Source organism: Mucilaginibacter pedocola (assembly GCF_002013915.1).
Taxonomy (GTDB): domain Bacteria; phylum Bacteroidota; class Bacteroidia; order Sphingobacteriales; family Sphingobacteriaceae; genus Mucilaginibacter; species Mucilaginibacter pedocola.
On sequence record NZ_MBTF01000037.1, the window covers coordinates 230687 to 288357 of the forward strand.

Annotated in this window: 53 protein-coding genes and 3 tRNA genes (2 of these 56 running past the window's edge); 24 read left to right on the forward strand and 32 right to left on the reverse strand. The window is 44.9% G+C overall.

The window, feature by feature from the left end:
* The 14 genes from BC343_RS27195 to BC343_RS27260 form a co-directional block, all read right to left on the reverse strand.
* On the reverse strand, window positions 1-184 hold the 5' end (the start) of the coding sequence (locus BC343_RS27195; protein ID WP_162276955.1) for an endo-1,4-beta-xylanase. The gene continues 1070 nt to the left of window position 1, outside the view; the window shows 184 of its 1254 coding nt (coding positions 1-184); its start codon is at window positions 182-184; the stop codon falls past the left edge of the window.
* Window positions 185-431: 247 nt separating this feature from the next.
* Window positions 432-1343 (reverse strand): glycosyltransferase family 2 protein, encoded by a 912-nt coding sequence (locus tag BC343_RS27200; RefSeq protein ID WP_078350961.1) that lies wholly within the window; start codon window positions 1341-1343, stop codon window positions 432-434.
* Window positions 1344-1377: 34 nt separating this feature from the next.
* A complete protein-coding gene (locus BC343_RS27205; protein ID WP_078350962.1) occupies window positions 1378-2499 on the reverse strand; it encodes a polysaccharide pyruvyl transferase family protein in 1122 nt (373 codons plus the stop codon).
* 48 nt (window positions 2500-2547) lie between these two features.
* Window positions 2548-3546, reverse strand: a complete 999-nt coding sequence (locus tag BC343_RS27210; RefSeq protein ID WP_078350963.1) for a glycosyltransferase — start codon at window positions 3544-3546, stop codon at window positions 2548-2550.
* A 64-nt stretch (window positions 3547-3610) separates the two neighbouring features.
* Window positions 3611-4549, reverse strand: coding sequence for a glycosyltransferase family 2 protein (locus tag BC343_RS27215; protein ID WP_078350964.1), 939 nt, complete (start codon window positions 4547-4549; stop codon window positions 3611-3613).
* A 6-nt stretch (window positions 4550-4555) separates the two neighbouring features.
* Window positions 4556-5938, reverse strand: a complete 1383-nt coding sequence (locus BC343_RS27220) for an O-antigen ligase family protein (protein WP_078350965.1) — start codon at window positions 5936-5938, stop codon at window positions 4556-4558.
* Window positions 5939-5944: 6 nt separating this feature from the next.
* Complete coding sequence (locus BC343_RS27225; protein ID WP_078350966.1) at window positions 5945-7468, reverse strand: MATE family efflux transporter; 1524 nt, start codon at window positions 7466-7468, stop codon at window positions 5945-5947.
* Entirely contained in the window at window positions 7465-8094 is a 630-nt protein-coding gene (locus tag BC343_RS31895) for a CatB-related O-acetyltransferase (protein ID WP_078350967.1), read from the reverse strand. Before BC343_RS31895 ends, BC343_RS27225 begins: the two co-directional genes overlap by 4 nt.
* A gap of 7 nt (window positions 8095-8101) precedes the next feature.
* Window positions 8102-9304, reverse strand: a complete 1203-nt coding sequence (locus tag BC343_RS27235; RefSeq protein ID WP_078350968.1) for a Coenzyme F420 hydrogenase/dehydrogenase, beta subunit C-terminal domain — start codon at window positions 9302-9304, stop codon at window positions 8102-8104.
* Between the two features lie 6 nt (window positions 9305-9310).
* Window positions 9311-10507: a polysaccharide pyruvyl transferase family protein gene (locus BC343_RS27240; RefSeq protein WP_078350969.1), complete on the reverse strand. Its 1197-nt coding sequence runs from the start codon at window positions 10505-10507 to the stop codon at window positions 9311-9313.
* Window positions 10508-10524: 17 nt separating this feature from the next.
* Entirely contained in the window at window positions 10525-11028 is a 504-nt protein-coding gene (locus tag BC343_RS31900) for an acyltransferase (RefSeq protein WP_078351098.1), read from the reverse strand.
* Window positions 11029-11271: 243 nt separating this feature from the next.
* Window positions 11272-12669 (reverse strand): UDP-glucose 6-dehydrogenase, encoded by a 1398-nt coding sequence (locus BC343_RS27250; protein ID WP_078350970.1) that lies wholly within the window; start codon window positions 12667-12669, stop codon window positions 11272-11274.
* Window positions 12670-12821: 152 nt separating this feature from the next.
* The gene (locus tag BC343_RS27255; protein ID WP_078350971.1) at window positions 12822-15227 is read right to left on the reverse strand and encodes a GumC family protein; all 2406 of its coding nucleotides are present in this window, start codon (window positions 15225-15227) and stop codon (window positions 12822-12824) included.
* Window positions 15228-15236: 9 nt separating this feature from the next.
* Complete coding sequence (locus tag BC343_RS27260; RefSeq protein WP_238381883.1) at window positions 15237-16007, reverse strand: polysaccharide biosynthesis/export family protein; 771 nt, start codon at window positions 16005-16007, stop codon at window positions 15237-15239.
* Window positions 16008-16396: 389 nt separating this feature from the next.
* Here BC343_RS27260 and BC343_RS27265 point away from each other — a divergent pair, with 389 nt between their 5' ends.
* From BC343_RS27265 to BC343_RS27280, 4 genes are all read left to right on the forward strand, one after another.
* The gene (locus BC343_RS27265) at window positions 16397-17137 is read left to right on the forward strand and encodes a carbohydrate deacetylase (RefSeq protein WP_078350973.1); all 741 of its coding nucleotides are present in this window, start codon (window positions 16397-16399) and stop codon (window positions 17135-17137) included.
* 378 nt (window positions 17138-17515) lie between these two features.
* Window positions 17516-18280 (forward strand): WecB/TagA/CpsF family glycosyltransferase, encoded by a 765-nt coding sequence (locus BC343_RS27270; RefSeq protein ID WP_078350974.1) that lies wholly within the window; start codon window positions 17516-17518, stop codon window positions 18278-18280.
* A gap of 128 nt (window positions 18281-18408) precedes the next feature.
* Window positions 18409-19365: a right-handed parallel beta-helix repeat-containing protein gene (locus BC343_RS27275; RefSeq protein ID WP_078350975.1), complete on the forward strand. Its 957-nt coding sequence runs from the start codon at window positions 18409-18411 to the stop codon at window positions 19363-19365.
* 101 nt (window positions 19366-19466) lie between these two features.
* On the forward strand, window positions 19467-20828 hold the full coding sequence (locus tag BC343_RS27280) for a lipopolysaccharide biosynthesis protein (protein ID WP_078350976.1): 1362 nt from the start codon (window positions 19467-19469) through the stop codon (window positions 20826-20828).
* 14 nt (window positions 20829-20842) lie between these two features.
* Here BC343_RS27280 and BC343_RS27285 read toward each other — a convergent pair whose 3' ends face one another.
* Window positions 20843-21349, reverse strand: a complete 507-nt coding sequence (locus BC343_RS27285; RefSeq protein ID WP_078350977.1) for a hypothetical protein — start codon at window positions 21347-21349, stop codon at window positions 20843-20845.
* 155 nt (window positions 21350-21504) lie between these two features.
* Here BC343_RS27285 and BC343_RS31160 point away from each other — a divergent pair, with 155 nt between their 5' ends.
* The 4 genes from BC343_RS31160 to BC343_RS27300 all read left to right on the forward strand — a co-directional run bounded on the left by BC343_RS31160 (window position 21505) and on the right by BC343_RS27300 (window position 25426).
* Window positions 21505-21651 carry a hypothetical protein gene (locus tag BC343_RS31160; RefSeq protein ID WP_156088780.1) on the forward strand — a complete coding sequence of 49 codons (147 nt, stop codon included), beginning with the start codon at window positions 21505-21507 and terminating at the stop codon, window positions 21649-21651.
* A gap of 39 nt (window positions 21652-21690) precedes the next feature.
* A complete protein-coding gene (locus tag BC343_RS27290) occupies window positions 21691-22557 on the forward strand; it encodes a chromate resistance protein ChrB domain-containing protein (RefSeq protein ID WP_078350978.1) in 867 nt (288 codons plus the stop codon).
* 58 nt (window positions 22558-22615) lie between these two features.
* Complete coding sequence (locus tag BC343_RS27295) at window positions 22616-23167, forward strand: hypothetical protein (protein WP_078350979.1); 552 nt, start codon at window positions 22616-22618, stop codon at window positions 23165-23167.
* Between the two features lie 99 nt (window positions 23168-23266).
* Complete coding sequence (locus BC343_RS27300) at window positions 23267-25426, forward strand: alpha-galactosidase (protein ID WP_078350980.1); 2160 nt, start codon at window positions 23267-23269, stop codon at window positions 25424-25426.
* A gap of 80 nt (window positions 25427-25506) precedes the next feature.
* On the opposite strand, the gene BC343_RS27305 is transcribed toward BC343_RS27300, so the two are convergent.
* Both BC343_RS27305 and BC343_RS27310 read right to left on the reverse strand, forming a co-directional pair.
* Entirely contained in the window at window positions 25507-26601 is a 1095-nt protein-coding gene (locus BC343_RS27305; protein WP_078350981.1) for a DUF695 domain-containing protein, read from the reverse strand.
* A gap of 187 nt (window positions 26602-26788) precedes the next feature.
* Window positions 26789-29500 carry a PQQ-dependent sugar dehydrogenase gene (locus BC343_RS27310; protein ID WP_078350982.1) on the reverse strand — a complete coding sequence of 904 codons (2712 nt, stop codon included), beginning with the start codon at window positions 29498-29500 and terminating at the stop codon, window positions 26789-26791.
* Between the two features lie 287 nt (window positions 29501-29787).
* Between BC343_RS27310 and BC343_RS27315 the strand changes: the two genes are divergently transcribed.
* A complete protein-coding gene (locus BC343_RS27315; RefSeq protein ID WP_078350983.1) occupies window positions 29788-30291 on the forward strand; it encodes a hypothetical protein in 504 nt (167 codons plus the stop codon).
* Window positions 30288-30788 carry a copper resistance protein NlpE N-terminal domain-containing protein gene (locus tag BC343_RS27320; protein ID WP_162276956.1) on the forward strand — a complete coding sequence of 167 codons (501 nt, stop codon included), beginning with the start codon at window positions 30288-30290 and terminating at the stop codon, window positions 30786-30788. The genes BC343_RS27315 and BC343_RS27320 overlap by 4 nt, the downstream gene beginning before the upstream one ends.
* 136 nt (window positions 30789-30924) lie before the next feature.
* Here the strand turns inward: BC343_RS27320 and BC343_RS27325 are convergent, their stop codons facing one another.
* Together BC343_RS27325 and BC343_RS31735 are read right to left on the reverse strand one after the other, a co-directional pair.
* Window positions 30925-32730 (reverse strand): alkaline phosphatase family protein, encoded by a 1806-nt coding sequence (locus tag BC343_RS27325; protein WP_238381884.1) that lies wholly within the window; start codon window positions 32728-32730, stop codon window positions 30925-30927.
* 45 nt (window positions 32731-32775) lie between these two features.
* Window positions 32776-33435, reverse strand: a complete 660-nt coding sequence (locus BC343_RS31735; protein WP_238381885.1) for an alkaline phosphatase family protein — start codon at window positions 33433-33435, stop codon at window positions 32776-32778.
* Window positions 33436-33691: 256 nt separating this feature from the next.
* Between BC343_RS31735 and BC343_RS27330 the strand changes: the two genes are divergently transcribed.
* Window positions 33692-33931, forward strand: a complete 240-nt coding sequence (locus BC343_RS27330; protein WP_078350985.1) for a helix-turn-helix domain-containing protein — start codon at window positions 33692-33694, stop codon at window positions 33929-33931.
* A gap of 107 nt (window positions 33932-34038) precedes the next feature.
* The gene (locus BC343_RS27335) at window positions 34039-34260 is read left to right on the forward strand and encodes a helix-turn-helix domain-containing protein (protein WP_078350986.1); all 222 of its coding nucleotides are present in this window, start codon (window positions 34039-34041) and stop codon (window positions 34258-34260) included.
* A 123-nt stretch (window positions 34261-34383) separates the two neighbouring features.
* On the opposite strand, the gene BC343_RS27340 is transcribed toward BC343_RS27335, so the two are convergent.
* A tRNA-Leu gene (locus BC343_RS27340) sits at window positions 34384-34467 on the reverse strand.
* An 82-nt stretch (window positions 34468-34549) separates the two neighbouring features.
* Window positions 34550-34633: transfer RNA gene (locus tag BC343_RS27345), tRNA-Leu, on the reverse strand.
* 212 nt (window positions 34634-34845) lie between these two features.
* Here BC343_RS27345 and BC343_RS27350 point away from each other — a divergent pair.
* Both BC343_RS27350 and BC343_RS27355 read left to right on the forward strand, forming a co-directional pair.
* Window positions 34846-35865: a YCF48-related protein gene (locus BC343_RS27350; protein ID WP_078350987.1), complete on the forward strand. Its 1020-nt coding sequence runs from the start codon at window positions 34846-34848 to the stop codon at window positions 35863-35865.
* A gap of 135 nt (window positions 35866-36000) precedes the next feature.
* Window positions 36001-36073: transfer RNA gene (locus tag BC343_RS27355), tRNA-Lys, on the forward strand.
* A gap of 497 nt (window positions 36074-36570) precedes the next feature.
* On the opposite strand, the gene BC343_RS27360 is transcribed toward BC343_RS27355, so the two are convergent.
* The 3 genes from BC343_RS27360 to BC343_RS27370 form a co-directional block, all read right to left on the reverse strand.
* The gene (locus BC343_RS27360; protein WP_078350988.1) at window positions 36571-37095 is read right to left on the reverse strand and encodes a hypothetical protein; all 525 of its coding nucleotides are present in this window, start codon (window positions 37093-37095) and stop codon (window positions 36571-36573) included.
* A 43-nt stretch (window positions 37096-37138) separates the two neighbouring features.
* Window positions 37139-37384, reverse strand: coding sequence for a hypothetical protein (locus tag BC343_RS27365; protein WP_078350989.1), 246 nt, complete (start codon window positions 37382-37384; stop codon window positions 37139-37141).
* A 125-nt stretch (window positions 37385-37509) separates the two neighbouring features.
* Complete coding sequence (locus BC343_RS27370) at window positions 37510-37800, reverse strand: helix-turn-helix domain-containing protein (protein ID WP_078350990.1); 291 nt, start codon at window positions 37798-37800, stop codon at window positions 37510-37512.
* 128 nt (window positions 37801-37928) lie between these two features.
* Here BC343_RS27370 and BC343_RS27375 point away from each other — a divergent pair, with 128 nt between their 5' ends.
* Together BC343_RS27375 and BC343_RS27380 are read left to right on the forward strand one after the other, a co-directional pair.
* Window positions 37929-38315 carry a hypothetical protein gene (locus tag BC343_RS27375; RefSeq protein WP_078350991.1) on the forward strand — a complete coding sequence of 129 codons (387 nt, stop codon included), beginning with the start codon at window positions 37929-37931 and terminating at the stop codon, window positions 38313-38315.
* A 99-nt stretch (window positions 38316-38414) separates the two neighbouring features.
* Complete coding sequence (locus BC343_RS27380; protein ID WP_078350992.1) at window positions 38415-38864, forward strand: hypothetical protein; 450 nt, start codon at window positions 38415-38417, stop codon at window positions 38862-38864.
* Between the two features lie 418 nt (window positions 38865-39282).
* Here the strand turns inward: BC343_RS27380 and BC343_RS27385 are convergent, their stop codons facing one another.
* The 6 genes from BC343_RS27385 to BC343_RS27410 all read right to left on the reverse strand — a co-directional run bounded on the left by BC343_RS27385 (window position 39283) and on the right by BC343_RS27410 (window position 43986).
* Entirely contained in the window at window positions 39283-41166 is a 1884-nt protein-coding gene (locus BC343_RS27385) for a phage tail tape measure protein (protein ID WP_078350993.1), read from the reverse strand.
* 2 nt (window positions 41167-41168) lie between these two features.
* Window positions 41169-41390 carry a hypothetical protein gene (locus tag BC343_RS27390; protein WP_078350994.1) on the reverse strand — a complete coding sequence of 74 codons (222 nt, stop codon included), beginning with the start codon at window positions 41388-41390 and terminating at the stop codon, window positions 41169-41171.
* A 178-nt stretch (window positions 41391-41568) separates the two neighbouring features.
* Complete coding sequence (locus BC343_RS27395; protein ID WP_078350995.1) at window positions 41569-42003, reverse strand: hypothetical protein; 435 nt, start codon at window positions 42001-42003, stop codon at window positions 41569-41571.
* Between the two features lie 469 nt (window positions 42004-42472).
* Window positions 42473-43396, reverse strand: a complete 924-nt coding sequence (locus tag BC343_RS27400; RefSeq protein ID WP_078350996.1) for a hypothetical protein — start codon at window positions 43394-43396, stop codon at window positions 42473-42475.
* A 128-nt stretch (window positions 43397-43524) separates the two neighbouring features.
* A complete protein-coding gene (locus BC343_RS27405) occupies window positions 43525-43788 on the reverse strand; it encodes a helix-turn-helix domain-containing protein (RefSeq protein WP_078350997.1) in 264 nt (87 codons plus the stop codon).
* A 3-nt stretch (window positions 43789-43791) separates the two neighbouring features.
* Window positions 43792-43986 (reverse strand): hypothetical protein, encoded by a 195-nt coding sequence (locus tag BC343_RS27410; protein WP_078350998.1) that lies wholly within the window; start codon window positions 43984-43986, stop codon window positions 43792-43794.
* Between the two features lie 86 nt (window positions 43987-44072).
* Between BC343_RS27410 and BC343_RS27415 the strand changes: the two genes are divergently transcribed.
* The gene (locus BC343_RS27415) at window positions 44073-44510 is read left to right on the forward strand and encodes a helix-turn-helix domain-containing protein (RefSeq protein ID WP_078350999.1); all 438 of its coding nucleotides are present in this window, start codon (window positions 44073-44075) and stop codon (window positions 44508-44510) included.
* On the opposite strand, the gene BC343_RS27420 is transcribed toward BC343_RS27415, so the two are convergent.
* Window positions 44507-45829, reverse strand: coding sequence for a site-specific integrase (locus tag BC343_RS27420; protein WP_078351000.1), 1323 nt, complete (start codon window positions 45827-45829; stop codon window positions 44507-44509). The genes BC343_RS27415 and BC343_RS27420 overlap by 4 nt on opposite strands.
* A 348-nt stretch (window positions 45830-46177) precedes the next feature.
* Here BC343_RS27420 and BC343_RS27425 point away from each other — a divergent pair, with 348 nt between their 5' ends.
* The gene (locus tag BC343_RS27425; protein WP_078351001.1) at window positions 46178-47461 is read left to right on the forward strand and encodes a glycoside hydrolase 5 family protein; all 1284 of its coding nucleotides are present in this window, start codon (window positions 46178-46180) and stop codon (window positions 47459-47461) included.
* Between the two features lie 4 nt (window positions 47462-47465).
* Here the strand turns inward: BC343_RS27425 and BC343_RS27430 are convergent, their stop codons facing one another.
* Window positions 47466-48044: an RNA polymerase sigma factor gene (locus tag BC343_RS27430; RefSeq protein WP_078351002.1), complete on the reverse strand. Its 579-nt coding sequence runs from the start codon at window positions 48042-48044 to the stop codon at window positions 47466-47468.
* A 129-nt stretch (window positions 48045-48173) separates the two neighbouring features.
* Between BC343_RS27430 and BC343_RS27435 the strand changes: the two genes are divergently transcribed.
* From BC343_RS27435 to BC343_RS27460, 6 genes are all read left to right on the forward strand, one after another.
* Complete coding sequence (locus BC343_RS27435) at window positions 48174-49337, forward strand: FecR family protein (RefSeq protein WP_078351003.1); 1164 nt, start codon at window positions 48174-48176, stop codon at window positions 49335-49337.
* A 214-nt stretch (window positions 49338-49551) separates the two neighbouring features.
* Window positions 49552-53016: a TonB-dependent receptor gene (locus tag BC343_RS27440; RefSeq protein ID WP_162276957.1), complete on the forward strand. Its 3465-nt coding sequence runs from the start codon at window positions 49552-49554 to the stop codon at window positions 53014-53016.
* Between the two features lie 33 nt (window positions 53017-53049).
* Complete coding sequence (locus tag BC343_RS27445) at window positions 53050-54828, forward strand: RagB/SusD family nutrient uptake outer membrane protein (protein ID WP_078351005.1); 1779 nt, start codon at window positions 53050-53052, stop codon at window positions 54826-54828.
* A 21-nt stretch (window positions 54829-54849) separates the two neighbouring features.
* Window positions 54850-56010 (forward strand): glycan-binding surface protein, encoded by a 1161-nt coding sequence (locus BC343_RS27450; RefSeq protein ID WP_078351006.1) that lies wholly within the window; start codon window positions 54850-54852, stop codon window positions 56008-56010.
* 64 nt (window positions 56011-56074) lie between these two features.
* Window positions 56075-57205 carry a glycoside hydrolase family 26 protein gene (locus tag BC343_RS27455; protein WP_078351007.1) on the forward strand — a complete coding sequence of 377 codons (1131 nt, stop codon included), beginning with the start codon at window positions 56075-56077 and terminating at the stop codon, window positions 57203-57205.
* A 36-nt stretch (window positions 57206-57241) separates the two neighbouring features.
* Window positions 57242-57671, forward strand: partial view of a glycoside hydrolase family 28 protein gene (locus BC343_RS27460; RefSeq protein ID WP_078351099.1) — the 5' end (the start) only. It continues 1109 nt past the right edge of the window; the window shows 430 of its 1539 coding nt (coding positions 1-430); the start codon lies at window positions 57242-57244; the stop codon falls past the right edge of the window.

Here is a 57671-nt window from a genome sequence, read left to right on the forward strand (position 1 = left end):
CATCGGTATCGGCGGCAGTTTGCACCAAACCTGTATCACGCGGAGCTATGGCTGTTTTAGCAACCGTGTTGCCGGTTGTTTGCGAAGGTGCTGAATTGGCATTATCGCAAGAGGGGGCTAATAAACCTAAGCTTAAAAACGTGGGTACTACGCAAAGGAATTTTAATTTCGATAAACTATTCATAACAATTAACATGATTTGATTTGTGCTGGATTGCTGCCCGAAGCCGATGGCCGGTTTGTTTGATGAATTTTGCAGCTGTTATATTTACGCAAAAACATAACTCAATAAGTCAACGGTTTCTTTGTTTTCACTAACGCGCCGTTAATCAGAATGTTTTAGCCCTGTTAATATGTATCTGCTTTTTTACGCATCGGGGGTACTAGTTTTACAAAATCGTAAATGAGGGAGTTGGTTGCGGCGCCGGCAATTACCTGCTTACCATCGAAATTGCTCTTTTTATGTAGTATTTGCGCAATTGTGAAAATTTATCGCCGAGGGATAACCGGATATCCAGTTGCTTTAATTTCTCGTTCACATATTCGGGTATTTGGGCGCGCCTATCGGTTAGGTAAGCATACATGAATAAATTAAGTAAAGCTAAGGTGCGCTTATCCAATTTATCAATTGCTGTTAAATGCTCTTTTATACGGAGCCTGAGATTGAGGTAATTGTTAGCTACTTCAATTACTTTCTCAGTGTTTTTACTGCGGGTTATAGAGCCGGCACCGTAATGAATTAATGCCGACGTGCGTGCTATATCAAAAGCAACCTTTGCATTGTTCTGCAGCATCCTAAAAATAAGGTCGTACTCCTGGGACGAGGATAAGCGCTCGTCCCAGCCCGATACGGCACTTACAGCTTTCTTTTCCCATAAATTGGCGCTGGTAATGCCAAGGCGCGCGGTAATAAGCCCATGCCAAATATTTTTTGAATTTGGTTTTTTTGACACACGCAGTTTTAGCCCTTTGGCGTTTATAACCCTATCAAAATTACCTACAATTAGCTGGGGGCTTTCTTTAGCAATCAGTTTCACCTGCCGCTCAAGCTTGTCGGGCAGTATTTCGTCGTCGGCATCTAAAAATTGTATCCAGGTGCCTTTTGCGTGGTGCAGCCCCATATTCCGGGCTGCGCCTCCGCCTTTTTTTGGCTGCTCTAAAACCGTTATTTTGTCGGGGTATTGGTTGCAAAAACCTTCCAATACAGCTTTGGTATTATCCTGCGAGTTATTGTCAACCAGTATTATCTCTGTTTCCCGGTAAGTTTGCTCCAGCGCACTTTTAATAGCCCGGGCCACAAAGTTTTCTGCGTTGTAACAGGGTATTATTATAGATATCATCATTGCTCTGCAGGTAATTGCGTATAGTTACTAAGGTTTACTTTTTAAATATGCCGCTCAGTATATTGTGCGATAGGGCTATGTACTCGCTTTCGGTTTTGTTCATTTTGGCAATTATCTCATCCTTATTGGCCAATAACGATTTAAATACGCTTGTGTTATGCTCCAGGTCGTCGTGCACATTCAGCAGCAAGTTTGATACACCGGCATCAAGATAAATACCTTTAATTTTAAGGTGGTCTTTAGCATCGGTAAGTACAAGAGGCAATGCACCGTATTTATAGGCGAGCAAGGCCCCATGCAAACGGTTGGTAATAATGGCCACGGCAGATGAGTAGGCCTCGGCAGCATTGTCTAATGTTACCTGTGTTTCGTTAAAGGTTAGCTTAATGTCGTTCTTCAACTCGTCGTATATTCGTTTGCAGAAGATGCGGTCGCGCGTAACCTGGTAAACAATTTCTATGCTGTAAGTTTCATCGAGCGTTTTAAGCAGGCCAAATAAATTCTCTTTCAGCTTGTTTAGGTACTCGTCGCTCGAGGCACCTTGTACAATAGAGTCGCGAAAGCTTACTACTATTTTATTTTTTACTGGTGGGGTAGCCGGTTTGGCAACCTCAAGCGTCCAGGCCAGGTCGGGGAAGAAGTTAGCATGTTTAATACCAATTTCTTTGGCGAGTTTTAACGATAACGAATCTCTCACCAAATAATGCTTAATTAACGGCGACCTGAATTGCTCGGTAAAGGCCAACCTTTTACCAAGGGGGCCCATAGAGAAACCAATTTTAATAATTTTAACACCCAGCAGCCTGAATAATACAAAAGCAACGGCAGAGGTAAGGTTGCGGATCGATTTATCGCGCGAGTTGCCAAAAAGGTGCCCCGGGGGGCCTGCTATTAAAAAGATCTTTTTATTTCTTTTAAAAAATGCCGAGAAGGCTTCGGCCATAAAGTACGAGTAAAACGATTTTTGCTTGTTGGTGATGCACTCGTCGGGGCTAAGCAAAAGGCTTTGTACATACCACTCGGGCATGGTAATATTATTTACCACAATGGTACCATATTGCCTCAACAGAATAACAAGCGATTTATTAATTAAAATATCACCCGTATTTTCATACTGTGTATTGCCCTGAAAAAAAATCTCGTTTCTTGTTTCCATCGTAGTACGCAATAGTTATGTTAAAAATGGCCATTACAACCAATTTACTTATTTCAGTTTATTGTTTAAATAGTCTCCAAAATCGCTCCAGCTGTGCTTTTCAAAATAAGGTGGGAACATGGTACCCCAATTTTGCAGCAGGGCTTCGGCCGGTTTATCTACATATTGCAATACCTCTGCAGGCGTATTGTAAGTAGCAATAAAGCCCAGCTGCCCCATTTCTTTAAACCCGCCCACATTTGGGCCAATAACAGGTATCCCTTTGGGCAATGATGTAAGCAAAGCACCCGAATTTAATACACTACTGCCCGTGTATGGGAAAAATACGAAACGCGATTTGGCGTGCAGCATATCCATTTCTTCGGCCGATATAAATTTGTTGTTAATGGTAATTGTTTCTGAGCCATACGCTGCACTCATGCGCTTGTACAACTCTTCGCTTTCAAACTTGCCGGTGATGTTTATTTTATAACGGTTAAGCAGCCCGTTATCGGCAAGGTATTGCATAAACCCGTCAACACCTTTGCTTTTACGTATGTTGCCCCAAATAAGCAGGTCGTACTCTTTAGGCAGGTTGGGCAGGCCGCCAATAGCCGAAGCGAAAAACGGATGGAAGAAGTAAACTACACGTTTATCATCTTGTTTCAGCTGTAGTATGGGCAGGCTTTCGGTGGTATGCAATACTACATAGTTGGCATGTTTTGCCAAAAACTTTATCAGGTACCTATTTAGTTTACCATTGTTACGATGGGGATGCACATTATGATGTGCCCAGACAACTTTTTTACCAAACACTTTGGCGAAGGCGAAAAACAAAAAGAAGAAACATATTTGCGGTACCGAGGTGTTCTCTATCCAGTTGAAATAAAATATATTGGCTTTGAAAAAATAGCGTGTTACATCTAATATACCACCCTTAATGTTATTACCGTAGTTTACTATCTTAAAATGCTTTAAGAGTGCGCCCGACAGATGTGCTACATAGGGGCTCTTTGCTTTCAAAGCCGCCTCGTCTCTCATCGGATATAGGTATATCTTTTTTTCCATTTTAATAAAGCGCATGTTTTAGTTATTGCCAACGGTTGCGGCAGCGTATTGGCCCAATGGCATTTTATTTAACTTTTGCCAACCTAAAAATGTAGTACACATAAAAAAAAGCAAGCAAATGGCCAATCTTCAGCGTTTTTAATTGATGCCTGAGGTATGTTAGCCATTGCATTGGCGGCAGTGCGCGTTTAGATACTGCCAAATGGTTAACAAAGCGTTTAGCGAGGTAGAACTTATGATCGAACGTGAAGCTTAACCCGTGCTGCTTATAAAATGCAGAAACCCATTCGGCGTAATTCATATCAGCCCGAAGCTTGCCATTTACTATAGTTGCATCGGCGTTGTTGGGCGTAATGTTTACGCCGCTTTTGCGCCAGTTTACAAATGCGTTTTTAATAGTGGTTATACCTGCTGGGTGCCCAAGTTTTGTCCATGTAGCCTCATCGGTATGCCAGGCATAATCAAATTCCTGGAAGCCACCATTTTTATCGAAAAACTCTTTCGAAAAAATATATTCTACCACATAGGTGTTCAGTTGCGATTTCCATCTTCCCAAATGAAAGTTAACAACGTCAATAGTTTCGGGGAAGGGGCGGGTACGGTTTATCACATCGCCCTGTTCGTTTATAATGTTAACATCAAAATGAAATATTTTTTTCTCGGGAAATTGGGCTGCGGCTGCGTAGAATTGCTCTACACAATTTTCAGTCATGGTGTCATCGTCAGAGAAAAACCATATCCACTCTTCGTCGCCGGCCATATCCATGCAGCGGTTCCATTGCCCTACCAGGTTGGTACCGCCCATGTTTTTATCAAATTTTTGATAAACTATGTTTAGCCCGGCCCTAAACTCGTCAACAATGGCCGTTAAGTTATAGGGGCTGTTATCGTCGCCTATGTATACCGTAAAATCGGTACAGGTTTGGTTGGCCAACGACTGCAATGTTGCCCTAAAAAAATCGGCCTTATATGCAGGTATTACTATGGCAAGGTTAGATTTCATACGTTACTATCTCGACGGGACTTGTTGTACGATAACCCCAATCCTGGTATTTCTGCTATCTTCCAGTTCAATAGCTTTAAATATCATACCCATTACAGACATGCAGAACAAGAAGGTACCCAAAGCCCCGGTTGCAAAAATGAAGAGCAGGAATGCTGCGTATAATGCCAACCCGAACATAATATACTGTTTGCCTAAGGGGGTTGCATATTTATAACGTAATGCCATCCACAAGCAACAACTAATAAAGAATATTGCATTAGCAATAATGCCTATTGAGCCTTCTTCAATTAGCAAGGCAAAAGAGTAACTTTCAAAACCTTTCAACTCGCTTCGGGCCATTTTCTTAACATCTTTTTCCATCAACTTTTCATCAATGTACTTAAGGCCGTGCCCGTAAACCGGGCTTTTATCAAAAAACCTTAACGAAGCCCTAAGCTGCGTTTGGCGCATTTCTATACTGCTACCGCCATCCTGGTTCTTATCGCTCTCCTGGGTGAATATAGCAATGGCCTTGTCAATAATTTTGAAAGACTTAGGCAGCAAAGTATAGCCGGCTGCAAGTATCACCGTACATCCGATAATAATTAAAAACTTATGTTTGAATTTTATGGCGAACAAACCATAAAGCCCTGCACCAAAAACAAAAGAGATAAGCGGCGTGCGCGAGTTTACCAATATAAGGTTAATGAGCAGCAGCACAAAGGTGATACCGTAAAACACCTTATGCTTTAGCTTATCAATAGAGTTGAACATGAATACAATAAGCATCATAACCAGCGTAACCAAAAAGCCGTAATAAATCGGATTTACGGTAAACGAGGATATACGGAAACGGTCTCGCCCGGAAGAGGTGTTAAGGTTTCCGGAGTCGACAACACCGTAGGTATCGCTAATGAAGGCAGAGTATTCAACCGTACGGGTAAGGTAATTAGATATACCGTATAATGCCATTACAAAGAAAAATACAATGATGATGTTAAACACATACACCAGGTCTTTTTCGGTTTTTATGTACACATAGGTAAGAAAAATTACAAAGAAGCTATCAACAAAGTATATAAACGGCCTGTAAACACGCAGGTAAGGTTCTAAGCGGTCATCGGCAATACCAATTATCAGCAATGCTATAGCCATTATGATAAGGGCTATTTTTACCGGGAATTTTTTGAACTCGGCAAACCAGGCTTTTTCCTGTACTACAGTGGCGGCAATTAAAGCATATATAATTAACCGCGGAAAGCTGGTTGCAGGTGTTGGTATAAGCTGCATACTACCCGGAAAAAACAGGATACCAAAGAAAAACCATGGTAGTTTTTTTACGCCCTTAAGCCGGAATATCTGGTAGCACAAGCCTGAAGCTATAAGTAGGAATAAAATTTTAGCCATGGCGCTTTATTTTTTTATAAGTTTTTGTTTCAACTGTGCAATTTCGGCCTTTTTAATGATGAAGATAAATGTTAAACCCGCAAACAGTAAAAAGAACATCACCGAAGAAGTGCCTAAAGTTAGAAAATGCTGTTTAAAATGAATAAACGAACTTAGGTAATACGTTACACTACAAGCTATAAGCCCTGCCATAAACGGCGGAAAAAACGACTGCATAAATATTTGCCCGCTGCTTAGTTTCAGCACGCGTGGTACATAGTAGCTGTAATAAAACACAACCTGCATAGCAATGTAAGCAAAGTAGCCCATAACCGCTGCGCCCACGTTGTATTTACCCGCCAAAATAACGGTGATAGGCAACGATAAAAAACAACTAACGGCCGACATGTAAACCAATGGTTTAGTATTACCGCTTGATAACGCCAAACTGGCTACAGGTGCGTTATGCATAGCTATAAGTACGGTAAGCAGCCATATAATAAGCCAAATGCTTAGGGAGGTATAATCTGGCCCCATATATAGCAGCAGCAGGTTTTGGGCATTGGTTATTATGCCAAATACCACCAATGATAGAAATAAGCTAATGTATTTGGTGCCTTCGTGCACCATTTTTTTAAGCTTCACCTGGTCGTTTTCGGCGAGTATTTTGGCGGCCGAAGGAATGAGTACTTGCATAAATACTGTTCCGAAGGCAATAACAATCATGGTGATGGTTTGTATAATGCGGTAGTCGGTAAGTACTGCAATGCCTTTTGTACTGTATTTACCCAACAAAATTGGCCGTAAGCTATCTGCCGATTGCTGAAAAATGCCTATCGCAAATATGGCCATACTGTACCCTAATATTTCCTTAAAGGCTTTGCCGTTCCATTTAGGGGAAATTAACTTCCATAGTGGTGTTTTATAAACTTTAAGCTTATAAACGTTCATGGGTATTACTATAAGGGTTGATAGGGTATACATTACAAAGTATACCGGTAACGATAAGTGTAGCGTAACTGCTGCAACGGCCGTTGCGAAGTTGAAAATACTGGCTACAATGGTAGACTGGCTCAACGAACCTTGCAGGCCCTGGGCGCTCAACAACTGGTTTACCACGTTAGATAGCCAGTTGAGAACGGTACTCACCGCCAGGATGTACATTATCCATTTATAAATAGGCAACTGCGCCGGGGTTAAATTGAAGAATTTACCCGCGTAAACAGACATCAGCAGAAAAACAGCGGCATTTACCAAGCCAATTACGCCATAAAAAACAATGCTGGAACGTGATACCTTAGAGATCTTTTCGTCTTCGCCACGGCTTACCCACATCGAAAAAAAGCGTATAGAGCCAACGTTCATGCCCAGATCCATCAAACGCAAATAGGTGTTCAGCGAAAATGCCAGCGCTATTAACCCATAATCGCTTTTGCCAAAATAGTGTACCAACATGGGGATGGTAATAAATTTGGCGGCAGAATCAAACCCTTTAGCTATAATACCCCAAACAGAACCAGAAAAAACAGAAGAAAATGCCGATTTGCTCATTTGGTGGGTATGCTTCCTTTGGTAATTTTATTTAGCTCGTCTATTTTCTCTATCAAGGCTGTTTTGCTTAGTAACCACCATTGCGTTTTTTCTAATTCGGCAATTGTTTCGGCATCAAAACGCACGCCTATTTTTTTAGCCGGGTTGCCTGCTACAATGGTATAGGGCTCCACATTTTTTGTTACCACACTTGCAGCGCCTATCATAGCCCCGTTGCCAATAGTGCTTACGTTTGGCAGTATGGTAGTGCCTTCGCCTATCCACACATCGTGGCCAACCTCAAGCGGTGGTTTTGGTAAAAGGTAAGTTTTTACGTGGCCAGCCGCCGGATTGTATAGTAGCGGGTGCGATGTAAAAGTGCCTTTAGGGTGGTTGGCCCTAAAAATTTTGATTGTTTGCGCTATAGAGCAATAATTGCCAAAGCTTACATCGGCAGGTACATTGGCCGCATTGAAACAACCACCATAGGTACCGTAGCCAATAGTTATGCGGTATTGTTTTTTGTATATACGCCTTATGGTAGGAGAATACATTTGCCCGCCTTCGCGTTTCAGTATCAGTTTTGTAATACTCTTTCTGAACTTGCGCGGTAGCAGGAAATATAGTTTATATAAAAGTTCGTTCATAGTTAGCTTACTTAATCAATCGCTTAAACATTCCCCAAAACTCGCCGGCTATTGTGCGTAGGGGCAGCTTACGGGTGTTTACCAACAGGCCAAGGTTTTGATAGTTTAACCGGCGCCTTTTCACCAGCGTGAAGGCCATGGTGCGTACACCAACTTTTTGCCTCCTGCGAAACTGAAACGGTTGCATAACAGCAATCGTCTGCTCTTTCAAATCGTTATAAACGGCACTTCCGGTGCTTTCAAGTTGCGTTAAAATATCCGTAGCGGCGGTGGTGCGGGCTATTATCAGGCTATTGCCTTCGCGTTCGGTAAAATCGGGGTAGCCATCGGCTGTTTCCCAGGCATCGCCAATGGCAATATCGGCTTGCAGGCCAATACCATCCGGGCAAAGTTTGCAGCGCAGGTGTACGTGCCTGCCAAGCCTTTTGCCCCACGAGTCGTTATAGGTCATCTGGAATTTTTTCTGCGTTTTATCGATAAACGAGAAATAGCCGGGCCAGCCGTTGCCGCGGTAAACAAGGTCTTTTACAGGCGTTTCGGCCTTAAACTCATCTATAATGGCTTTGGTGCCCTCAAATGATGGCATACCCGCACACATGATGGATATGGTTAACTTAAAGCGGTGTTTATATTGCGGATACTTAGCCAAAAAGTTCTTCAGGCCCGATATGTCGCAGGGTTTGCCAATAAAGCAAAACACATCTTCGGAGCCATTTAAAATATCCAAAATTTTGTTGAATATGAGGGCAGGGGCATACCTTGACGATGCGCAGGCCAATACGTCTTCGCGGGTGCGCGATATACGGAGGCTATTGCGTTCGTAATCGTTGGCATCGCCGCCAACCTGCAGTACGGCATCAACCAGTTTGTTTTGCAGCATGTAAATGGCTATGCCGCTTACCATACCGCCCGATGAGCCCTTTTGGCGCGTTTCGGAATCTGTAGAAAAGCCCTGGTAAAGTTTCTCTACCTTGCCCCAAATGCGTTGGTTATCATCAAATAACAGGTCGTTTTTAATATTTAACCCGGGGCAAATTTCTTTTATCGTAGCTTCATCTTCTTTTTTTACCGGGGCTTTTACCACGGGGCGCAAAAAGCCGTTGCTTTGCAGCTCCATGGCAACGGTGCTTTTTCCGCAAATGCCTTCGCAAAAGCCGCAACCCAGGCAAAGCCCGTCCTGGTAAATTTTATCAATGGTTTTGTTGCCCACAATAATTTATTTAATAACGTTACCTAATATCTGCTTCAACTCATCCAGCCTTGGCTTGGCAATGGTATCCATAGAGTGTTTTATGTCGGCAGCCATTTTGTCAATATTGCTGAAAGCATCTTTCAATTTGGCAAACACCACATCTTCGCTCTCGTTCACGCAATCGCCCATCCAGGGGTATTGCAGGGTATCTTTAAACAAGCCATTAAACTTGCGGCTATAGGCCATTAAAAATACCGGTACCAACGATGAGAATGCGCCTATACAAGCATGCATGCGTGCGCCGGTAAAAAATTGCATGCCGCTTATGTAGCCTTTAGCTTCTATAGGGCTGCTAAACCTTGGCGCTATTACCACGTTAGGGAAGTGGTTGGCCTTAATATCTTCTGCCGCTGTGTAATCATCTTCAACGGGGTTGTTCTCGGGTATTACGTGCGATACGATGTGTATTTGCACATTATCCATTGCCGAAAAGAAGGTAAGCGTATCGGTAATTAGTTTGCGGTAATCAGTTTTCATTTCAAACTGGTTGTTGCGGGTGTAGCCACCGTTCCACAACAGGCCCGATACGTTTATGCCTACGTTTATTTTGCCGTTATTGAAGCTGGTTTTCTCGAAGGGCATGTAGAAGGCCACATCCATAGTTTCTGCTATCTTCTCTTTCGGTAAAAACTTTGCAGAGTACTTATAGCTTTGCTCATCGCGGCTGATAACCATCTCCGTGGTTTTCATTACATCGAAGGCCTGTTTCTCGTAAACCGGGTCTTTAAAAGGGCCAATAGTTTGCGGCAAAAGCACTTGTTTTTTACCCAGCTTAGCAAAAAAGCGTTTGGTATTAAGCATCAGGTAAAACCTTTTGGGGCCGTATATGTCAGAGAAGCTATCGCCTGCCGATATGTCAAACACATAATCTAAACCTAAAAGCTTGCCGGTTTTATAACGCGAGGGGAGTAGTATTAACTGGGCGATAGATTTTGGCTTCATATAATCCAGCACCGGGAAAGTGGTAAATTCTATCTCCTTGTCTCTTAAAACCAGTTTGTCTTTTTTATATTTTGTGAAGCAAATAAAGCTGTACTCGGCATCAAGCCCTTTGCTTTTAACAACATCGTTAATAAGGGCAAGTGATGATAAGGCCAGCGCGCCAACACCAAGGTTTTTGTTATAAGGGTCGGCCCAAACAATACCAATTTTAATTTTCATGGGTGTATAATAATATATTAAACCATATGCATCCGGCTATAACCGGGGGCATAGTCATAATCTTTTTCTTCTCGTTTCGATACCACTTTTGCAGGTACCCCGGCCGCCACAGTATAGGCGGGTACATCTTTGGTAACAATAGCGCCGGCTGCAATAACAGCACCGTCGCCAATTTTCACTCCGGGTAATATAATACAGCGCGATCCCAGCCAAACATAGTCGCCTATCACAACCGAGTCGCCTACTACTTTAAAGTTAGTGTCGTTGTAATCATGATGCAGGCTCCATATCATTACCTCGGTGCCAAAGCAAACGCTTTTGCCTATTGTGAGGCCGCGCCTGGCATCTAATATGGCGCGGTGGCCCAATGCCGAGCCTGTACCAACCGTTAAGCCTTTTGGATTACGGTATTCGTTACCGCCATACATGGCAACGTGCTTGCCTATTTTGGCGCCCGATAAGCGCAGGTAAAATATCCTGACAGTATGTGATGGGAAATGGGAAATTACTGTGTTTAGCATAAACCACTTAACAGAGTTTTTCCATATCCTGATAAAGGTTTTCAGCCTTCCAATAAATGTTTTTTTACCTGACATCTATCTTTCTTTTATATTAAAGTGATTACCCGTTACAAAAAGGTTTCAGGGCAAATGCTTTGGGATTTTTAAATGTCAAATACCGGCTTATGAGCAGCCTGGTGTAAACTTCACGTTCATGCGCGGCGGCATAAACGTGAAGTTTCGGGTAAACTATCATTTCTTCAATTATTTACCTATCGAGTAAACTTTAAAGCCAATGTCTGATAGTTTTTTACGGTCAACAACGTTGCGGCCGTCAAACAAAAATGCGGGTTTGGTCATGTTAGCGTAAATGCGCTCCCAATCGTAAGTTTTAAACTCGTCCCACTCTGTCATAATAGCAATTGCGTGCGCGCCTTTGCAGCATTCGTAAGGGTCGGTAACTGCTGTTACAAGTGCAGAATTTTCGGCTTCGCTGCGGCTGTGCAGGTAATTCAAATCGCCTTGTATTTGGTCGGCAGTTACTTTAGGGTCGTATACCGCTATGTTAGCTTGCTCGTTCAGCAAATCGTCTGCCACGTATATAGCGGCCGATTCGCGGGTATCGTTAGTATCTTTTTTAAATGCCCAACCCAAAAAGGCAATTTTTTTGCCCGATACGGTATTGTATAGCGTACGTACTATTTTAGTACCGAAGCGGCGCTTTTGGTGATCGTTCATGATGATCACCTGTTCCCAGTAATCGGCAACTTGCTGCAGGCCATATGAGCGTGCTATGTAAACCAGGTTAAGTATATCTTTTTGGAAGCATGAACCGCCAAAACCAACTGAAGCGTTCAGGAATTTAGGGCCTATGCGGCTATCGGTACCAATAGAGCGGGCTACCTCAAATACATCGGCACCGGTGTGCTCGCACAGTTCTGATAGGGCGTTGATAGATGATACCCTTTGCGCTAAAAACGCATTGGCCGTAAGTTTTGATAACTCCGATGACCATAGGTTGGTGGTAAGTATCTTTTCGCGCGGTACCCAATTTGCATAAACATCAACTAAGGCTTGCAATGCTTCCTGGCCTTCTTCGGTAGGGTCGCCACCTATCAATATCCTGTCGGGCGCATGAAGGTCTTCCACTGCTGTACCTTCTGCCAAAAACTCGGGGTTTGATAGTATCTGGAATTGTACGTTGTTACCCGTGTTTTGCAGGATGCTTTTTACAGCCTCGGCGGTACGTACAGGCAGGGTAGATTTTTCGACAATTATTTTATCTGTTTTTGATACACGTGCTATCTGGCGTGCGCAAAGCTCAATGTACTTTAAGTCGGCAGCCATACCTTTACCGGTACCGTAGGTTTTGGTAGGGGTATTTACCGATATAAATATCATTTCGGCTTCGGCAATTGCTTCGTCTACATTGGTAGAGAAAAACAAGTTGCGGCCGCGCGCTTCGGCTACTACGGCAGAAAGCCCGGGTTCGTATACGGGGATATTTTCGGTATCGGGGTCGTTCCAGGCAGCAATACGCGCCTGGTTCAAATCAACAACGGTAACTTGTATACCGGGGCACTTTTGTGCAATAACTGCCATTGTGGGCCCACCAACGTAGCCTGCACCAATACAGCAAATTTTAGTAATTTTTTTGGCCATTGTGTTAAATATTACGCTAAACCTGTTTTAAGCTCAACAAACTTTGGTTGAAAGGTAACAAAGTTTATTGGCCCGAAATTTTAAAATTACCAAATTGATACAGCCTGCCGTATCAATTTGGTAATACTGGCCCCATAAAGGGCTTAATCATATTAGAATCTTCTTAAGAAAGTCCTGAATTTAGAACCCAGGGTTTCTTTTTCTTTATCGGTGTAGGTATTGTAAGAGCTGTAGTAGCTGTTGGTATAACCATAACCGTAGTTGAATGTATCGCGTTTAATACCGTTAAATACCAAGGTATATTTAGGGAACCTTTGTGCGTTATCAACATCGTTAATAAATTCAAGCTCATCTTTAAGCGTATGGCCCTGGCGTATCATGTAAACAACCGCGTGTGCTGTACGTGCAATAATGTATGAATCTGTTACGAGGTGAATTGGCGGCGAGTCGATCAACACGTCGTCATAGGTTTCCCTAAGTGTGTTTATCAGTTTATCAAGCACATCTTTCTCAAGCAACTCTGATGGGTTTGGCTGTATAGGGCCGCAACCTAATACATCAAGGCCCGGTATGCCCGATGGCTGTATCAGTTTGCTCAGGTCGGTGTGTGTTTCTACCAGGTAATCGCTAATACCGCGGTGCTCCGGCGATAGGCCAAACACACCCGAAATTTTTGGCTTACGCAAGTCCATCTCCAGGATGATGGTTTTCCTGCCTGCGTATGCAAGCGTTACAGCAAGGTTAGAGCTAACGAAACTCTTACCCTCGCTACCAATACTTGATGTAAACAATGTTACGCGGCCCTTATCGCTATTACCATGCAGGTGCGATAAGTTGGTACGCAACACGCGGAATTGCTCGCCAATTGCAAACTTGCCGCGGCCCTGGGTAACCACAATAGGGGTAGTATCTTCCTGGTACGAAAGCTCGCCGAGGATAGGTACTTTAACCGCATCTTCAATTTGTTTACGGGTGCTGATGCGTTCGTTAAGGCCTTCGCGGGCATATAACAAGCCAACCGGTGCGGCAAGGCCAAATAGTAAGGCAATTACATATACGATAGCCGGTTTTGGCCATTTAGCTTTGGCGGCATGCGCATCATCCACAATTTCCGAATCAGATACCGTAGAGGCATATCTTAACGAAATCGACTCGCGTTTCTCTAACAGGAAAGTGTAAATTTTTTCCTTACTTTCCTGCTTACGCTTCATTGCGGTGTAAGCTTTATCCTGTTGAGGGATTTTCTTTAAACCTGCCTGTATACCCGCCTGGAATTTTGCTGTTTGTGCTTTAATTGCGTATTGCGAAGCTTTAAGGGCAGTTATTTTATCGCGGAAGTCTTTCTTCAGCCCGGCCAATTGATCATTTACCGGGTCGAACAGGGGGCTGGTTGGTGGCAATGTAGACAACATCTCCTGCTTTTTCATTTGTACTACAGCAAGCTTTTCGTACAAATCCATCAGGCTTGGGTCTTCAAGGTGCGCGCTGGTTGGCGGTAGGGCATCTGCATTTTTGGGGTTATTCATGGTTCTTTCCAGGTCCTCCAAAATGTTTAGCTGTATATCTGCCTCGTTATTGGCTTTAATATTGGCCTGGCTAATATCCCTAAAACCCTGGCTTTGCGAAGCAATATCTGTCATGGCCTCGCTGCTTTTGAAGTTTTGGATTGCAGTTTCGTCTATATCAAGGTCGCGGTCAAGCGAGTCGAGCCTTACATTTATAAAGTCGATAGCTTTTTGAGCATCCTTGTTTTTAGAGTTCATGGCATCATCTTTATACTGCGCCATCAGCGAGTTCAGGATGTCTTTACCGCGTTCCGGAACCAGGTCTGATGTACTCAGGTTTACAAAAGGAGCATCTTTGTTCTCCAATTCTACTTTAATTTTGCTTTGCAGGTCGTCGGTTACCTGGTCGGGGTCGCCCACTTTAATAGCAATAACAGCGTCTTTATAGTTGGCAATCTCGCTGGTTTTATCCAATGTCCAGGTGCCAAGATCGTCAGTACGCACAGGAGCGCCAAATTTGTAATCTTTGTCGCCGTTTTCGTCGTCGGTAAGCGTGTAGGTATTATTGTCTTTTATAGTTATTTCCAGGTTAACGCCTGTACCCAAAGAGGCGCCTGCTTTAATATACCTGAATTTTACCGGGCTCTTTTTGTAAAGGTCTTGTTTTTCATCGCCGCTGGTTAGGGTATAATTAACCCAAAGCTGCAGGTCAGTAACAACCTTGTACATAATTTTTTTAGACTGCATCACCTCTATTTCGTTTTCAACAATAACAGGTGTGCTTATAGGGTCTAAAGTTGCATCCTGGCCCGATTTATTAATTACAGTACCATCAGAGCTGGTTGGCCCTTTAAATTGTATGGTAGCATATATAGGGTAGGTAGGTTTGGTAACTTTTAGGTAAAAGAAAGCCAAAACGAAAAACAATATAACCGATAGCACAAATAATGGCCAGTGGAAAGTGTATTTCTTTACAAGGTTTGCCCCGCCGCTGCCCGTGGAGCTTTCTGAAGGTAGCGTAAAGGTGGTGATCTGAGTATTTTGCTTGCTCATACGAATTAATTATCTGGTTAAAAGGACAGCAATAATTGATAAAACTGAAATTACTAAACTTGCTCGCTGGAAGGTAGAGCCATCATTTGCTGCTCTTTGTTCGTTCGGCTGAACGTAAATAACATCGTTTTTCTTTACGTAGTAATATGGCGAACTGAATATGTTTTTAGAGGTAAGGTCAAGCGGGATGTACTGGCGTTTGCCGTCAAGTTCGCGCACAAGCATTACGTTGCGTATACCGGTTATGTTTAAGTCGCCTGCTAAGCTTAAAACTTCTGATATGGTGGTCCTTTCGTTCATGATGGTAAAGGTGTTGGGGCTACGTACATCACCCAGTACCGATACCTTGAAGTTTTGGTAGCGTATATTTACGTTTGGTTTGCTCAGGTAAGGCAGCATTTTTTCTTCCAGTATGCGGGCAAGTTGGCTGGTGGTGAGGCCTTGTGCTTTTACCAAACCTATCAACGGTAGTTTAATGTTGCCTTCAGGGTCAACAAAGTAGCCTATAACGGCGTTTTGTTCAGAACGGTCGAGGTTACCGCCGCCCATTTGCCTTTCTAAGTTATAATTGAAAATTGAGTTAGCCTCGTAGTTCAGGCTGGTAACGTGTAAGCCCAACTGGTCGCCGGGTTGTATGGTAACCGGGGTGAAGTTGGTAATATCTTCAGTTGTGATGGTGTCGCGTCTCAGGTCCTGAAAATAAGGAATGTTTTTGTACGGGGTACATGAAAAGCTAATTACAATTAATACGAGTGTACAATACGTTAATAGGTGTTTCAATTTCATATTTAATAAGTTAACAAAAGGTTTGAACCGTAGCGGGAAATAAGAATCATAAGGCAGGTAGCGTGAATTACGTTTTTATTATAAAATAGCAAATCAAATACGTTAGTATGGGCAACTTTAGGGGGGTAGTTAAAAGAACGGGTGTGTTTTAAAGTTGAAAAGTACAAATACTTTCGTATTAAAACTAACGCTCTTTTTTTGCACATAATCTTGTTATGCTGTTGATTTTAATTCTTGCGAAAATAATAAAAAATATGAAAAGATGAATTTTAAAAGATAATTTTTGCATAAATTATAGTATATTCATGTATATGGTTATGAATTTTTAATTTTAAACGAATTTTGAGCCGTCTTGGATTTTTTATACTAAAACATAAAAACACATGCTTCTTGCGGGTAATATTTTGGCCAATGCCGACGATTTTGGAATAAGGCCATCGGTTAATAAAGCCATATTGCAATGTTTCGAAAACGGGTATATTAATAGTACATCGCTTATGAGCAATATGCCCGGCTTTGCCGAGGCGGTGCAAATGGCGCATGATAATGTATTTATAAAAAATATTGGCGCACATATTAATATGGCCGAAGGGTTGCCTCTAACAAACGTAGGCAGGGAGTTTTTAAACAGCGCCGGCGAGTGGGACCTGCAGAAAACCGGCAGAGCCTCTAATTTTTACAGCAGCAGCCAAAAAGCGGCGCTGCTTGCCGAAATAAGCGCACAGGTAAATAAAGCGCTTGCCTCAGGTGTGCAGCTAACGCACATCGATTCGCACTACCATCTGCATACGTTGCCAGGTATGTACGCGCTTTTTTTAGCAGTTGCTAAACAATACAAACTCAAAATAAGGCTGGCACAAACCTATCGCGAAGGAAGTTTCCTTAAATATTGGTACAGGCTTTATATCAACAGCAGGTTTGCTGCGGGCAATCTCGCCTATACGGAGCATTTCCACACGGTTGAATATTTTTTGGGCAGGGGCGGGGAACAAGGCGTTAAGGGGACGGTGGAAGTAATGTTGCACCCGGATATTGATTCCAAAGGCGGGCTTACGGACCATTACGACCCTAAAACCATGGTAAATTGGTTAACGTATATACAACAAACCCATGGCAACAGTTAAATTTATGGCCTGCGGGTAGGTTGTGGCGTAAGTATTACATTTTTATACTAATTTGTTGCAATACTTAGGCTATAAATACATAATATTGTAAATCTTTGTTCCTGAGTTTATTGGGTTTGGCGGATATCAATTTTAAAATGGAAATTTATTTTTGTTATAAAATTCATAATTTTAACCCCCGTGTTGTCCGCTAAATTTAATGTATGCCTAATTATTTATGCATTATTTTTATTTGCCGGGCGAGCAAGCCTACCCGGCCTGCATTTGTATAATTTAATTGGCAATATGTAGAACATTTTTTCTATGTTTAGCAGATATGTTATTAAGAGAGGTATGTATACTTCAGCGCGCATAAGTTTTTTTACTTTTTAAAGCAAAATGGATAAATACCAAACTTTAAAATTATTCGACTATTCAATTTTTACCTCAAGCTTAGATGAATTTGACATTAACTACGGTACCCAGTGCGTAATTAATACCCTAAACCAGTATTGCTACATTATTGCCGAGAAAGACGCTTTTTATAAACGGGCGCTCATTGAATCGGATTTGCTGATACCTGATGGGATAGGAATTGTTGGGGCAGCTAAAATTTTGAAGCGGGAAAAAATAAAAAAGATTGCCGGGGCCGATATGCATACCTATCTGCTTAAACAGATAAGTAAAACAGGAGGCAGGGTATTTTATTTAGGCTCATCTGAAGAAACCTTGTTGGGTATTAAAAAACGCCTTGCTATAGAGTACCCCAATATTGAGGTAGATACTTACTCGCCGCCGTTTAAAGCCAAATTTAACGATGCCGATAATGCTGCCATGATTGAGAGTATTAACAAGTTTAACCCTGATGCGCTTTTTGTGGGCATGACAGCCCCTAAACAAGAGAAATGGGTTTTTGAACACAAGCATAAGCTGAACGCCCAAATTATATGTTCGATAGGTGCTGTTTTTGATTTTTATGCCGAAACTGTAAAACGCCCGAGCAAGTTTTGGATAAACCTTGGCCTGGAGTGGTTCATCCGCCTTTTGCACGAGCCAAACCATTTATGGCGCCGTTACCTGTTATACGGGCCTGTATTTATTTATGTGGTTTTCAGAGAAAAACTTCGCTTGGTTTTTAACGGGCAAAAACAAATGGCCGACTAAACGCGGCAACCCGTAGAGGTATTTTAAAACAAAGGCTCGTTCCCCCAAACGGCCTGTCACTATCCCTAATAATCTCCCTAATTTAACGTCTGTTTTTACATTCCGGGTTTTATAGCTACCTTACCCTAATGCAAAAAGCCATTATGTATTTAAGGCCTATACTGTTTTTATCTATAATATTTTGCCTGTCGGGTGGCTTGGCAGCCTGCAGGCAGGGTAAAACACAAACAGGCTATACCCCTTCAAAGCCGCTGAAGCTTGTTGGCCAGCACGATAAAGTGATAAGCGGGCTTGATATAGCCGGCGATACGCTTGATTGTATTGAACTGAACAACTGCCGCAACATTACCGTCAAAAACTGCCGCTTTAGAGCCTCAAAAAAAAATGGCGTTATTATACTAAGCAGCCGCAATGTAAAGGTGGTTGATTGCTACTTTGAAAACCTGGCCTCGGGCGTTTATGCCGTAGAGTGCAAGCAGGTAAACGTTAGCCACAACCGCTTTAAAAATATACAGGGGCCATTTCCGCGCGGGCAGTTTGTGCAGTTTGACGAAGTTACCGGTGCAGGTAATAAAATAAACCATAACAGCGGCGAAAACCTGCCCGGGCAAAGCGCGCCCGAGGATGCTATTAATGTTTTTAAAAGTAGCGGTACGGCCGTTAGCCCTATAGAAGTTATTGGTAACCGCATACGCGGCGGTGGCCCCAGCACTATTGGTGGTGGCATTATGCTGGGCGACAATGGCGGCGCTTATATTATTGCTAAAGACAATATATTGGTAAACCCCGGCCAATATGGTATGGCCATTGCAGGCGGTAATCATATCACCATTATCAATAATAGCATTTACGGCAAACAGCAGCCTTTTACCAACGTGGGGCTGTATATATGGAACCAAAGCAAACTGGGCTGCGAACTAAATACCATAAGCGGTAACCGCGTAAACTTTACCAAAGCAAACGGACAACCCAACCATAGCTGGAACAATGGCAACTGCGGCAAAGTGCAGGGCTGGGAAACCAACCAGCTGAATGCTAAAATAGATTCGACGATATTGCCGCGCGATATATTGAGCGTTAAGTAAGTCCCTTATAATTGCCACAATGCAATCGCTTTGTATAAATTTGCAGAGTGCCCCCATACTGCAGTTTTATTTTAACCCCTATAAAGCATAACTGATACCAAATGCTCTCTCTCATTAAAACCAAACTACAGGCATTTTGGGCCGGCGGCACTCAACGCAGCAAGCAGGTTAAAAAGAATATTATTTATACTTTTTTAATACGGGGGCTAAGCGTGCTTATAGGTTTTATGCTGCTGCCGCTCACTATTCATTATTTAAACGATGTGCAATACGGGCTTTGGGTAACCATAGCGTCGTTAGTGGCCTGGATAAACACTTTCGACATAGGGCTTAGCAATGGCCTGCGTAATAAATTGGCTCATGCGCTGGCCATTGGCGATGATGATGCTGTACACCGCGATGTTAGCACCACTTATGCTTTACTGTGCTGCATAGCTGCCGGGGTGTTTGTAGTGTTTTATACGGTCGGCTTGTTTTTTAACTGGAACTGGCTGCTGCGTGTGCCGCCAACCGTGCAGTACAATCTTTGGCCCGTGTTGGTTGTAACGCTGGCATCTTTCTGTATCCAATTTGTTTTGCAGCCGGTAAACAGCATTTTAAATGCTACCCAACAGCCGTTTAAAGCATCGCTTATTGCATTGCTTGGGCAGGCATTAACTTACGTGCTTATATGGGTGCTATCGTTATTTACCAAAGGCAATTTGTATTTGCTGGTGCTGATAGCCTCGGGTGCACCGGTGCTGGTGTTGCTTATTGCCAATATTTACCTGTTTGCTACGAGTTTAAAAAAACTTGTACCCCGGTTTAAAGATGTTTACTTCAAAAACGCCAAAAGCCTGATGACGGTAAGCAGCGCTTTCTTTTTTATACAAATAGGCGCGCTGGTGCTTTACGAAACCGATAACGTAGTTATTACCCGCATATTGGGGCCGCAGGATGTTACTACCTTTAATATAGCCTTTAAGTATTTCTCTATCATTAGTATAGCTTTCTATATCATCATTACACCTTACTGGAGCGCCTTTACCGATGCCTACGCCCGGCACGATTTTGCCTGGATACGCGGCTCCGTAAAAAAGCTTCGCAAGTTTTGGTTGGCTGCTGTAGGCGTAGCAGCGGTAATGCTAATATGCTCGGGTGTGGTATACAAGCTTTGGATAGGTAAGGATACCGATGTGCCTTTCCTGTTATCGGCAAGTATGGCGGTTTACACCATACTGCAAGCCTGGATGGTGATACATGCCTACCTGCTTAATGGCGTTGGCAAGCTGCGGGTACAACTAATACTGGTTATTGCAACGGGTATTGTTAATATACCCCTGTCTGTATTCCTGATAAAATGGGCCGGTGTGGAGGGTACCGTGCTGGCCAATATTATTGTAATGCTTATTACCAATATATTTATTACCACGCAATGCAGCCTTATTATGGCTAATAAAGCAACAGGCATCTGGAACAGGTAATGGGGGCTAAGCTCCTACTTAACTGCCTCTATAGCCTCGCCTGCATCGGTGATCTTACGTACCTGGAAGGTAACACTTGTAACAAAGCCTACTATAAGTATAACCAGGCACGATTTAATAATATCTGAATCGGGGCTTTTTGCAATGGGGGATGATATGGGCAGGCGGGTTAAGGTTTCTACAACGGCGGGGATCATTGAGAAAAATAAGGTGCCGGACATTACTACCGTTTCTACATATTTGGTAATTGGCCCAAATAACTTTACCGATTTGGCGTAAATAGCAATAGGTATCAAAATTAATATCATAATGGCTAAGCCGTGCGCTCCGGTGAAATGCCCCGTTTTCATGATAGGCAGCCCGGTAATGCAGGTAAGTATGGTAGTAATGGTATACCATTTGCCTGCACCTTTAAGGGGCGTTATTTTACCGAACCTGAAAGAGGCATAAAAGCCAAAAAATAAGGCTATAATACTTATTGCGGTGTGGATGATCCCTAATACTGACAGATGGTTTGGCATAACGGTAAAGCTTTAAGGGTTAGTGATATAATTTGCTGATAGCTAAGTTAATGTAATATTATTTAATATCACAACAGGTAGTTTTATTATTTGATATTGAGTAAACTGTCTGTTTTTATAATACCGGTAATTAAATTTGATAAATAACAATATATATGAATAAGCCGCCTAAAATACGCCCCGAATGGATCCCCGAGGCTTACCGCGAACTGGACAAGGAAAAAGAAGCCGAAAAGCCTGCAGCGGAGAATAAGCCTAAAGGAGATAAAACGCCGCCCGAGCCGCCGATTAAAACGGCCTGATCGCTTTTGCGGCCCAATGTTGCTTGTTATATTTATAGCGTGGAAACAACCAAGTGGATAACCCGCAGCCGCCCCAAAATAGACCGCATTGCATGCCCATGGCTTATTAAACGGTTTATTGACCCCGATGCCGAAATTATATACGTGCCCGCAGACGAAGTTATAGCCCGTGCTGCGGAAATAGGCGCCATCCCATTCGACCTGCCGGGGATAGAATATAGCCACTATGATGACCAATGTACCTTTGACTACTTCCTGAAAAAACATAACCTGAAAGAACCCGCTCTGCAGCGTATTGCCGCTATAGTGCGCGGAGCCGATACCGACAGGCACGATTTTGCACCACAGTCAGCCGGGCTATCGGCGCTTTTCCTTGGGTTATCGCATAATATTGTCGACGACCACGAACTGCTTGCGCTGGGCATGACCGTATACGACGGGCTTTACACCTGGGCCAAACACCTTTATCGTGATAAGCATGTGCAAACTCCAGCGGAATTTTTGCTGCGCGATGTTTACCATAAATTCCTGAAAGAGAGCAAGGCTAAAAAGGCACCCGAATGGGCTACAGAACTAAAAAACCTGATACAGGACCAGTTGGATACCACTATGCAGTTTAGCCTGCAGGAGGTTTCTACCGAGTTGGAGATAAACCCCTCGTACCTGTCGCGGGAGTTTTCTAAGTACTTTGATAATATGTCGTTCGGCGAGTATGTGCGCAAACTGCGTATAGATAGAGCGAAGGAACTGATAACAACCACCGCCTATCCGCTTACCGAGATAGCGTACCTCACCGGCTTTTCGGACCAAAGCCACTTCAACCGCATCTTTAAACAACAAACCGGCGAAACACCGTTGGCATATCGAAAAAATGCGCTTAAAAGTAAAAAGAGTACAAAAGGTTAACAGCGTACAATTTTAGGGTTTTAGTAGCCGGTATTATTGCCCCAATAATATTAACGCTGTGGCAGATCAAAGCAAAAACCTTGGAAAAGAGAATAGAGAAAAACTGATCTATGTTATTTTACTGATCATTGCGGCCATCATTGTGTTCGCCGAATCGGGCAGCGCGCAACCCCCGCCTGCTTATCCAAAAGTAACGGGGTATTTTAGCGTAGTGCAGCCCGTTGGCAATTGGAACAGCAACGGCTTTAGCAGCAGTTTTTCGGGCGGGTATAGTATTGGCTTTCCCTTCGGGCTAAACTTGCTCAAAAGCGATAGTTTTGGGGTTAGCTTTGAGGTAGCACCCAACATCCGCAGCGAGAAAAATATCACTAAGGTAAACAGTGTGCTGTTCCATCCCGGTGCCATGTTTCGGTTTAAGCAAGGCTTCACCTTTATAGGCCGTATGGCTTTTGAAACCAACGGGCGCTTTGGTTTTACGCCTGTATTTAACCAAAGGCTCATTAAGGGTAAAGATGCCGCCATGTTTGTTTCGGTGCCTATTCCCGTTAGGTTCGGCAATGGTTTGCCCTCTTCAATAGGCACGGGCCTGCAATTGGGCGTTTCGTTTTAAAACAATCGTATAATAATCCATCGTTAGTTACTAATAAGTCCATTTTTTAGGTTGATGGTTAGGCTTAAGTTTACAGGCCAATAACACCATCAACCTGATATGATATCACCAGCTTGCTACCTTAGAGTAATTTTCTGCTCATTATTAATAACCTCAGTTGTCTGCCACGCATTCGGCCAAAGCCCAAAGCTCATTAAAATTGCAACTAAGGATAATTTGCTGCTGCTTGGTGTAGATGGCCAAAAACTAAAGCAATATTATTACGGTAAAAACATAAACGTAAATGGCACCGCTGCCTTTAAAACATCAACTGATGCTTACCCAAACTTTGGGGTGAATGTAGAATACAGCGCACTGCGTATAACCCATAACGATGGCAATGCCACTACCGAGCTTGTTTTTGCGGGGCTGGACTCTGTAAAGCTGAACGACAACTCTACCCTTACAACCGTCAGGCTGCGCGATAGCTTTTACCCGCTGAACGTTAGCATTTGCTACAAAACCTATAAACAGGAAAATATAATTGAGCAGTGGGTAGAGGTAAGTAATGCTGAAAAAGGCGCTATAACGCTGCATGAGGCTGCATCGGCAAGCCTTGCTTTTAAGAACGAGCATTATTACGCTACCACCTACACCGGCAACTGGACCAACGAATATAACTTAAACGAAGACGAATTGCTGGCAGGCACCAAGGTAGTAGATTCGAAACTTGGTGTGCGCACAAGCCAGCACTCCAGCCCCGAGTTTCTGCTGAGCCTGGACGAGCGCCTCGATGAAGATAAAGGCACCGTTATTGGCGGGGCGCTGGCATGGCCAGGCAACTGGCAGTTCGCCTTTAATGTTGATGACCGGAAGAGCCTGCAGGTATCGGCAGGGATAAACCCCTATGCTTCGGCCTATGTGCTTGCCGCAGGCAAAAAACTCACGTTGCCATCGTTGCTTTATACTTTTAGTACGAATGGTGCCGGCGAGGTAACCCGCAGGTTTCACCACTGGGCGCGGCAATACGGCATTGCCGATGGTACGGGTAAACGGGAGGTTTTGTTTAACAATTGGGAGGCCACCACTTTTGATTTTAATGAGGAAAAGCTGAGCAGTATTATTAAGGAGGCCGGTGCCATGGGCTACGAACTGTTTTTGTTAGACGATGGATGGTTCGGTAATAAATACCCCCGCAATACCGACCAGGCCGGGCTCGGCGATTGGCAGGTGAACAAAGCCAAACTACCCCACGGACTGGAGTTTTTGGCGCAACAATGCCGCGATAACAACATGAAGTTTGGCCTATGGGTAGAGCCCGAAATGGTAAACCCCAAAAGCGAATTATACGAGAAGCATCCCGATTGGGTGTTGACCGCACCGAACAGGGCTTTAGATCTGCAACGCAATCAAATGATACTGGACCTTACCAATCCGAAGGTGCAGGACTATATAAGCACATTGCTGGAGAAATTGGTTACCGATAATAAAGGCATCAGTTACCTAAAGTGGGATTGTAACCGGTACCTAAGCAACGCCGGTTCTTCTTATCTACCGAAAGATAGGCAGGCAAACCTTTATATCGATTACTCGAATGCTTTGCTTGATATCATGAAAAAGTTTAAGGCTAAATTTCCCGATGTGGCGCTGATGCTCTGCGCCAGTGGGGGAGGGCGGATGGATTATGGCAGCATGCGCTACTTTAACGAGTATTGGCCGAGCGATAATACCAACCCGGTGGATAGGGTGCGTATACAATGGGGGCTTTCTTACTTCTTCCCGTCGGTAGGTATGGCGGCGCATGTAACCAACCAGTCATCATCATTGAAATTCAGGTTTGATGTGGCCATAGCGGGCAAGCTGGGGATGGATATGCTGCCATCGCACATGAATGCCGATGAAAAGGCATTTGCTCAAAAGGCGATTGAAACCTACAAGGGCATCCGCGATGTTATATTACAGGGCGACCTTTACCGCCTGCTTTCGCCCTATAACTCCGATAGGGTATCGCAAATGTATGTAAGCGAGAACGGGCAGCGTGCAATTGTTTTTAATTACCTGATGAAGCGCAATCCTTACGGGAACGATCAAGTAGTACGCCTGAAAGGTTTAAAACCCGGCGCGAAGTATAAGATTACCGAACTAAACAAAACCAACTATACCCGCCTGCAAGATTACGACGGGCAGGTGCTTACCGGCGACGAATTAATGAACCAGGGCCTAAGGTTTAGCATGTGGGGTGAATTGGAAAGCAATATGATATTGCTCACTGAAATTTAAGTGAACCAAAGTTCTGACACTTTAAAATTAAAAGCTCGCATGCCATAAAACATACGGGCTTTTACATTTCGCTAACAAGCTTAAGGCATAAAGCGGTTGAACGTTTGCCAGTACTTATCCTTGTAAATATCGAAGCTGATGGCCAGTTTGCCGGCATATTGCTGTACAACGGCATCAAGCACTTTCGATGGCTTGCGGAAATCTTTACAGGCAAAGTAAACTTCGCGGCTGTTGTCGGCGGTTTGGCGGCCAATGTTCAGGTAGCCATCAATGTCTTTCAATTCTGCCATTATCCCTTCTTCAATCTGGTTAAGCAGCTGGTAAGTAGGGTTATCGGGCATGCCGTTATTGTTTTGCCCGTTGTATTTTATCTCCATAGCGGCAACCCAAGGGTGCGATGCACGGGCGTCCCACCTAAGCAGATCGGTATTGATTATGGCCACCAGCGGATTACCGTTCTCCAAAGTAGCCTCCAATGCCGAATACGTATCCTGCTCAGTATCGTGCCTTACGCCCTCGTACTTCTCAATAAATTCCTTTTCGCGCCAAATAAGAAAGGTCTTCAGCTTTTCTATCGGCACCAACTCCTGCTCTGCATCGACCTTGCCTATAACAGTAAGGTTATCTACTGTGGTGGCAAAGCGCAATTCGCCTAAAAAATTATCCAGGAAGATGTATGTGCCGTTAATGATTGTGTCTTTATTGTTCTCGTCCATGTCGGCGTGCACCACTTTAATATTTATCTCATCGGGGCAGTCGGCATCGTCATCAGCATAAAAGAAAATATTCTCCGACGAGAACTTTTCGCCGCCCATTGATATGTACATACCGCCAATATCATCAATGGGAGGTTTTAGCGCGGTAAACTCCCAGCCTTCTATCCGGGGAGCGGCGTTTACCAATTCTTCCACAAACACCATGTTTTTGATGTTGCCATCAGCGGTAAATGTAAGGTCAACCAAATCTTCGGATGGCATGCCTGCAAGGTAAAAGTAGCCACTACGTAATTCGCCCAGTTTGGCTGATAGCGCGTTAAAGAACTCTGCCTCTATGGCATCGCGTTTTTGAACCGCTGCAAAAAACTTGCGCTCGTTAGCTACAAACCATTCCCAAAATTCGTGGTAGGTTTTTATCGGTTTATCTTTTTTGTTGAAAAGGTTTTTGAGGAAGTTCATGCGTAAAGAGTGTTCTTTTTGACAAGAGCAAGATAGGGATTTGTATGGACTCGAGTTGTGCGGAGTTGATTAACAGCATCGGCATACGTTTGAAAAATTTCATTTGGGTTTAACTCGTAGCCATGTGCAAAAAAGAAAAGCCGAAAGTTTTAACTCCCGGCTGTTCACAATAGCAGTTTTTTAATCGCTATTGATTACTAAACTTTATCCCCGCAACCCTTGCCGGTGTGCCGGTGAATACTAAATAAAGGTCGTCTTTACCTTGCGGAGTAGTTACCGGTACTTTCACATTATCAAGCCCTATAAAACTGCCCGAGAAGCTACCCAATAACTTACCGTCAGGTGCGCCCGAGTGTAGTTCTATAGTACCCGGTGCATCGGTGCCGCTGCTGCGTTTAGATAGCTTTAGTTCGATGTTTTTGATGTCAGTAAGGTCGGTTTGAGCGAACTTGAAGTAGGCGCCTGCCTTTTTAACAACGGCGATGGTGCTGTCGCGGTTAAAGTTCATGTCGCTTGCGGCGCTCGCCTGCGATACATCCAGCACCGGTCCGCGCAATACTAAGATATTCTCGCCGCTTATGGCAGCAGCAGATGGGGTGCCCTTATCGGTATAAGCTGCGCGGAAAATAAAGCTGCCGTTATCGTTATCGCCTTTTGGTACCGTTGTAACGTAACTACCGCTTACCGGCATTGTTTTTTGCACTTTTTGCGGCGTTGCTGTACTTAAAATATAGCGTACAATGCTGCCCAGCTCGTTATTGGTTAAAGCAGGGTGGGCGGGCATCTCGGCATGGCCCCAGGTGCCCGAGCCACCGTTTTTAATTTTCTTGCCCAGGTTGGCCACTGCCGATGCATCGTTCTTATATTTTTTTGCAACCTCGATGAACGATGGGCCAAGCACTTTTTTGTTTACCGCGTGGCATGCTCTGCAATCGCTTTTGGCTATCAGCGCTATGCCGGCGGCGTATTTGGCCGTAGCATCAACACCCTGCTGCTTTTGGGCAATGGCCGTCATGTTATACCCTTCCGAAAGATAGTTAGCACTTACCGATACCAGCGATGGCGAAATACGTTTATTGGCCAGGCTGCCGTCTTCCTTGTCTGTTACACTAACCTTATAAGCAACAGTATTGCCGGGGAAGAAAAAGCTACTGTTGCCCTTAGTAAGCGTAACGGCAACAACAGGCGGCTCGTTACCTGCTTTCACGGTAACCGAAGTACTGTTTTTAGCACCCTTTAAATCGGTAACGGTAAGGGTTGCCTTATACACGCCGGGCGAGGTAAAGGTTAAGCTTGGGTTTTCTTCTTTGGTAGTTTTAAATGGCTTGCCGCCTTTTGTTATCGTCCATTGGTAAGAGAGAATGTCGTCATCGTCAAAATCTTTGGTACCTGCCGATGATAGGTCGACCTTAAGCGGGGTAGCGCCGGCAGTTTTGCTGGCCGATGCCTGTACCTGTGGCTTACGGTTACCGCCGTTATATTCTATGCGGATCAGTTCAGCTTCGGGGTTATTGTTGAAATAGCCGTTACCATATTCCAATACATACAGGTCGCCTTCGGGGCCAAACTTCATATCAATGGGTCCACGCAGGTGCAACTCGGGCAAAAAGCGCTCCATCGATTTGTAATTGCCGTCGTCGTCTATATCTACCACATTTATCCAGCCGCGTACCCAATCGGTTATCAGCCATTTGCCTTCATAATAATCGGGGAAGGGGCGTTTGGCATTTTTAAAATCCTCTTTACGGAAAATGGGGCCACCCACGGCACTGTTACCACCAGTCTCCATCAGCGGGAACTCTTTGCTCACGCCTTTTGCATACCAAATAAAGGCAGGCGTAGCGGGTGGCAGTTCGATGTTTCCGGTATTGTTTGGTGAATGGTTTTCGGGATGCGCAGCGTTAAAGAAATCGCCCGATTGCTTGGTGGCGAAATCATATTTACGATAAGCTTTGTTATCGCCAACAAAATATGGCCAGCCGTAGTTGCCCGGCTTTTTGGCCTGGTTAAACTCATCGTACGATTGCGGGCCGCGTTTCTCCATATTATCCTGCGAGCCATCGGGGCCAACCTCGCCCCAGTAAAGCCAGCCAGTTTTGCTATCAATAGTTAAACGCCATGGGTTACGGTTACCCATGGTATAAATTTCGGGCTTGGTTTTGGGCGTACCCGGCGCGAACAGGTTGCCTGCAGGTATGGTATAGCTACCATCGGCTTGCGGGTGTATGCGCAGTATCTTACCACGCAGGTCGTTTGTATTACCCGATGATTTTTGCGAATCTTCCGGCGACATGCCCGGGCGCTCATCCAACGGAGTGAAACCATCGCTGGCGCGCGAGAAGGTGTTGTCGCCCGTGCTCAGGTACAGGTTCTTATCTTTGTCGAACAGCATACCGCCCCCTACGTGGCAGCACTCTTCGCGCTGGGTGGGTACATCAAGTATAGTTTTTTTGGTGTTCAGCAAAATCTCTTTGCCCAGCCAGGTGTAGCGTTCCAGCGTGTTTTTGGCAACATCGCCTACGGGAGCGTAGTAAATATATATCCAGTGGTTGGTATCATAATCAGGGTCTAAAATAATGCCTTGCATACCGTCTTCGCCCTCGCTTACTTCGCCTTTCTTATTTACGTATTTGGTGCTCACGGCAAAATCGCCAATAACGGTTATCTTGTTGGTAGCGGGGGTGTATAATTTTATTTTGCCTTTGCGTTCGGCATAAATAACGCGTCCGTCTTTCATGATCTGGAATTGCATAGGCTCTTGCACGCCTTGTGCCAGCACAACTTTGGTAAAACGGTTATCCTCGGGCTTTTTAGCCGATTGTGCATACGAGGCGGTACCGCTTGCTGTTATTAGTAAAAAAGCAGGCAATGCTTTTAAAAGTTTTTTAGGATTAAACATGGTTAAAAGAGATGTGATTAGTTGAGATAAATGCCCCAGCCAAAATACCTTTTTTCGGGCATATATAAATGGAATATTTTATTTAGTTATTTTTACTAAATGAGTATAATGATGGATATTCCGGTGATTTGAAGTTGAGGCTGAATTGAGGTTCGGGTGCTACCAACACTTGATAATTACCATTCATCTACTTTCCTTTCCGTTCCTCTACTTTTACCCCAATCATCTTTTTTATTCAAGCCATTTTGCCGTAAATTCATCTAACCAATTACAAAGCCCGTTCCCTTATGAAAAGGCATCAACTTACCCTGTTACTCATCGCCGCTGCAGGCTTGTGTTTGCTTATGGCGTTAAAAAGCCCTACGGTGGAGATGTCCACATCCGAAACGTATAAAGGCAACAGCCCCTGCGGCAATTATATAAAGCCAATATTGGGGATAGCCTCCGGCGCCGATTGCGAGCGGGTAAGCTGGCAATTGGTACTTTATACCAACGAGGAAAAGCAGCCCGCCGGGTTTAAGCTAACCGGAGTTTACGGCATGCAACAACAGGGGGGCCCCGGTTTTATAGGCGGTGGCAAAGCATTCTCCGTAGAGGGGAATTGGCAACTAACAAAAGGTTCCAAAGCCAACCCGGAGGCCGGTGTTTACCAATTAGTAACCAAAAGTAGAGGCCATGTGCTGAGTTTCGTTAAAATGAATGATGATATCATACATCTGCTTTATACCGATGGCAGCCTGATGGTAGGCAACGGAGGATGGAGCTATACACTAAACAGAGTAAAACAATGAAAAAGATATTTTTGATCATATTGATCTGGATGGTCCCGGCCATTCTTTTTGCACAAACCGAAGTGGAAGGTAATGTTCCCGAGAAAACCACCTCGCTTAAAAAACTGCCTTTCGGCCCTTCTGTTGTAGGGGTATTTGATGGGCGCAGCCCCTGCCAGGGCATGGCAAAAGAATTGCAGATAACCGTTAGCCCCGAATGTTTTAAAATAAAATGGCGGCTGATACTCTACCAGGATTCGGTAACAAAGGCTCCTACGACTTACCACTTTGAAGGTATCGTATACCGCAACCCGGCTCGCGAGGGTAAATGGGCCATAATCCGTGGCACAAAAGATAGGCCCAATGCCATAGTTTATCAACTGGACCCCGACAAGCCAGAGAAGAGTATCTACATCTTAAAAGGCGATGATAACGTCCTCTTTTTCCTCGACAGAAACCGCAACCTGATGCCGGGCGACGAAAACTTTGCTTATACGTTTAACAGGACGAGGCCATAGGTACTTTCTAACTTTAGGTATTCCCGCGGGGCATCTTTGAAAAAGAACCCTGCGGGAGATATTATTCCTATCCCGTCTCCGCAGGGTCTCTTTGCAAAAGGACCCTGCGGAAGGATGATTTTTTAAAAACCGATAATTACACAACCCCACCCATCAAAGGATCCGTTTTACCTGCGGCCCCGGTTTCCACTCGTCCTGCAAAACGCTCTTCAAAATTATCGAAGCCTTTTACGCGTACGCTATGGTCGTACCAGTTGTGGCTTTTGCTGAGATTTACAATAATGGTTGTGCTGGCACCGGCAGCAATGGTTTTGCTGATGCTACCCGTTTTGTAGCTGTTATCTGCAAGGGTAACGGTGTGCGCTGTTTTATCGCTATTGGTAATAGTTACTGCAATGTTGCCGGTCAGTTTGCCGGTGTTTATGCGGCTTGCTTCGTATTTGCAGCTTACTTTTACCAAAAGGTTTTTACTGTCGCCTTTTAGCTCGCGGTAGAAGCCGTTAGGGGCGTAAACGCGCAGGTGGTATTGGCCGTTCTCAAAATCACTGATCTTCCATTCATCGGTAAGGGTATCGCCCGGCGCTACGCTGTAATCCCACACGCGCAGGGTTTCCTGCTGGTAAGGGTTCATGGCGTAAACCCTAAACGGCGAGCCCGTTGCTTTTGCGCCAAACACTTTGTTGCCTGCCTTAAAGCTTAAGTTAAGGGTGTTTTTAGCATGGTCGAACAGGCTGTTGGTATACAATTCATATGGCAGCGCACAAGCATTGCGCGTGCCTTTTTCTTGCTTAGGGAAATAAGGCGACGACTGGTGATTGGTATTTATCTGTGCCAATTCATCCGCGTTTAGCTTTTTAAAATCGCCGGGGGCATCCTTGAATTTTGCCTGGTGTATACCTTCTATAAAGGCTTTTTTATCCAGAAATACCGGGCGGTTAACCTTCTCGCCGTTATAAGGGCGGAAGGCCGAAGTAAGGTCGCCGCAGATGGTACGGCGCCATTGGGTTATGTTTTCTTCCGTTACCTGCTTGCCATATTTCTTTGCCAAAAAGTGCTCTACAAATTGTATAGACGAAGTATGGTCGAATACTTCCGAACATACAAAGCCACCGCGTGTCCATGGCGAGGCAATGATCATAGGCACACGATACCCCAAGCCTATAGGTCCCTCGCGCAGGCTGCTGCCATTGCCCGATGGGTCGGTTTGCTGCTCTTTAGTGGCGAAGTCCATTTTAGGGTCGATACCTTTTGATACTTTCCCGGTATTGGCTTTATAAGGGTTGGGCACTACGTATGGCGGCACATGGTCAAAGTAGCCGTCGTTCTCATCGTAAGTAACAATAAAGATGGTCTTCTTCCAGGTCTCGGGGTTATCCAGTAATATCTCCATGGCTTCGCTCACGTATTGCGGGCCAAACCATGGCTCGCCCGGGTGGTCGGACAGGTTGGCTGGCGGCATCAACCATGATACTGTTGGCAGGGTGCCATTTTTTACATCCTCTCTAAACTGGTGGAAAATATCGCCTTTGGGCAGGTTAAGCTCGCGCTCGGTGCCATTGTCGGTATATTTAAACAGTTCCAGGTTATGGTAATCCGGGTCTTTAATATTGGTGCTGAAGGCTTTGGTGTTAAGCGCTTGTGACGTTGGCGAAAGGCTTACAAAGCTTTCTTTGGTGTACTTGGCGATGGCGGTTTCTATGTTGGCCTGTACTTTTTTGGCCGCTGCCAGCCTCGATTTTGCACGCTCGTCGGTAGCGCTTTCCAGTTCGGCTATTTGTTTGGCAATGCTTTCCTTTTTTAGTTGCAGGTTGGCTACGCCGCCCTCGTGCAGGCGCACGTTGTACTGCTTATAATATTCCAGCACGTTGGTGCCGAAGTTGCTCAGCCAGTCCGATTCTTCGCCTTTTAGCCCGTAGCCCATGGTTATTTCGTTCTGGTACACTTTCCAGCTTACGCCATGTTGTTCCAGCCTTTCGGGGAAAGTGCTCTATTCCAGTTCAGGGTATTCGTAATTGCTTACGTTCCACAAATGGGCAATGCCTTCGGGTGTGTTTTTTTCGCGTACGGTGCCGGTCATCCAATAGTGGCGGTTGCTGTGTGTGCCGGTTATGCTCGAGCAAAAATTTTGGTCGCACACGGTAAAGGCATCGGCAAGGGAATAGTAAAACGGAAAGTCTTCGCGTTCGCCGTAGCCCAGGGTAAGCGGCATTTCGCTGTAAGCTTTGCTGCGTGCCATTTTTACGTGCAGCCATTTATCGTATTTGCCGCCGTTCATGGCATCGGTTTGGTCGGTCCAGCCATGCGGGAGCGAACCCATCCAGGCAATTTTGGTATCCTTTACATTCAGGCGGCTCGGGCCGTAGGTATCGCCGCCTTTAGTGGTTTGCAGCCATACTTTATTTTTATCGGGCAGGTTTATGGCACGCGGGTCGTTAAAGCCGCGTACGCCCTGCAACATACCCAACTGGTGGTCAAACGAGCGGTTCTCCTGCATCAGGAATACAATATGCTCGGCATCGTAAAAGGTGCTGCCTACAGCAGGGTTGATAGCCATAGCGCGCTGAATAACCGGAGGCAGCATATTTACCACAGCCGCACCGCCCGATAGCAGGGCTGCCTTCTTTAAAAAATCTCTTCTCGAATTCATGGAGTAAATACTAATGTTTACCCGGCAAATGTATAATGAACAGCCCGGCCATATATTAGCATAGGGTTAAGATACGAAGGTAGGCTGTAACTTAAGTGTTACCCGATTATCTTCTATACAACACTTAGTTGTTAATTGTTAATTAAAATTATAGAAACTATCTAATAGTTAAATCCGTAAATAAGGATGCAGTCGATAGTGCCTGCATTTAATTATTGGATAAGCATAGGCGACCCCCCTGTGCTGTGTAACGGATATGAAATATAATGGGAAAGTGCTTGCGATGACTATTCGCGAGCGTAGGTTGGGGTTGAACTATTCGCAGGAATATGTGGCCGGGAAATTGGAGATGTCGCAAAACGCTTACAGTAAACTTGAACTGGGCCAAACAGGCATAACCTTAGGGAAGTTCATTGTTTTGTGCGAAGCCCTGGAGATAGATATGATAGATATGTTGGAGAGTTATCGCAGCAATCTTCCGGCTGATGAGAGGTAGGCAACTGTTAAAAGTTATAAGTAAAAACTATTACCGCGCAGATGCCGTATCTATGTAAAAATACTGACCCTGCTCTGCTTAGTTTATTACCTATAAATCAATCTTAAATGTTTAACGGAAAACTATTGGCGATGGCCATTCGCAGCCGCCGCCTGCAGCTAAATTACACGCAGGAGTATATTGCGTACAAACTCAATATGTCGCAAAACGCGTATAGTAAACTGGAACTGGGTTATACATCAGTTACCGTTGAGCGCTTTGTAGAGCTATGCGGCGCGCTGCAGGTTGATGTGCACGATATGCTGAAACCGGGATTACAAGTAGCCTAATTGCTAATTTAAAGCTACAGGTATCGGCTTAGTTTTAGATTTTTCTTACACCCGTTTTTACACCTGGTTTAAAAGCTTGTAGAAGAAAAGTGTGTTTTTTGGCTGAAATAGCCGTTTTTGAAGTGCCCAGAACGAGATTCGAACTCGTACATCCTTACGAATGCCACCCCCTCAAGATGGTGCGTCTACCAATTTCGCCACCTGGGCATTATTACAAGTAAAAAGCCTCAAGTAGAAAGTAAAACCAACTTAAGGCTTTTTACTTTTTACTCAAGACTTTTATTGGATGTGCCCGAAGAGAGACTCGAACTCTCAAGAGACAATTCTCAACGGCTTCTGAGACCGCAACGTTTACCAATTTCGCCATCCGGGCATTTTAGAACAATTTTCCGCGCGTTTATCACTTGCGGGTTGCAAATATAAGCGTTTACGGCATCCAAAGAAAAATAAATGTAAAAAAGAGGAATTTACGTTTTGGAGCTTATTACTTTAAGTTTTTCCCTGTAAAATGATGGTAAAACGGGGTACTCTTTCGAAAAATCGTGGCTATATTGGCATTCCAAGCAAAATTTGGGCTCCTATTACATGAAAACAAGTACTATCCTCAAAACATTATTGGTAGCGCTGTTATGCACAAGCGCAAATTTAAAAGCACAAACCGTTCAGTTAGTGCAGCAAGAGCGCAAAACAAGTATACGCGGCTTATCGGTAGTTGATGATAACGTAGCTTGGGTAAGCGGCAGCCGCGGAAATATTGGCATTAGTGCCGATGGGGGCAAAACCTGGGCCTGGCAGCAAATAAAAGGGTACGAGAAATCGGACTTTAGGGATATTGAAGCCTTCTCGGACAAAGAAGCCATTATTATGAGCTCGGGCACCCCGGCGGTTATTTTAAAAACCTTAGACGGCGGTAACACCTGGCAGGAGAAATACAATAAAACAGATAGCGCCTATTTTTTAGATGCGATGGATTTTGCAGATAAAAAGCATGGCTTCATTATGGGCGATGCAATTAAAGGGAAAGTTTTACTGCTGGAAACCAAAGATGGCGGCGATACCTGGTCGGAGCTTGCCGGTGCCCCCGATGCTTTACCAAACGAAGGGGGCTTTGCCGCCAGCGGAACGTGTTTAAGGGTAAATGGTAAGTCGATAAGTATTGTAACCGGGGGAGGGGTTAGCCGCTTGCTAACATCGCCCATAAATAATATAAAATGGCAGGCATCTGTAGTGCCACTTACCAATGGTGCGGCCAGCCGGGGTGCATTTTCGGTGGCATTTTCTAAAAATGGGTCGGTAATTGTTGGTGGAAACTACTCAAAAGACGCTGTTGCCGATTCTGTGGCTTATTTATTCCCAAAACAGCAAGCGGGCAATAAAGGTAGTTTTCCGGAGGTTAGTCCGGCGGGTTATCAGTCTTGCGTTGAGTACCTTACGGGTGATATTTTTCTTGCAACGGGTACGTCCGGAACTAATTTATCTACCGATAATGGGAGAAAATGGGTTAAAATTGATGGCAAAAGTTACAACGTTTGCCGTAGGGCTAAGCACGGAAACCTGGTTTTGTTAGCAGGTGATGGCGGCAAAATAGGTATTTACAAACCTTAGATACTGATAATGAAAGCCTTAAAAATTTATTAAAAATAAATGTAAAAAAGGTTTGCAGGGAATATATAATCGGCGTATATTTGCACCACTTTAAACGGAAACGGTAACACTACCGAAACACAAGTTGAAAAGGATGATTCCGTAGCTCAGCCGGTAGAGCATAACACTTTTAATGTTGGGGTCCTGGGTTCGAGTCCCAGCGGGATCACTCCAAACCCTCTCTACACAGCGTAGAGGGGGTTTTTTGCTTTATTTTGTGCGGAATTTGTGCGGAATATTGATTGATGCTGATATTGCAGGCTATTTATTGGCAAATCAGTCCACCTATTCTTATGCCGGTTAACGCCGCCTTTTAATTGCCTATCGGCTTGCAGCTGGTCCCACTAAAATTTTAAAGAAAAGTGTGTTTTTAAGCGATTTTTTTGCTCGAAAAGTTGTGTAATCCGCTATAAATTAGGTATATTTATATCAGTAATCGGGAGGGTACGGGGCATAAAGTAGAGTACGGCAGGCCCATTTATGAACGCCACGAATCAAAGCAGTAGTTGGAGATTCGTTCGCCAGTCATAAGATGGGAGCTGATCCTATCTCCGTGTAGGCAGTTGCGCCGCTGTTAGGCCAGACGCTACGTAATTATTTGCTTTGGATGGCGAATAAAATAATACAGGTACTCCCGATTACTTTGTAAATATACAAATCTTCCTGTTACTTTTCTACCGGCATGCTGGTCCCGATGGAGAATCCGCTTATCGCGCTTTTTAGAGCCGGGTTAATATCTGCCTTGCCGTTGTATTCGTACCATTCTAAACGGCCGGCATCATCCACCAACCTTACAAGCTGCCCGACCGGGACCGTGGTAGAGGATATGATAAATTTGTGTTCGTCGAAAAATTCAACTTCTATAGAGCCGTATGAGGGTGTAGTTTCAATGCCGGTTATTTTAAGCCGATAGTAAAATGTGGCACCGCGGTAAATTCCGGTTAAGGCCGCCTTTACGCCGGGCTTATAAAATCCCAGGTCGCGCACGCCAAGATCCACCGGTTTAGGCTGAGCATCTTTGATGTTTTTGATATCGGCACTGCCCAGGTCGCCTACAAACATCAATTCGTTATCAACTATTTTATACACTTTGTCTCCCTTGACTATCGTATCGTAAGATACCTGAGTACTGGAGCATGAAACAAGGGATAGTAGTAGCGCTGCCGCGCCGATCTGATAAATTTTTGCCATTGGATTAAGGTTTAAGCCTGTAATATAGCAATATTCAATAATTCTACTTGGTTTTTGGCGGGTTATGTTTACGCTTAGCTAATTCCGCTATCTCGGGAGCAAACATTTTTTCCGCTCTAATCTCGTCCTTTCGGTAGCGGGCCTCAACTGTGGCCATAACTTCTTGTAGAAATTCCTGCTTTTTGGTAAGCTTTTTTGCCTGGCGGTAGGATGGTGCCGGTGCTGCAGGTGTTAACTTGTCGTTTATTTCGGTCAAAAGCTTTATGATGGTTTCAAGCTGCTCAATCATAGTAAATGTACATTAGGGGACTATATGCCCTAATGTACATAAATGCTTACCTTTACCATCGCCGGGGCAGCGTTTTGGAAACGTGTTAATAGTGCTCACACACTGTTGGTTTGCAGGCCCCGGCTTTATTCGCTCGAATGCACTTCACCTGTTATTAGCCATGCTGCCAGCTCGGACCGCTTAAATAATACCCTCTTGCCCGATTTGTGATAGGGGATTTTATTTTGATTAACCAGGTTATAGATAGTGCCCGGTTTTAGCTTTATCAATTCTCCCGCCTCCGATACCGATAGGTAGCCCTCATTTGTTTCAATCTTTGGCATCCCTGGCATACTATTAAGTACATTTTGCACCTCATCCCTGATAAGCTGTCGAAATTCGCTATCTGTGTAGCTTGTTTTTACTGTTTTAGCCATGTGATAAATTTAATTCCCAAATGTATGAAATTAAACAACGTGAAACAAATGTGAAATAAATATAATATATTATTTGTTTTTATTACTATTAGTTGTACCTTAGCTAATGCAAACCAACAAATAATAAAATGAACACTTTAACAATCATTAACAATACCCGCCCAGCTGGTGCCGGTATCACATCTTCAAAAAAAGTTAACACAGTAACCCGCACGGCAACCCCTGCTAAGGCAGTTTACGAAGTGGATAGCGCCGTGATCATTGGCAGCGCTGTAGAGGTTGAATACTTTCTAAACGATGCGGGCTTGTCTATTAGCATCGCTCTGCAGACCCTTAAATCGTATGTTGCTGCCGAGGGAATGAATGAGTATTGCTTTGATAGTTCAGATTACGCCGGTTGCCACGTACAGGATGCCGGTACCGCTGATATTGATACCTACCTCGATGAAAATTTAGAGGGCGCTGTAGCGGCTTATTTACAGTCTATCCGCGCCGGACAGCACAACGTTAACTAACATTTAACACCACCGCATTTGCCCGGGCAGCCACGCCCGGGCTACTAATCAATTATTTAATATCTCGGCCATGGTGCCGGGCTGCAATTCTTTACAACAATGGAAACCAACAATAACACTCAAAAAAAGGACAGGAAAACAGTACGCGCAGCGTTTAAGGCATACAAATACGCGCAGCAGCCAATAGCCGACCACGCAGCGGTAATAGACGATGGTGCCTTTCAAGGCCATTCTTTAAGGGTATCGCAGCTACTCGATACGCTTGTAAACATTGAAATGATATGGGGTAGTGAGAGCGTAAATTTCTACCAGTTAACAGAGGTTTTTAAGGTATATACGGCACATCGCCCAAATAAAAGCGCCGATACCCTTTATTTATTCTCAACCCTTTTTGAATTGGTGGCCAGTATCCTGGAGCATAAGGAGTACCTCCACACACTCAGCCAGCAATATAAATTCATTAATGAGAAACTGGACCAAGCATACGATAGCAAAGAATTTATATTCCCTGAGTTCTACCCCCACCGGCAGCAACCGGGTGTAAATTAAGGGCCAGGAGGGTATATTTTAAGTAAAGGCAGGGGCGGTGGTCCCTGCCTTTACTGTTTAAGTGGTCCCGCACTTGTTATTTGAAATGTTATTTTCGATTAAAAGGACCCAAAAACGGCGTTTAAATACATTTACAGGCGGTTTTTGGTCTTTAGCCTGATAACAAAATAACAGCCAAAATAACAATCCAATAACAGCCAAAAAAAATGCGTGACTATTCACGGGCGGGGATGCGCAACGTATTGCAGGGGTATAAAACACTCGTCACAGGACCCATGCTAAATATGTTAGCATGCAGGGGAGGGTGCCTTGCCTCCCCTGTTGGTATTGTGGCCTCCCCTTGTTACCCGACCAATTGGACCATGGAGGCGGGCAGTACTATGCCGCTGTGAGCTCAGCAAGGGGCGTTAGCCGGTGGTTATCTTACGCCGAGGGTGCTGGATGTCTTTATGTCAGGCTTAAGCCCTGGTGAAGACGTTACATCCTTAACATATCCCTTGGGATCAATCACTGTTATTCCCAACTGTCCGAGCAGCGCATTGCCTTTGGCCTGTTGCTCCTCTCGCGCTTTACGCTGCTCATTGATCTGAGCAGTTTGAATTGGCGGCGGGATAACGTAATTAGGCCTATCAACGCTGCTGCCTTTCATGTCCACACCAAGGGCTGCCCGGGCCTCGTAAATATTCTTTGCACCGTCCTTTGCCCATTCCCAGCCTGTAATCCTGCCTATGAGGCTTAATAGCTGCTCTGCGGGGTGAAGTATCGCCGATAAGAATATCTTTCCTATAGCCTTAATTGCGCCCCATATACCGCCATCTTCAAAGGCTTTGGTTACCATGGACCAATTGTCGTATAATTCCTTTGCAAAGCTTATTACCATACCCAGCGGACCAAGAAATACGGAGATAGCCGCGCCCCAGTCGTCCCATTTTGCTATCAAGGTAGTAACGACAGCAATTAAGCCCACCACGGCATAAATAATAATTCCGATAGGATTCGCACCCCAGGCAAGGTTCCAAAGCCATATTAAGCCCGTGGCGGCGCTTATAACGCCTGAAACCACAGACACCACTCCCAAAAACGCAGATATGCCGGCGGCCACTTCTAAAATTGTTGTAGCAAGTTCCGGATTTTGCTCAACCCATGATACAACGCCGCTTATCACTGGTAGAATCTGATCGAGCAGCCGTCCCAACACCGGTAGTAAATCATTGCCCAGGGTAATGCTGAACGCTTCAAAGTTATTTTTTGCCTGGGCTATCTTACCGGCGATGGTGTTGTTTTTGGTGGTGTATTCGGTTAACAGTGATGTGCCTTTTTCGAATGCATCTGCTGAAGCCAATTGTAAGGCCGTTAGGCGCTCGGTGCCTGTGCCCAATGCCCCAATAACCTTTATCGTTTCCAGTGTGCCTACTTTAAGCTTTTTAAGGCGCTTAGCAAGCTGGTCCGGGCTTAGATTACTGAGGGATTGCGAAAATTTTGTAGCGAAACCGGTCGGATCTGTTGTGAATAGCTGCTTTGCCGCGGCAGTGCTTAAACCCATCTGCTTCGCAAAGCCGCTCATATCCTTAGCGGCAATTAAAAAGAAGTTAGATAGCCCGCCTGATGCGATCTGAGCATCTATCCCCGCCTCTTCAAAGAACGCTCCTAACGCCGCGGTAGTTTGCAGGCTGGGCTTAATTGCATCAGGCAACCCACCCATTCGCAATATAAAATCGTTTATGTTGGCGCTGGTACCGCTACCGGCCGCGCCCAGGGTATTGATGGCCGAACCCGATTTTGTGATAACGTCGGAGATATCCATTCCCCGCGTCTCTTTGAAAAGGCTTTTTATTTTTCCTACCTGAGTAATGGCGTTCTCTACCCCGCCATAATCAGATCCAAGGGCAACGTTAAATACATTGGATGCCTCGGTAAATTTCTCCAGTTCATTCGATGCTACGCCGAGCTGCCCGCCTATCTCGCCTATAGTAAGTAGTTCATCAATGCTGCTGCGGGTAGACTTTGAACTCTTTAAAATGCGCGCCCCGTAATTATCCAATTCAGCGCCTACCAGGCCCGTAGTTTTCGAGATATCGGCAAGCCGGTCCTGAAACTTTATAGCAGAGTTAGCTACCACGGCAAGCGGCGCCGCAATGGCCAGCGCGCCAACGCCAGCTTTTTTTCCGACGTTGGCCGATGCATCGCTGATGCTTTTTGCCTTTTTGCCGAACCTTGATAAACCACCTTGCATTTTAAACAATGTGCCGGTAAATTTATCAACCGCGGTAAAGATGGTGGGTACAGTTAACGCGCTGCCCATGGTTATAGCTTAGTAATGTAACAGGCAGGTATCACGCCTGCTATTTTTGCTGCTGCAGTCGCGGGACCAGTTATAAATTTTTCAAGCCGGGCATGGCTTTTTAACACATGTTCCGCTATCGGGTTGCTTGGTGGCACCAATACCTTGGGGACCATTTTTAATAGCCTATCCTGCCTCTCTATCATGCCCATTAAAGAGGGCGATATGCCTATAGTATTTTTCATTTTGAGTTTGGTTTTATGCTTTCGTTAAATTGCTCTTGCTGCTCCCGGACCACCTCAAACCAGTATAAAAGGCCATGGTGGTCCGTAGCATCGCAATACATCGTATCAATATAGCTGGGGGTTGCCCAGCTGAAGTTTAGCGCGATAGTTTTTATGCACCCCTCGAGGTCGTTGGGTGCTACACAAAAACGGTGAATAACTGTTCCAGCACTTTAAAGTCAAACCGGCTAAGCTTATCCAGGAGGGAGGTAGTTAAGCCGGTGCTGTGCGCTAACAGGCGGCCGCCTATTTCAATGTCATCACCCTTTTTAAGGCCTTTAGCCAGGCGTTTCTTTTCATTGAATGTAATCCGGGTGTTGATATCGAGCTTAGCGTATGCCACACCGCCAGTCTCGGTTAATATCGGCTCCCGTAAAGTGTATTCAGGTTTCTTGCTGGAGTCATCGCCATTTAGCAATAACAAGCCGAACCTAATTGCTTTCACTACCTGAGGGTAAGAGGATAAAACCTCTTCGGCGGTGATCTCCTCTACAGTGATCTCTTCAATAAAATCTTTTAGTTCCTCCACAGCTACCTCTTCGGCAACTACGTAATCGAATTTAATTTTGCTCATTTTGTTAATATTTGTCACAAAATAAGAACTTTTAGGCTGAATGCCCCAAATAAAAATCACAAATTAGGATTATTTTATAGTGTTCCCTTAGTTGGGTGTAGGAAAGATTGATATAAAAGCAGGCGGCGGCGCGTATTTACCAATCAGGCTTATAGCATTGCCACAGACAGCGCAAAAAAAATAATCGCTCTGAGGGCTTTAATTGACGTGTCAGTGCCGGCCGCGCGCCCCCTGGTCCCGCTCTTTTTTTTCAATTTTTTTTTCAATTTTTTTTTTCCCTACTACTACAAATCTTTAAAAGTGTTATTAAAAGAGGTTATTAAAGATATTATTTAAGGTGTACACATCAATGTACACGCCGTTGTACATGCCGACGTACATTCGGTTTACCCTTTTTAAGGTGTACACATCAATGTACAATCGACATATATTCGATGTGCAAATAGTATTGCAAACTACTGTAAAACAATTATTTGTAAATTGCTTTTTTTATGGATTGTCTGTCGGCTTTTATGCTCGCTACCTTTTCTTTTCGCTGAGTAGCGGCGAGGCTATTTTGAATAGCAGCCGTTAGTAATTCGCTGGTTAACTGTGTCGAAAGGTATATACATCGGTTGCCGGTGGCAGACGATGCTATAAATGATTTTAATTGCAGATCTAAAAGGAGTTTCCTGTAAAAATATTGCTCGTTGAACCGCTTATAATGGGCTGCGGTAGCTTTTTCCGCGCAAAGATGGTCCGCTATGTTTGCTGTTTTAGCGCCTATCATTCGGGCTGTGATCATTGCTTTATTGGTACAGGCAAAATCCTTATCCCCTTGGATAGATTTTACAGCTAAAAAACCTCTCAGTAATTCAAAATCGGGCCGGTATTTGTCAGTATTTGAATATTCAATTAGCAAGCCGGTTTTAATGCTAACCAGGGCATCTTTACCGAAACGGCGCTCATGGATATCAACAATGCTGATCATTGCCTTATAGTCCTTTATTGTGCCGGCATAGGTTCCGCGGACCAGCTTTAGGTTTAATATTCTGTAGGCTTGGCTCACCTGGTAATATAATCGCGCGGAATCTGTAAAATGGTCTGTATTTTCTGTTTGATGGAGATAGTTTACCAGTAGGCAGTAGGCGTTTTTTGTTTCCCACTGGTTCGATGGGCGTTCGCCTATCCCCGCTGCTTTAACTATGGCGCTCAAGTCGCTTGGTAGCAGTTTATCGAAATGAAGCTTTAACGCCTCGTTTAAAATTTGATAAGAGGTACCCTCAACTTCCTTTAAAGCATACCTAACAATGCTATAATTCAATATCTCGGAGGTTCTCTCTATGTGATTGATAAGGCAACACTCAAACATTACATAGCTGTAAGCCTGGTCCGAGGTTTTGCTTTTTGCCATCGGTTTTTTTGTTAATAACCGACCGTGCGCGTATAATCTACTAAACCACCTTAAGGGATTTATAGTTATATTTGTACTGATCGAATCGGATTAAAACTCATTAGGGTAATTGCTGTTGTCACCAGCTGTTACCCTTTTTTATTTAAGTATGCCTCTATATCAGCATTCTTTATAAAAACCTTTTTGCCGATATTAAAAATAGGCACCTCCCCGCTTTTGATAAGCCGCTCCAAGGTAGATAATGACACGCGCAGGGCTGCTGCTGCCTCTTTTTTGTTAGCCGCCGGCCTATCTTCCCGGGCAGTCGGTTTAAGGGCACTCAGTTCCTCCCTAACGGCATCCCGGACCATCTGTATAAATTCTGTAGCTGAAGCCTGTATAATGGTTTCCATAAACTAAGAGTGTTTTTCGTTTAACAGCTGCTCGCGGGCTGTGATGATTTTTGTTAATGCTGAACATACAGCCGCATGATGCTTGCTATCTACGCGCCTGAGCGCCTGCCTGGCGTTATCGGCGGTAATTCCCACCATGTTACCCGTGATCTGCAAATCTCCAGTAGTCTTTTTTTGCTTGATATCCGCTAAATTCATACTATATTTGTTCTCATTGTGTGACAATATTACAAACAATAGTTTGTTTTAACAATAAAAAAATCACAAAATGAAGACTTTTATCTATGGCAAAGCGCAGGCTCGGTTATAATCCACACGAAAGCAAGGCTACAGTCAATCAAATTTTGGACCGGCTTAAGTTCAAATTGAGCATAAAAACCGATAGAGAATTAGCTGGCCGCCTTTTTATTGCTCCTAATACGCTATCTGCATGGCGGGACAGGAGGACGATGGATTATCAGAAATTATTCGCAATTTGTGAACTTAACCACCTTGATTTAAATTACATCGTTTTTGAGAAAGAAGCGAATAGCATTGAGTCTGCTGAGGAAATTATAGAGCAGGCAATGGATGTGATTACCAGGTCAAAGGATAAAGTTGCCGCTGTTTTACACGGTTTAAGGTCCTTAATTTCAGAAGAGGATCTTGATAAGGTATTGGCGGATTTAGAAAAAGTAACGCCAATAAACAGCAGCCCTGATGATGTGAAGCAGGCGGGTTAAGCTTGTACGGCCCGCATCGTTTGCCGGTTCCAAATCTCCCGCATTAATTCGGCTTTTTCGGTAGGCGTTACCTTGATGTATTTTAAAAAGGCTTTCTCGGTTTTGTGCCCCGTAACTGCCATTATCACAATGGTAGGTATACCCATCTTAAACATATTGGATGCAAAGGCGCGGCGGGCCGTATGCGTTGATATCAGCTCGTGCAACGGCTTGCCCATGGCATAGTTAATACCGGCTTTCGCCTTATCAATGTGGACCACCATATCAAGCCCAGCCTCTTTAGCCACCTCCTTAATGTAAACGTTAAGCTTTACGTTTGATATCGCCGGTGGCAGGGAATTAGAAGTAATACCTGCATACCTGGCCATGATGGACTTTACTGTATTATGAATGGGTATAGCTACGGTTTCGCCGGTTTTCTGTGTTTTAATCTCTATCAGGTCGCCGGTAATGTTCTTTGCCTTGATATTAGTAAAATCAGAAAACCGTAAACCAGTCCAGCATCCTACTAAAAATAGGTCCCGGGCTTTCTCCAAGCGCGGTTGGTCGCTAAAATCATGCTTAAAAAGGATATCCAGCTGCTCGGTAGATAGGTAAACATTCTCAACGTCTACCGACACCTTAACAAACCGTTTGCTGTTATACTGATCATTGGTGTGCAGCTGTTCATACTTAGCCTCGTTCATACAGGTTTTGAGGAACTTAACGACGGTGCCAAAATAATTATCTGTCAACTTCTCTACTCGGTAGGCAAAATCCTTTAAATCAAAATAAAAATCGAGGTTGATATCATTAAATTTAAACGAGGCTTTACCCTTGTGGGCGGCGAAGCGTTTTAAGACACCGTGGGCGCTGTTATAGTGCCGGACGGTGCCAGGGCTGTAGCGGTCCCCCTTCTGCTTTACACGCTTGCCTGTGGTGGTGTCGCTGATAAGCTGGTCTATGTATGTAAATAGGTCGCTGGTCCTTTTTTCTTTACCAGGTAGCACACCGCCATTTTTGATAACCTGCAGCACCAAGCTTTGCAGATCAGCCGGAGCAGGGTATTCCTGATGGATGGCTGTTAAGTGTTCAAACGCCGTAGCTATACACGCCTTAATGTGCTTTAAGTTATTTGCTACTTTGGGACCAGCTGTAAAACCTGCAATTTGGCGGGGTGCCTGAGCGGTTACATTCCAATATCTCGGCTCAATGGTTTCCCCGCTCGGAAATACTGCGCGATCGTTGTTATACCTTACAAAACAACGCAGCGGGGTAAGCTTAGCAGGTTGTGCTGTCTGCTGAAGTACAAATTTTACAGTATGCTTAAAGGTTGACATGGTGTAACGCTTAATGATATGTAAATATAATCATTTGTGCGGATATTGTGCGGATATTTGACAAATAAAAACAAAATAAAATATATGCTGAATAGAAAATGTGCCTTTTAGCTATGTGAGAGCAGTATTTGAATAGGTGTGAATTGTGCTGATTTTTTAGGTTTTCGTCCCAGCGGGATCACAAAGCCAACCCCAAGGCAACGAAAACCCTCAAGACACACAGTCTTGAGGGTTTTTTCGTTAATACCGCTCACCAGCCCCGTCATTTCGTGTCCTTAAAGGTTTTTTAATAAATTTTGTTGCCGCAAATGTGTGTTAACTGCCGGTTTTAACACTTAGTAGTTAACCATGAAAAGAACCGCAACAATATTCATCTGCATTGTAATAGCCCTTTGTTTAAACGTTAACCATGCCAAAGCCCAGCGATTTGTAAAGGCAAGCGGCGGGCATTTCACTATTGGCGGGCAAAACTACTATTACATAGGTGCCAATTTTTGGTATGGTGCTATACTTGGCGCAAAAAACGGCGACCGCAGCCGGCTGAAAAAAGAGCTGGATAATTTAAAGGCGAACGGCATAACCAATTTGAGGATACTTGTTGGTGCAGATGGACCTTTGCGCGCCAATAAAGTATCCCCATCGCTGCAAACAGCGCAGGGTGTTTATGATGACAAATTATTGGATGGTTTGGATTATTTACTGGTAGAGATGGGTAGGCGCGATATGAAGGCCGTATTGTATTTAACCAACTCCTGGGAATGGTCGGGCGGGTACAGCCAGTATTTAGAATGGAGCGGCAGGGGCAAAGCGCCGGTGCCTTCGGTGGATGGTTGGAATACCTTCACTAAATATGTGGCGCAGTTTGTAGAATGCGATAGCTGCAAACAAATGTTTAAAGCACATGTGAAGTACATACTCGGCCGCAGCAACCGTTACACTAAAATTAGATACATAAACGATCCGTCAATAATGGCCTGGCAGATCGCTAACGAACCGCGCGCCTTTTCTGAAGCCGGGAAAACGGCATTCGCCAATTGGGTGAAAGAAACAGCCCGTTACATAAAAGCGATAGATAAAAATCATCTTGTATCTACAGGCTCGGAAGGTGAAAGCGGGAGCGAGGGCGATATCAACCTGTGGGAAAACATTCATACCGAACCGGCCATAGATTACCTTACCATACATATATGGCCGAACAACTGGGGCTGGCTCAACAAAGCCGATTTGCCCTCAAGCCTGCAAAACGCTGTTGCCAATACAAAAAGCTACCTTAACAAACATCGGGCGGTAGCCCAAAAGTTAAATAAACCCCTGGTGCTGGAGGAGTTCGGTTTCCCGAGGGATAGTATCAAATTTGACGCAGCATCGGCTACTACCGTGCGCGATGGGTATTTTAACGCCGTGTTTCAGAAAGTAGTGGAGAGCGCTAAAGTGCAGGATGTTTTTGCCGGTTGCAACTTTTGGGCTTGGGGCGGTAGCGGCAGGCCTACGCCCGGGCATATTTTCTGGCAAAAAGGTGATGCTTATCTGGGTGACCCGGCACAGGAAGAGCAAGGCCTGAATACGGTGTATGATACCGATACCACCCTGAAATTAATAAAGCAATATAATATGCAACTAAGGCCGAAGTAACGGTCTACCTGATAAGCCCGAAAAACACGGCGAGGCTAATGGTCTGTTTCAGGCACATGCGCAGGTGTTTTAGGGCTACCGTTATTTGATTTTCTACGCTTCGTTTAGATATACCCAGCTGTGCAGCGATCTCGTCGTTGCTTAAGGAGTTGAAGCGGCTTAGCTGAAAAATTTCCTGGCAGCGTTTGGGCAGGGCGTGCAGGTAGTTGTATACTTCAAGTTCCAGGTCCTGCTGATGTATGCGTTCGTCGGCTTTGTTAGCCCCTGCACTTTCTATGGCAGCGGTATCATCCAAATAAATTACCGAAAGTTTTTTTGTGCGGATATGGTTATACGCCTGGTAGCGTACAGCGTTTAGCAGGTAGTGCTCAAAAGATCGTATCTCCAGGTCGGCACGGCGGTTCCACAAATTCAGGAAAATATCATGGACGAGTTCTTCGCTGGTTTCGCGGTTTTTTAAATAGCGGTTGCAGGTGTTGTAAAGCCTTACCCAGTAACGATTAAAAAGCGCATTAAATGCCCATTCGTCACCATGGCGTACGGCGTCCCATAAGGCGGCATCACTCTTTAGATCAATAGGCATAATTGGTTTTTAAAAGTAGAAAAAGCTTTTCGGAAAACAAATTTCACAGCTAAGAAATAAATTTTAAAAAGTGTGTGTGTGCACTGTTAAAATCTACACTTAGCTATTATAACCAATTACCCCATCTTCATGATATCCAATAAAGAAGAGTTTATAGCGCTCTATAAAAAATTTCAGGAAGGGCAATGCACCCCGCAGGAGATAGAACAGCTGGAAAGCTACCGCGATGAAATGCAGTTGATGGGTGATACCTGGGAGAATGACGCAGAAGACGAGCAGGCTGTGCGTAACCGCGTATGGGCAAGGTTACACCAAAATATGGAAAGGCCGGCACCGCAGCAACTACCACGAAAATATACCTGGCTAAAGGTTGCCGCCTTATTGCTGCTGGCTACGTCGGTTGGCGTGGGTTTAGTAAAATATAACAATAACAAAGCAGAGCAGTTGGCTGCGAAAGCAGATCTGCCGGTCAAACCTGCCGCCATTTTGCCGGGCGGTAACAAAGCCGTGTTAACCATGGCCGATGGTACCACCATTGCCCTAACCGATGCCAAAAACGGTAAACTGGCAACAGAACAGGGCATGCAGGTGAGCAAGGCTAAAGATGGCGTGTTGGTTTACAGCGCCAGCGGCAACGCCGCAACCAATGCTGAGGTTGCTATAAATACCATTACCACCCCGCGCGGCGGGCAATATCAGGTAGAACTTGCCGATGGTACAAAGGTGTGGTTGAATGCCGCATCGTCATTGCGTTTCCCGGCGGCGTTTAAAGGTAAAACCCGCAGTGTTGAGTTAACCGGCGAGGGGTACTTCGAAGTGGCTAAAAATAAAAGCATGCCCTTTATTGTAAAGGCTAACGGAACCAATGTAGAGGTACTGGGTACCCACTTTGATGTAAGCGCCTATGGCGACGATAAAACGGTAACCACAACGCTGCTGGAGGGCTCGGTACGCCTGGTGAAAGAAGGGCGTACAGCTATGCTTATTCCCGGACAGCAGGGTGTATCGGTTAACGGGGCAGCTGCCATAAATGTGCAGCAAGCCGATGTAGAACAAACCATGGCCTGGAAAAGTGGCTTCTTCCTTTTCAGGAACACCTACATACGCGATATCATGAAACAGGCTTCGCGCTGGTATGATATTGATGTTGAATTTGAGCAGGGGTTACAAAACAAAGAATACGGCGGTAAAATTTCGCGCTATAAGGATATATCTGAACTATTGAAAAACCTGGAACTAACCGGAACAATTCATTTTAAAGTTGAGGGAAGGAGGATAACTGTTATGCAATAACCAATACCTGCAAAATAGTTATCATAATGATCACCAGGAGCGTTTGCCGCGCCCCTGATGATGCCGCAGCCTGTGAGAAGCTGCTTATTAAGGTAACTAACATTCAATTGTCTTCATCAACCAATTATTACAACCTTAAATTCAAATGTACAAAAATTTTACTGCAATTACTTGCGGGGCCCGGTCCTGCATTTTACCTAAATTTCTGAACATAATGAAATTGACCATTGTTTTGTGGATGGCTGCCTTTTTACAGGTGAGTGCAGCAACCTATGCTCAAAAAATTAATTTGAGTGTTAAAAACGCCCCGCTCGACAAAGTTTTAGAAGAGCTTGGCAAGCAAACAGGTTATAATTTCCTTTACAATTCAAGCATGATAAAAACAGGGAAACCTGTTACCCTGAACGCGAAAGACCAGTCGTTTAACGAAGTACTTACCGCATGTTTTATTAACCAGCCGCTTACCTATGTAATAAACGGCAATACAGTGGTTATACGCCAAAACGAGCCCACCGCCCCGGTAACGCAAGAAGCCGCAGCGCCCGTTACCATAACAGGCGTAGTTACCGATGAAAAGGGCGAACCATTACCCGGCGTTAGCATACGTTTAAAAGGCACAGGCAACGGCGTAGTAAGCGGCACCAACGGGCAATACAGCATTAGGGTAGATGATGATAATGCCGTACTTGTTTTCAGTTTTGTGGGCTTTACGCCGCAGGAAGTTGCCGTTGGCGGCCAAACGCAAATAAACGTAACGCTAAAAGCGCAGCCTGCCGCTATAGATGAGGTTGTGGTGGTAGGTTACGGTACCGTGAAAAAGCGCGACCTTACCGGCGCCGTTGGGCAAATAAAAGCTGTTGATTTAATGAGGGGCGGCCCTATAAGCCTGTCGCAAGGTTTGCAGGGTAAACTGGCAGGTGTGCAGGTGAACCAAAACGATGGTGCGCCGGGTGCGGGTGTAAGCATCCAGATACGTGGTGCCAACTCTTATGGTACCAACACGCAGCCGTTATATGTAATGGATGGCATCCCGTTCGATGCGGCGTCTACACCAACTAACGATGCTACATCGGGCAATAACCAAACCTTCAACCCGCTGGCACTTATCAATCCATCCGATATCGAATCTATCGAGATACTGAAAGATGCTTCGGCAACGGCTATTTATGGTTCGCGTGGTGCCAATGGTGTGGTTTTAATAACCACTAAAAAGGGTAAGGCCGGCGCTACAAAAGTGCAGTTTTCTACCAATACATCCGTTTCGCAATTAGGTAAAAATGTGAAGGTGCTGGGCGCTTACGATTATGCCAACTACGTAAACGAGGGCTATAACAACGGCGTGTTGTATAACGATTATAATTTTTACCAGCTACCATACCCGGGGCAATGGTCGTACCCATTTGCTAACAACCAGTTCCAGTACGATCAGGGTGTTTACCAACCGTCCCCAGAGGACTTCTTAAGCCCCGGCGTGCGTACAGATACCTATGGTAACTCTACCAACGTGCAAAGCAGCAATTGGATGGATCTGATCACCCGCAAAGCCATTAGCCAGGAGTATAACTTAAGTGTATCGGGCGGTAGCGAACGTGGTTTTTACTCTGTATCGGGCAACTACGCCAAGCAGGAAGGTATTATCCGTAATAGCAACTTCGAGCGTTATAGCCTCCGTGCCAATGTTGGGCAAAAAATAGGTAATTGGATGGAGATAGGCTTAAACACCACCTTCGGCCGCACCAGCTCCAACTTTGCCAAAACCAACTCTTTCGATTATGGTATCATCCGTTCGGCCATGATATTCCCAACCACATTTGAGCCGCAAACTGATATTACACAAATATCTAACCAGCTGGGCTGGCTATCTGCCAACCCGTACCTGTATGTAATGACTGCTAAGGATAACCTGGCGGCTATCAGCTCATTCAGTTCGGCCTATGCCGAGGTGAAGTTTACCAGCTGGTTAAAATTCAGGCAAAACCTGGGGTTAAACTATTCGGCCAATAACCGCGGTACTTACTACAACAGCTTAACGGGAGAAGGTCAGGCACCAACCATTAACGGCCGCGCCGGGCAAAGCGACGATTGGTATTCAAATATTGTTACCGAAAGCTTGCTAACCTTCAATAAAACTTTGGGCAAAATACATAGCCTGAATGCGGTTGTAGGTTTTACGCACGAGAATGCCAACTACGCCAGCAAATCAATGTCGGCAACCAACTTCCCCGATGACCTTACCGGCGAGTATGATATGGGCAAGGCCCTGAATCCCGGCAGGCTGGTAAGCGGCCGCGGCGCTAATGAACTGATGTCGGTACTGGCAAGGGCCAACTACTCATTGTTAGACCGCTACCTGTTTACGGTATCTTTCCGTCGCGATGGTTCCAGCAAGTTTGCTACCAGCAACAAGTTTGCGAATTTCCTTTCGGGCGCTTTCGCCTGGAGGGCATCCGAAGAAAAATTCATCAAAGACCTTAACCTGTTCAGCGACCTGAAACTGCGTGCAAGCGCAGGCCGCACCGGTAACCAGGCCATTGCGCAATATGCTACGCTGCCGCAACTGGCATCGGCCAACTATCCTTTAGGTGGCTCCTTGCAAAGCGGTATGGCCGAATCTACCTATAACGGCCCGGCTAACCCTAACCTGAAATGGGAAACAACTACACAGTACGATTTTGGTGTAGATATGGCATTTTTAGATAACCGCATTAGCCTGACGGTTGATTACTACAACAAAAAAACCACCGACCTGCTGCAGAGTATCAAAACGCCATTGAGCACCGGTTTCCAGCAAATGACCATTAACCGCGGATGGGTTAAAAACGACGGTTTGGAGATAACCGCCAAGGTTATTGCGCTGGCGCACGGCCCGCTTAAATGGAATATAGACGGCAATATATCTTTTAACCGTAACACCATTGGCGGGCTGGATAACGACCAATTCGCAAGCCGCTTGTGGAACGCTGCCGACTACGTATTTATCCAACGCAACGGTATGCCAATAGGGGCTATATATGGTTATGTTGAAGATGGTTTTTACGATAACGAAGCAGAAGTGCGCGCCAACCCGGTATATGCCAATGCAAGTGCGGCCATCATCAAACAAAAAATTGGGGAGGTAAAGTATCTTAACCTTGATAACGACCCTAATATTACCGATGCCGACCGCACCATTATCGGTAATACCAATCCCGATTTTATTGCCGGTTTAACCAATACCTTCAGCTATAAAAACTTCAACCTGAGCTTCTTTTTACAGGGCGTGTACGGTAACGATATTTTTAACGGCAACTTAACCGATGTTACGCTCAACTCGATAGGCAACATCCCTGCATTTGCTTATGAAGGGCGTTGGACACCGCAAACAACAGCTATAGCTACCTGGCCAAAAGTGAACAACGGTTACACCCGCGAGTGGCTGATATCTAACCGCTACATTCAGGATGGATCGTACCTGCGCTTGAAGAGCCTGAGCTTTGGCTACGACTTTTTGAAACCTTTCAAAGGCATAGAGTCTATCGGTGTTTCGTTAACGGGCACAAACCTGCTCACTTTTACCAAGTACAACTGGTTCGACCCGGATGTGAATTCTTTTGGCGGGGATGCTTCGCGGCGCGGGGTAGATATACATGCTTACCCCAATAGCCAAACATTCTCATTAAGCGCCAGGGTATCTTTTTGATCAGCAGAAACCAGAAGTATTAAACATTAACAAATGAAAAAATTATCCATCATAAAAAGCTTCAGGGGTAAAATATTCCTGGCTTGCTTATTCACCTTCATGCTTGCATCGTGCCGGCTTAACGAGAAGGTTTATGATTTTGTATCGCCCGAAGAAGTGGGCGACTCGGATGCCGCTGCAGATAAATGGGCGCTGGGCGCTTATAACGAACTAAGCCTGATGTTCAGGTTCAGCGAATTTCCGGCCGTGCTGGAGTACGATTGCGATTACACCACCGGCCCGTCCTGGGCATTCGGCGAGCTGGGCGCAGGTAACTTCCAGGGCAACAGCAAACAAACCGACCCGTTGTGGACCTACAGCTACGTATTGATACGCCGCGCTAACCGCGCCATTGCCAATATAGATAAAATGACCAAAGCCAACGCCACCTACAAGCAGAATGTTATAGGCGAGATGTATTTTCTGAAGGCTTTCTCATACTTTTTACTGGTAAGGGCCTATGGCGATGTGCCTATATTTAAAAAAGCTGTTGACGATGGCGAGAACCTGTTTCAGCCACGCCAGCCTATTAAGGATGTGTATGCCCATATTATTGACCTGGCCACACAGGCAAAGGATATGATGTATACCAACGCCAAGGCTACGCCGGGCCGTGCAACAGCAGGTGCTGCCGCCGCTTTGCTGGCCAAGGTGTACGCTACCATTGGCTCTGCATCCATGGCTTCGGGCCAGGTGATCGTTCGCGGTGGTAAACCTTTCGACCTGGTAAGCAACGTGCAGGTACGCACATTGCCGTCGCCTATCACTTTTCAGAAAAAGCGGGTAAAGGGCTACGAGAGCTTCGACTCTAAAGCCTACTACAAACTGGCTATGGATATGGCGGCTGAAGTAATAAAAGGCACTTATGGCTCGTACAAGCTGGCCAACTTTAACGAGATGTGGACCATTACCGGCAAAAATATCAATGAGCATATCTTCAGCGTGCAGGGTTACATGGGCGATGCCGACCTGGGCAACCACCTCACGCGCGATTTTGCGGGGTTAATGGCCAACAACCAAATCACCACCGGTATGTGGTACGGCCTGCGCGATCATTGGTATAAACTGTTCGAACCACAAGACCTGCGTATTACCGATGGGGTAACTCACCGTTGGTCGCGTAGTTTCGATTTTGCCAATCATATTGGCACTTTTTACCCCAATAACGATGAGTATCGCAAAAAAGCTTTGGGTTACGATGAGCAAACCGGAGTTGACGGCGATGGTAAACCTATTATTGTACACCACCCCGCCGTTGCGCCTTATAACGATGGTTTAAATTATGGATCGGGCACCGATGCCAACTACATTGCATTCTTGAATAAGTTTGCCTACCCGTCAGACCGTACCAAAGATCAAAGCGATGTAAATTATCCTTTCCTGCGCTTTGCCGATATCAAATTAATTTATGCTGAAGCAGCCAACGAATACAACGGCGGCCCCACAAGCGATGCGCTTACCGCCCTTAACGATGTGCGCCTGCGTAGTAACGCCACTGCCAAAAAGCTGGCTGGCGATGGTAATGTGGGCTCGCTGGTGGCATTCCGCTCGGCAGTTTTAGAGGAGCGTGCTATGGAACTTGCTTTAGAAGGCGACCGCCGCTGGGACCTGATACGCTGGGGCATTTATCTGGATGTAATGAACTCGATACAAGGGAACGACGAAGTAGGGGTAACCAAAGTACGTGCCGAAAGGAACTTGCTTTACCCGCTACCGATAAGCGAGGTAAGCACCAATACCGCCATACAAGGCAATAACCCGGGTTGGAATTAACAGTAACATTTTTATCAAAACATGATGAAAGCGATCAACAAAATAAAAATATCCCTGGCGCTGGTAGCGGCTGTGGCGATGTTTAGCTGTAATAAGGATATTGTAACCTACGATAAAATAAAAAAGGAGTCGGAAACATCTACTGCCGCGCCGGTTATAACCCAAATAACTCTGGTAGACAGGGCAACTGTGTTAACCCAGGCCGACCTATCGCAGCTGGTAATGATACAGGGCACTAACTTAAGCGGCATAAAGTCGATTAAGTTTAACGATGTGGAGGCCGATCTTACCCAGGCTTATGTAAAGGCAAAAGAAATAGTAGTGCCTGTACCCCGCGAGCTCCCGGGCACGGTTACAGATAAGGTTACCGTAACTACCCAACTGGGAGAGGCCAGCGCCAGCCTTAAGATAAACGTGCCTGCGCTGGTAGTAAAAGGGCTGTTTAACGAGTTTGCCCTGCCCGGTGATACCACTACCATTACCGGCGACAACTTTGATATTTACAAAATAACCAAAGAGGATGCTAAAGTAACCTTTGGCGGAACCGAGGCTATGGTGCTATCAGGCGATCAAAAAACGCTTACCATTGTAGTGCCCAAAACTATACCGGCTGCCGAAGCAGTAGTTAGTTTGGTTACGCCCGAAATACCCGCCGGTTTAAAGATGAATTACCGCCATTTAGGGCAGATCGTAAACATTCAGAATAAACTTTGGGCAGGCGAAGGCTGGCAAACCAGCGGTGCCAACCTGGGTGATCCAAAAGCCCTCAATGGTACCTTCTCGCATATCAAAGGGGTTTCTATAGGGCAATGGGGATGGTATGATAACCTGTATGGTTGTAATTTCCCGATAGCCGATCCAGATATCTTGAACCACCTGGATCAATACGATCTGAAGTTTGAATTAAATACCGAAAAAGATCATCCGCTTAGCCAGATGTTCATCAAATTCTCCATGCGTTTCTCTATCACCTACGAGTGGAATTTGTACAACAGCGGCGAATCGTTAAACACCTATGGCAATTGGCAAACCATTACGCTTGATGCCAAAACCGTTATGGGCCAGCTGTATCCAAATAACGATAACTTCTTTTACTTCGCCATTAATCCCGGCGTGCCTATCAACCTCGATTTTAGCATATCATCAGTACGATTAGTTAAAAAAGAAGTGATCGTAAAATAACTACCTTCTTTCAGCGGCGCCCGCTCTTATTTAAGGGCGGGCAGCCGCTGAAATTATCACATTTATGAAGTATAAAAAACTTTCCGTGGCACTCGGTTTTGCCGCGTTATCTATTTCTTGTGCCGTAAAAAAGCAACAGCATGTGCAAAGCGGCGTGCATCCGGCGGATAGCCTGGCTACCAAACAAACCGTTCGCCTGTATCAAAACATGGCCGAAACTGTTAGACGGGGTGTTATGTTCGGCCAGCAGGATGCTACATTGTATGGCATCGGCTGGAAATACGATAAAAACCGCTCGGATGTGAAAAGCGTGTGCGGAGATCAGCCTGCGGTTTATGGCTGGGAGATAGGGCATATCGAGTTGGGAGCACAAAGCAGCCTGGATTCGGTACATTTCAGCATTATGCGGAAGCGTATTACAGAGGCTTATAAACGCGGCGGCATAAATACCATAAGCTGGCATTGCGATAACCCGCTAACTGGCGGCAATGCCTGGGATGTATCGCAAAACGGCGTAGTGGCTTCGGTTTTACCGGGAGGAGCGAAACACGAATTGTTTATGACCTGGCTGGATAGAGTGGGAGACTTCCTGAACTCGCTTGAGAGTCATGGTAAAAAGATACCGGTGTTGTTCCGTCCTTTTCACGAGCATACCGCAGGCTGGTTTTGGTGGGGCGAAAATCATTGCAGTCCCGAAGAATACAAGGCCATGTACCGCATGATGGCCGATCATTTCAGGCAAAGAGGCATCCATAACCTAATATACATCTACTCGCCCGACCAAACCGACCAGTCCTCGAAGTATTTTGAGCGTTACCCCGGCGACAATTACATAGATGCCCTCGGAGTTGACTATTACCAGCAACAAGGCGCAGCCGGCGCCGGCGGATACATGCGAACTATAAACAGCATATTTACCATGCTTACCGTCGAAGCAAAAAACAGGAATAAGCTGCTCGTATTCAGCGAAACCGGATCCGAAAGTGTGCCGATGAATAACTGGTGGACAGATGTGCTGCTGCCAACCGTATCGGCATTCCCCATAAGCTATGTAATGGTTTGGCGCAACGCTTACGATAGGCCCAACCACTTTTTTGGCACTTATCCCGGCAACCCGTCAAGTAACAACTTTATCCAATTCTACCAACAAAGCAATACCCTGTTTCAGCAGGATATCAGCAATATGTATAAATAGCATCAGCTTAAAATGAATATAAAAACACCCAATACTATGAAGAAAGGAATATTGCTTGCGCTGCTATGCCTGGCCTTGTTCAATTGCTACGCCCAGCAGGGCGTGTACAATGTGCTTAGCTTTAAAGCCATAAACAATGGTAAAGCACTTACAACCGCGCAGCTGCAAAAAGCCATTAATACCTGCGCAGCTAACGGCGGTGGTATGGTTTATGTCCCCAAAGGCGATTACCTTACCGGTACACTCAACCTCAGATCGAATGTCGACTTCCATATGGAAACAGGGGCAAGGCTTATTGCTACTACCGACCTTAAGCAATATCAAAAACATAACTCCGAGCTTGCCGGCGTTTTTTATACCGAAAAAGCACACAATGTATCTATCACCGGCAACGGTACCATTTTTGGGCAGGGCATGAAAATGATGTACATTGATAGTGCCAAGGTAATAGGTGACAAAAGCGATA

Bases quoted from the DNA above. Each gene is read 5' to 3' on its own strand.
- BC343_RS27225 (WP_078350966.1), bottom strand. From the start codon at position 7,468: ATGAGCAAATCGGCATTTTCTTCTGTTTTTTCTGGTTCTGTTTGGGGT.
- BC343_RS27410 (WP_078350998.1), bottom strand. From the start codon at position 43,986: ATGAATTTAGCGGATATCAAGCAAAAAAAGACTACTGGAGATTTGCAG.
- BC343_RS27275 (WP_078350975.1), top strand. From the start codon at position 18,409: ATGCAAAAAGCCATTATGTATTTAAGGCCTATACTGTTTTTATCTATA.
- BC343_RS27430 (WP_078351002.1), bottom strand. From the start codon at position 48,044: ATGCCTATTGATCTAAAGAGTGATGCCGCCTTATGGGACGCCGTACGC.
- BC343_RS27300 (WP_078350980.1), top strand. From the start codon at position 23,267: ATGATATCACCAGCTTGCTACCTTAGAGTAATTTTCTGCTCATTATTA.
- BC343_RS27205 (WP_078350962.1), bottom strand. From the start codon at position 2,499: ATGGAAACAAGAAACGAGATTTTTTTTCAGGGCAATACACAGTATGAA.
- BC343_RS27265 (WP_078350973.1), top strand. From the start codon at position 16,397: ATGCTTCTTGCGGGTAATATTTTGGCCAATGCCGACGATTTTGGAATA.
- BC343_RS27240 (WP_078350969.1), bottom strand. From the start codon at position 10,507: ATGAAAATTAAAATTGGTATTGTTTGGGCCGACCCTTATAACAAAAAC.
- BC343_RS27365 (WP_078350989.1), bottom strand. From the start codon at position 37,384: ATGATTGAGCAGCTTGAAACCATCATAAAGCTTTTGACCGAAATAAAC.
- BC343_RS27375 (WP_078350991.1), top strand. From the start codon at position 37,929: ATGAACACTTTAACAATCATTAACAATACCCGCCCAGCTGGTGCCGGT.
- BC343_RS27280 (WP_078350976.1), top strand. From the start codon at position 19,467: ATGCTCTCTCTCATTAAAACCAAACTACAGGCATTTTGGGCCGGCGGC.
- BC343_RS27350 (WP_078350987.1), top strand. From the start codon at position 34,846: ATGAAAACAAGTACTATCCTCAAAACATTATTGGTAGCGCTGTTATGC.
- BC343_RS27210 (WP_078350963.1), bottom strand. From the start codon at position 3,546: ATGGAAAAAAAGATATACCTATATCCGATGAGAGACGAGGCGGCTTTG.
- BC343_RS31895 (WP_078350967.1), bottom strand. From the start codon at position 8,094: ATGAACGAACTTTTATATAAACTATATTTCCTGCTACCGCGCAAGTTC.
- BC343_RS27320 (WP_162276956.1), top strand. From the start codon at position 30,288: ATGAAAAAGATATTTTTGATCATATTGATCTGGATGGTCCCGGCCATT.
- BC343_RS27435 (WP_078351003.1), top strand. From the start codon at position 48,174: ATGATATCCAATAAAGAAGAGTTTATAGCGCTCTATAAAAAATTTCAG.
- BC343_RS27315 (WP_078350983.1), top strand. From the start codon at position 29,788: ATGAAAAGGCATCAACTTACCCTGTTACTCATCGCCGCTGCAGGCTTG.
- BC343_RS27395 (WP_078350995.1), bottom strand. From the start codon at position 42,003: ATGAGCAAAATTAAATTCGATTACGTAGTTGCCGAAGAGGTAGCTGTG.
- BC343_RS27380 (WP_078350992.1), top strand. From the start codon at position 38,415: ATGGAAACCAACAATAACACTCAAAAAAAGGACAGGAAAACAGTACGC.
- BC343_RS27425 (WP_078351001.1), top strand. From the start codon at position 46,178: ATGAAAAGAACCGCAACAATATTCATCTGCATTGTAATAGCCCTTTGT.
- BC343_RS27220 (WP_078350965.1), bottom strand. From the start codon at position 5,938: ATGGCTAAAATTTTATTCCTACTTATAGCTTCAGGCTTGTGCTACCAG.
- BC343_RS27400 (WP_078350996.1), bottom strand. From the start codon at position 43,396: ATGGCAAAAAGCAAAACCTCGGACCAGGCTTACAGCTATGTAATGTTT.
- BC343_RS27305 (WP_078350981.1), bottom strand. From the start codon at position 26,601: ATGAACTTCCTCAAAAACCTTTTCAACAAAAAAGATAAACCGATAAAA.
- BC343_RS27420 (WP_078351000.1), bottom strand. From the start codon at position 45,829: ATGTCAACCTTTAAGCATACTGTAAAATTTGTACTTCAGCAGACAGCA.
- BC343_RS27440 (WP_162276957.1), top strand. From the start codon at position 49,552: ATGAAATTGACCATTGTTTTGTGGATGGCTGCCTTTTTACAGGTGAGT.
- BC343_RS27385 (WP_078350993.1), bottom strand. From the start codon at position 41,166: ATGGGCAGCGCGTTAACTGTACCCACCATCTTTACCGCGGTTGATAAA.
- BC343_RS27330 (WP_078350985.1), top strand. From the start codon at position 33,692: ATGAAATATAATGGGAAAGTGCTTGCGATGACTATTCGCGAGCGTAGG.
- BC343_RS27255 (WP_078350971.1), bottom strand. From the start codon at position 15,227: ATGAGCAAGCAAAATACTCAGATCACCACCTTTACGCTACCTTCAGAA.
- BC343_RS27390 (WP_078350994.1), bottom strand. From the start codon at position 41,390: ATGAAAAATACTATAGGCATATCGCCCTCTTTAATGGGCATGATAGAG.
- BC343_RS27455 (WP_078351007.1), top strand. From the start codon at position 56,075: ATGAAGTATAAAAAACTTTCCGTGGCACTCGGTTTTGCCGCGTTATCT.
- BC343_RS27370 (WP_078350990.1), bottom strand. From the start codon at position 37,800: ATGGCTAAAACAGTAAAAACAAGCTACACAGATAGCGAATTTCGACAG.
- BC343_RS27270 (WP_078350974.1), top strand. From the start codon at position 17,516: ATGGATAAATACCAAACTTTAAAATTATTCGACTATTCAATTTTTACC.
- BC343_RS31735 (WP_238381885.1), bottom strand. From the start codon at position 33,435: ATGAATTCGAGAAGAGATTTTTTAAAGAAGGCAGCCCTGCTATCGGGC.
- BC343_RS27215 (WP_078350964.1), bottom strand. From the start codon at position 4,549: ATGAAATCTAACCTTGCCATAGTAATACCTGCATATAAGGCCGATTTT.
- BC343_RS27285 (WP_078350977.1), bottom strand. From the start codon at position 21,349: ATGCCAAACCATCTGTCAGTATTAGGGATCATCCACACCGCAATAAGT.
- BC343_RS27450 (WP_078351006.1), top strand. From the start codon at position 54,850: ATGATGAAAGCGATCAACAAAATAAAAATATCCCTGGCGCTGGTAGCG.
- BC343_RS27360 (WP_078350988.1), bottom strand. From the start codon at position 37,095: ATGGCAAAAATTTATCAGATCGGCGCGGCAGCGCTACTACTATCCCTT.
- BC343_RS31900 (WP_078351098.1), bottom strand. From the start codon at position 11,028: ATGCTAAACACAGTAATTTCCCATTTCCCATCACATACTGTCAGGATA.
- BC343_RS27405 (WP_078350997.1), bottom strand. From the start codon at position 43,788: ATGGAAACCATTATACAGGCTTCAGCTACAGAATTTATACAGATGGTC.
- BC343_RS27335 (WP_078350986.1), top strand. From the start codon at position 34,039: ATGTTTAACGGAAAACTATTGGCGATGGCCATTCGCAGCCGCCGCCTG.
- BC343_RS27445 (WP_078351005.1), top strand. From the start codon at position 53,050: ATGAAAAAATTATCCATCATAAAAAGCTTCAGGGGTAAAATATTCCTG.
- BC343_RS27415 (WP_078350999.1), top strand. From the start codon at position 44,073: ATGGCAAAGCGCAGGCTCGGTTATAATCCACACGAAAGCAAGGCTACA.
- BC343_RS27200 (WP_078350961.1), bottom strand. From the start codon at position 1,343: ATGATGATATCTATAATAATACCCTGTTACAACGCAGAAAACTTTGTG.
- BC343_RS27310 (WP_078350982.1), bottom strand. From the start codon at position 29,500: ATGTTTAATCCTAAAAAACTTTTAAAAGCATTGCCTGCTTTTTTACTA.
- BC343_RS31160 (WP_156088780.1), top strand. From the start codon at position 21,505: ATGAATAAGCCGCCTAAAATACGCCCCGAATGGATCCCCGAGGCTTAC.
- BC343_RS27250 (WP_078350970.1), bottom strand. From the start codon at position 12,669: ATGGCCAAAAAAATTACTAAAATTTGCTGTATTGGTGCAGGCTACGTT.